The 57,671-nt window shown below is 63.3% G+C and carries 52 protein-coding genes and 1 riboswitch; of the genes, 16 read left to right on the plus strand and 36 right to left on the minus strand.

Annotated features, from left to right (window positions below):
- Together GXY33_18530 and GXY33_18535 are read right to left on the minus strand one after the other, a co-directional pair.
- Positions 1 to 314, minus strand: a 314-nt coding sequence (locus GXY33_18530) for a hypothetical protein (GenBank protein ID NLX07137.1), incomplete at its 3' end; no start/stop codon positions are given.
- 155 nt (positions 315 to 469) lie between these two features.
- The gene (locus GXY33_18535; GenBank protein NLX07138.1) at positions 470 to 1,036 is read right to left on the minus strand and encodes a hypothetical protein; all 567 of its coding nucleotides are present in this window, start codon (positions 1,034 to 1,036) and stop codon (positions 470 to 472) included.
- A 235-nt stretch (positions 1,037 to 1,271) separates the two neighbouring features.
- Positions 1,272 to 1,405: riboswitch (cobalamin riboswitch) on the minus strand.
- Positions 1,406 to 1,581: 176 nt separating this feature from the next.
- Between GXY33_18535 and GXY33_18540 the strand changes: the two genes are divergently transcribed.
- Complete coding sequence (locus tag GXY33_18540; GenBank protein NLX07139.1) at positions 1,582 to 2,454, plus strand: hypothetical protein; 873 nt, start codon at positions 1,582 to 1,584, stop codon at positions 2,452 to 2,454.
- Between the two features lie 41 nt (positions 2,455 to 2,495).
- Positions 2,496 to 3,131 carry a redoxin domain-containing protein gene (locus GXY33_18545; GenBank protein NLX07140.1) on the plus strand — a complete coding sequence of 212 codons (636 nt, stop codon included), beginning with the start codon at positions 2,496 to 2,498 and terminating at the stop codon, positions 3,129 to 3,131.
- A gap of 24 nt (positions 3,132 to 3,155) precedes the next feature.
- On the opposite strand, the gene GXY33_18550 is transcribed toward GXY33_18545, so the two are convergent.
- The 4 genes from GXY33_18550 to umuD form a co-directional block, all read right to left on the minus strand.
- Positions 3,156 to 3,542, minus strand: a complete 387-nt coding sequence (locus GXY33_18550) for a hypothetical protein (protein ID NLX07141.1) — start codon at positions 3,540 to 3,542, stop codon at positions 3,156 to 3,158.
- The gene (locus GXY33_18555) at positions 3,539 to 4,123 is read right to left on the minus strand and encodes a SocA family protein (GenBank protein ID NLX07142.1); all 585 of its coding nucleotides are present in this window, start codon (positions 4,121 to 4,123) and stop codon (positions 3,539 to 3,541) included. Before GXY33_18555 ends, GXY33_18550 begins: the two co-directional genes overlap by 4 nt.
- Before the next feature lie 72 nt (positions 4,124 to 4,195).
- Positions 4,196 to 5,467: a Y-family DNA polymerase gene (locus GXY33_18560; GenBank protein NLX07143.1), complete on the minus strand. Its 1,272-nt coding sequence runs from the start codon at positions 5,465 to 5,467 to the stop codon at positions 4,196 to 4,198.
- 12 nt (positions 5,468 to 5,479) lie between these two features.
- Positions 5,480 to 5,998, minus strand: a complete 519-nt coding sequence (umuD, locus tag GXY33_18565) for a translesion error-prone DNA polymerase V autoproteolytic subunit (protein NLX07144.1) — start codon at positions 5,996 to 5,998, stop codon at positions 5,480 to 5,482.
- Positions 5,999 to 6,130: 132 nt separating this feature from the next.
- Here umuD and GXY33_18570 point away from each other — a divergent pair, with 132 nt between their 5' ends.
- Both GXY33_18570 and GXY33_18575 read left to right on the plus strand, forming a co-directional pair.
- Entirely contained in the window at positions 6,131 to 6,820 is a 690-nt protein-coding gene (locus tag GXY33_18570) for a tetratricopeptide repeat protein (protein ID NLX07145.1), read from the plus strand.
- A 460-nt stretch (positions 6,821 to 7,280) separates the two neighbouring features.
- Entirely contained in the window at positions 7,281 to 8,369 is a 1,089-nt protein-coding gene (locus GXY33_18575; GenBank protein ID NLX07146.1) for a DUF362 domain-containing protein, read from the plus strand.
- A gap of 134 nt (positions 8,370 to 8,503) precedes the next feature.
- Here the strand turns inward: GXY33_18575 and GXY33_18580 are convergent, their stop codons facing one another.
- The 5 genes from GXY33_18580 to GXY33_18600 form a co-directional block, all read right to left on the minus strand.
- Positions 8,504 to 8,866 carry a hypothetical protein gene (locus GXY33_18580; GenBank protein NLX07147.1) on the minus strand — a complete coding sequence of 121 codons (363 nt, stop codon included), beginning with the start codon at positions 8,864 to 8,866 and terminating at the stop codon, positions 8,504 to 8,506.
- A gap of 216 nt (positions 8,867 to 9,082) precedes the next feature.
- Positions 9,083 to 9,367: a hypothetical protein gene (locus GXY33_18585; protein ID NLX07148.1), complete on the minus strand. Its 285-nt coding sequence runs from the start codon at positions 9,365 to 9,367 to the stop codon at positions 9,083 to 9,085.
- A gap of 247 nt (positions 9,368 to 9,614) precedes the next feature.
- Positions 9,615 to 11,021, minus strand: coding sequence for a transcription termination factor Rho (gene rho, locus GXY33_18590; protein NLX07149.1), 1,407 nt, complete (start codon positions 11,019 to 11,021; stop codon positions 9,615 to 9,617).
- A 106-nt stretch (positions 11,022 to 11,127) separates the two neighbouring features.
- Positions 11,128 to 11,736 carry a dephospho-CoA kinase gene (locus GXY33_18595; protein NLX07150.1) on the minus strand — a complete coding sequence of 203 codons (609 nt, stop codon included), beginning with the start codon at positions 11,734 to 11,736 and terminating at the stop codon, positions 11,128 to 11,130.
- A gap of 49 nt (positions 11,737 to 11,785) precedes the next feature.
- On the minus strand, positions 11,786 to 12,160 hold the full coding sequence (locus tag GXY33_18600; protein NLX07151.1) for a VOC family protein: 375 nt from the start codon (positions 12,158 to 12,160) through the stop codon (positions 11,786 to 11,788).
- Between the two features lie 189 nt (positions 12,161 to 12,349).
- Here GXY33_18600 and GXY33_18605 point away from each other — a divergent pair, with 189 nt between their 5' ends.
- Entirely contained in the window at positions 12,350 to 14,986 is a 2,637-nt protein-coding gene (locus tag GXY33_18605; protein NLX07152.1) for a DUF1559 domain-containing protein, read from the plus strand.
- An 87-nt stretch (positions 14,987 to 15,073) separates the two neighbouring features.
- Here the strand turns inward: GXY33_18605 and GXY33_18610 are convergent, their stop codons facing one another.
- From GXY33_18610 to GXY33_18630, 5 genes are all read right to left on the minus strand, one after another.
- Positions 15,074 to 15,718, minus strand: coding sequence for a ThuA domain-containing protein (locus GXY33_18610; GenBank protein ID NLX07153.1), 645 nt, complete (start codon positions 15,716 to 15,718; stop codon positions 15,074 to 15,076).
- A gap of 61 nt (positions 15,719 to 15,779) precedes the next feature.
- Positions 15,780 to 16,880 (minus strand): Gfo/Idh/MocA family oxidoreductase, encoded by a 1,101-nt coding sequence (locus tag GXY33_18615; GenBank protein NLX07154.1) that lies wholly within the window; start codon positions 16,878 to 16,880, stop codon positions 15,780 to 15,782.
- Positions 16,881 to 16,980: 100 nt separating this feature from the next.
- A complete protein-coding gene (locus GXY33_18620; GenBank protein ID NLX07155.1) occupies positions 16,981 to 18,126 on the minus strand; it encodes an ABC transporter permease in 1,146 nt (381 codons plus the stop codon).
- On the minus strand, positions 18,123 to 19,073 hold the full coding sequence (locus GXY33_18625; GenBank protein ID NLX07156.1) for an ABC transporter ATP-binding protein: 951 nt from the start codon (positions 19,071 to 19,073) through the stop codon (positions 18,123 to 18,125). The genes GXY33_18620 and GXY33_18625 overlap by 4 nt, the downstream gene beginning before the upstream one ends.
- Positions 19,066 to 20,202, minus strand: a complete 1,137-nt coding sequence (locus GXY33_18630; protein ID NLX07157.1) for an HlyD family efflux transporter periplasmic adaptor subunit — start codon at positions 20,200 to 20,202, stop codon at positions 19,066 to 19,068. Before GXY33_18630 ends, GXY33_18625 begins: the two co-directional genes overlap by 8 nt.
- Positions 20,203 to 20,408: 206 nt before the next feature.
- Between GXY33_18630 and hemB the strand changes: the two genes are divergently transcribed.
- The 4 genes from hemB to GXY33_18650 all read left to right on the plus strand — a co-directional run bounded on the left by hemB (position 20,409) and on the right by GXY33_18650 (position 24,767).
- A complete protein-coding gene (gene hemB / locus GXY33_18635) occupies positions 20,409 to 21,452 on the plus strand; it encodes a porphobilinogen synthase (protein ID NLX07158.1) in 1,044 nt (347 codons plus the stop codon).
- Positions 21,453 to 21,599: 147 nt separating this feature from the next.
- Entirely contained in the window at positions 21,600 to 22,793 is a 1,194-nt protein-coding gene (locus GXY33_18640; protein NLX07159.1) for an aspartate/tyrosine/aromatic aminotransferase, read from the plus strand.
- 57 nt (positions 22,794 to 22,850) lie between these two features.
- Entirely contained in the window at positions 22,851 to 23,954 is a 1,104-nt protein-coding gene (locus GXY33_18645) for a hypothetical protein (protein NLX07160.1), read from the plus strand.
- Between the two features lie 27 nt (positions 23,955 to 23,981).
- Positions 23,982 to 24,767 (plus strand): TSUP family transporter, encoded by a 786-nt coding sequence (locus GXY33_18650; GenBank protein ID NLX07161.1) that lies wholly within the window; start codon positions 23,982 to 23,984, stop codon positions 24,765 to 24,767.
- An 11-nt stretch (positions 24,768 to 24,778) separates the two neighbouring features.
- Here GXY33_18650 and GXY33_18655 read toward each other — a convergent pair whose 3' ends face one another.
- The 9 genes from GXY33_18655 to hslV all read right to left on the minus strand — a co-directional run bounded on the left by GXY33_18655 (position 24,779) and on the right by hslV (position 32,408).
- Positions 24,779 to 25,177 (minus strand): hypothetical protein, encoded by a 399-nt coding sequence (locus GXY33_18655; protein NLX07162.1) that lies wholly within the window; start codon positions 25,175 to 25,177, stop codon positions 24,779 to 24,781.
- A 7-nt stretch (positions 25,178 to 25,184) separates the two neighbouring features.
- Positions 25,185 to 25,496 carry a DUF2089 domain-containing protein gene (locus GXY33_18660; GenBank protein NLX07163.1) on the minus strand — a complete coding sequence of 104 codons (312 nt, stop codon included), beginning with the start codon at positions 25,494 to 25,496 and terminating at the stop codon, positions 25,185 to 25,187.
- Between the two features lie 14 nt (positions 25,497 to 25,510).
- Positions 25,511 to 26,005 carry a hypothetical protein gene (locus GXY33_18665; GenBank protein ID NLX07164.1) on the minus strand — a complete coding sequence of 165 codons (495 nt, stop codon included), beginning with the start codon at positions 26,003 to 26,005 and terminating at the stop codon, positions 25,511 to 25,513.
- A 126-nt stretch (positions 26,006 to 26,131) separates the two neighbouring features.
- Complete coding sequence (locus GXY33_18670) at positions 26,132 to 27,115, minus strand: ABC transporter ATP-binding protein (protein NLX07165.1); 984 nt, start codon at positions 27,113 to 27,115, stop codon at positions 26,132 to 26,134.
- Between the two features lie 120 nt (positions 27,116 to 27,235).
- Entirely contained in the window at positions 27,236 to 28,090 is an 855-nt protein-coding gene (locus GXY33_18675; GenBank protein ID NLX07166.1) for a hypothetical protein, read from the minus strand.
- Positions 28,091 to 28,219: 129 nt separating this feature from the next.
- Complete coding sequence (locus GXY33_18680) at positions 28,220 to 29,083, minus strand: HDOD domain-containing protein (protein ID NLX07167.1); 864 nt, start codon at positions 29,081 to 29,083, stop codon at positions 28,220 to 28,222.
- Positions 29,084 to 29,232: 149 nt separating this feature from the next.
- Positions 29,233 to 30,411, minus strand: a complete 1,179-nt coding sequence (neuC, locus tag GXY33_18685) for a UDP-N-acetylglucosamine 2-epimerase (hydrolyzing) (GenBank protein NLX07168.1) — start codon at positions 30,409 to 30,411, stop codon at positions 29,233 to 29,235.
- A gap of 5 nt (positions 30,412 to 30,416) precedes the next feature.
- Positions 30,417 to 31,790 (minus strand): ATP-dependent protease ATPase subunit HslU, encoded by a 1,374-nt coding sequence (gene hslU / locus GXY33_18690; GenBank protein NLX07169.1) that lies wholly within the window; start codon positions 31,788 to 31,790, stop codon positions 30,417 to 30,419.
- Positions 31,791 to 31,874: 84 nt separating this feature from the next.
- On the minus strand, positions 31,875 to 32,408 hold the full coding sequence (hslV, locus tag GXY33_18695) for an ATP-dependent protease subunit HslV (protein NLX07170.1): 534 nt from the start codon (positions 32,406 to 32,408) through the stop codon (positions 31,875 to 31,877).
- A 125-nt stretch (positions 32,409 to 32,533) separates the two neighbouring features.
- Between hslV and GXY33_18700 the strand changes: the two genes are divergently transcribed.
- A complete protein-coding gene (locus GXY33_18700) occupies positions 32,534 to 32,920 on the plus strand; it encodes a YjbQ family protein (protein NLX07171.1) in 387 nt (128 codons plus the stop codon).
- 15 nt (positions 32,921 to 32,935) lie between these two features.
- Here the strand turns inward: GXY33_18700 and GXY33_18705 are convergent, their stop codons facing one another.
- The 7 genes from GXY33_18705 to GXY33_18735 all read right to left on the minus strand — a co-directional run bounded on the left by GXY33_18705 (position 32,936) and on the right by GXY33_18735 (position 42,109).
- Positions 32,936 to 33,700, minus strand: a complete 765-nt coding sequence (locus GXY33_18705) for a formyl transferase (protein ID NLX07172.1) — start codon at positions 33,698 to 33,700, stop codon at positions 32,936 to 32,938.
- Positions 33,697 to 34,635: a methionyl-tRNA formyltransferase gene (locus GXY33_18710; protein ID NLX07173.1), complete on the minus strand. Its 939-nt coding sequence runs from the start codon at positions 34,633 to 34,635 to the stop codon at positions 33,697 to 33,699. Before GXY33_18710 ends, GXY33_18705 begins: the two co-directional genes overlap by 4 nt.
- 179 nt (positions 34,636 to 34,814) lie before the next feature.
- Positions 34,815 to 37,115, minus strand: coding sequence for a DUF4340 domain-containing protein (locus tag GXY33_18715; protein NLX07174.1), 2,301 nt, complete (start codon positions 37,113 to 37,115; stop codon positions 34,815 to 34,817).
- 55 nt (positions 37,116 to 37,170) lie between these two features.
- Positions 37,171 to 39,279 (minus strand): hypothetical protein, encoded by a 2,109-nt coding sequence (locus GXY33_18720; protein ID NLX07175.1) that lies wholly within the window; start codon positions 39,277 to 39,279, stop codon positions 37,171 to 37,173.
- Positions 39,270 to 39,989: an ABC transporter permease subunit gene (locus GXY33_18725; GenBank protein ID NLX07176.1), complete on the minus strand. Its 720-nt coding sequence runs from the start codon at positions 39,987 to 39,989 to the stop codon at positions 39,270 to 39,272. Before GXY33_18725 ends, GXY33_18720 begins: the two co-directional genes overlap by 10 nt.
- A gap of 52 nt (positions 39,990 to 40,041) precedes the next feature.
- Entirely contained in the window at positions 40,042 to 41,001 is a 960-nt protein-coding gene (locus GXY33_18730) for an ATP-binding cassette domain-containing protein (GenBank protein ID NLX07177.1), read from the minus strand.
- A gap of 349 nt (positions 41,002 to 41,350) precedes the next feature.
- The gene (locus GXY33_18735; GenBank protein ID NLX07178.1) at positions 41,351 to 42,109 is read right to left on the minus strand and encodes a sugar phosphate isomerase/epimerase; all 759 of its coding nucleotides are present in this window, start codon (positions 42,107 to 42,109) and stop codon (positions 41,351 to 41,353) included.
- Between the two features lie 290 nt (positions 42,110 to 42,399).
- Here GXY33_18735 and GXY33_18740 point away from each other — a divergent pair, with 290 nt between their 5' ends.
- Entirely contained in the window at positions 42,400 to 44,730 is a 2,331-nt protein-coding gene (locus GXY33_18740; protein ID NLX07179.1) for a glycosyltransferase, read from the plus strand.
- Positions 44,731 to 44,952: 222 nt separating this feature from the next.
- Positions 44,953 to 46,179, plus strand: a complete 1,227-nt coding sequence (locus tag GXY33_18745) for a glycosyltransferase (protein ID NLX07180.1) — start codon at positions 44,953 to 44,955, stop codon at positions 46,177 to 46,179.
- A 5-nt stretch (positions 46,180 to 46,184) separates the two neighbouring features.
- On the opposite strand, the gene GXY33_18750 is transcribed toward GXY33_18745, so the two are convergent.
- The 4 genes from GXY33_18750 to GXY33_18765 all read right to left on the minus strand — a co-directional run bounded on the left by GXY33_18750 (position 46,185) and on the right by GXY33_18765 (position 52,115).
- Positions 46,185 to 48,098, minus strand: coding sequence for a hypothetical protein (locus tag GXY33_18750; GenBank protein NLX07181.1), 1,914 nt, complete (start codon positions 48,096 to 48,098; stop codon positions 46,185 to 46,187).
- Positions 48,099 to 48,157: 59 nt separating this feature from the next.
- Entirely contained in the window at positions 48,158 to 48,844 is a 687-nt protein-coding gene (locus GXY33_18755; GenBank protein ID NLX07182.1) for a DUF1559 domain-containing protein, read from the minus strand.
- A gap of 39 nt (positions 48,845 to 48,883) precedes the next feature.
- The gene (locus GXY33_18760; GenBank protein NLX07183.1) at positions 48,884 to 49,939 is read right to left on the minus strand and encodes a LacI family transcriptional regulator; all 1,056 of its coding nucleotides are present in this window, start codon (positions 49,937 to 49,939) and stop codon (positions 48,884 to 48,886) included.
- A 130-nt stretch (positions 49,940 to 50,069) separates the two neighbouring features.
- Positions 50,070 to 52,115: a tetratricopeptide repeat protein gene (locus GXY33_18765; protein ID NLX07184.1), complete on the minus strand. Its 2,046-nt coding sequence runs from the start codon at positions 52,113 to 52,115 to the stop codon at positions 50,070 to 50,072.
- Positions 52,116 to 52,266: 151 nt separating this feature from the next.
- Between GXY33_18765 and GXY33_18770 the strand changes: the two genes are divergently transcribed.
- From GXY33_18770 to GXY33_18785, 4 genes are all read left to right on the plus strand, one after another.
- Positions 52,267 to 54,639 (plus strand): hypothetical protein, encoded by a 2,373-nt coding sequence (locus GXY33_18770; GenBank protein NLX07185.1) that lies wholly within the window; start codon positions 52,267 to 52,269, stop codon positions 54,637 to 54,639.
- On the plus strand, positions 54,636 to 55,427 hold the full coding sequence (surE, locus tag GXY33_18775; protein ID NLX07186.1) for a 5'/3'-nucleotidase SurE: 792 nt from the start codon (positions 54,636 to 54,638) through the stop codon (positions 55,425 to 55,427). The genes GXY33_18770 and surE overlap by 4 nt, the downstream gene beginning before the upstream one ends.
- 505 nt (positions 55,428 to 55,932) lie before the next feature.
- Positions 55,933 to 56,589: a hypothetical protein gene (locus GXY33_18780; protein NLX07187.1), complete on the plus strand. Its 657-nt coding sequence runs from the start codon at positions 55,933 to 55,935 to the stop codon at positions 56,587 to 56,589.
- Positions 56,586 to 57,650, plus strand: coding sequence for a hypothetical protein (locus GXY33_18785; protein ID NLX07188.1), 1,065 nt, complete (start codon positions 56,586 to 56,588; stop codon positions 57,648 to 57,650). Before GXY33_18780 ends, GXY33_18785 begins: the two co-directional genes overlap by 4 nt.
- Positions 57,651 to 57,671 lie beyond the last annotated feature (21 nt).

The following is a 57,671-nucleotide window of genomic DNA, read 5'->3' on the forward strand; positions in this document are numbered from 1 at the left end:
ACCAGCGGGAGCGGACCGTCCTGGCGCAGCGGTCGAAGAAAATAGAACGGGATCCGGTATCCCGGTTCGGTCTCGATCGTCCACTCCTCTCGGATGTGGTCATCGAGCATCTCCTCGCCCAGTTTGCGGGGGGCCAGATCGCAGCGTCCAGCCTGCTCGATCCGGTCCAGCCCCAGGGCCGCCCGAAGGCGGGGACGAAACGCCCGCTGCCAGGACTCCACGTCCTGCGGCGTCCGGCCGCGAAAGGCAAACTCGCGGGCGACGCGCTCGGCCAATACGTGAACGTAGTTGTCGGAGTTGAATTCGCTGCTCATGAAGGTCTCCTCTCGGTTTCGAGTGCCGCGTGAGTCTCACTCTAGCGGGCCCGGCGTCCGAATCAACCCTGTAAAAATGGAACACGTCCGCTCCGGAGGAGGCAGCGGACGTGTGCCAAACCGAGTAGAATCGAATGGTCAGCCTGCTATCCGGTTCAAGCGAACCGTCGCCGGACCAGGGCGAGAGCGGCCAGCAGGATCAGGCCGCTGGCCGGTTCCGGAACAGGGTTGGGCGGATAGGAGTCCCAGCCGAAAGCCGGGCTCCAGCCGTCCCAGTCACCGTCGTGAACGATCCGGTCGGCGCATCCGATCACGGGCGCCGTCCAGCCGGTGGCGTCCGTGCGGGTCCAGTAGCTCCACCAGTCCTCGTTGACTTCATCCCAAATGTAGGTGCCGTCGTGGCCGTCATAGCCGATCTGCCTGACAAAACCGCCGGACTCGGTCAGGACCACCGAGGTGTCCGCCATGAGTGCGTACAGCAGGTCCAGGCCCGTCACCGGGCTCTCTTCATCATCGATGAAATAGACGCCAAAGGCGTATTCGTTGCCCATGCTGTTCGTGTCGTAATCGACAATCACGGCCGCCAGGGAATCCGACGCGGTAGCCGTTCCGATGTACGCGTATCCCGAGATGTCCAGGTCCTCCATGGTGTAGCCCGAGGCGCCAACGCCGAGAGCCGCCACCGCCAGTATGCACACAAGGCTTTGCACTTTGTCTACCATCTTCATTTCCTCCACGAGAGTTGGGTGTGTGTTCAATCCGCGATTTACTCTCTCTCATCCTTCCTGATTCCTGTTGCCGAATGCCTGATGTTTCAGATCGCCGGTTCACCTCCTGGTTCTGACCACAAAAAAAGCCCGACCTCGCGGAAGGTCGGGCTCTGTGCGCGTTGCGCAAAAGAAATCCCGCAAACTCAGACCGCGAAGTTTGCCACGGATATCGCATCGACTGCCCGGGAGGTCTTCTGGCTTGCGTTTCATCCTACCGGCCGCACCTTCCCATCCCGAGGTTTCGGGACAGTGGTATCTTTGCGGCTTTCGTCCACGCTCACAGCGGCGGGTCCGCGAGGGATTTGCACCCTGCTTCCCTGTCCGAGCTTCGCATTCGTCAAATTGTCAATGGTCATCAAGATAGCGGTTTGGCTGGGGGAGTCAAGGGGAATCTTCAAAAACCACGCAGCGGCAAATTCCGGTGATTTGCCCTCCGCTTGATCGCGCGGCATCATCGAGCTAGAATTGGCCGACAGACGCATCCTGGAGGATTGGCCATGGACACCGTTTTCCGGGCGTCGTTTTCGCTTCTGATCGTTTTGCTCGTGCCGATAGTCGGCTACGGCCAGAGCACGCAACCGGACCTCGTCAGCGCTCAACTGCTGGGCGATGTGGATGCCGTGGCGGCCGGTGCGGAGTTTCGTCTGGCGGTCTTGCTGAAGATCAAGCCCGGCTGGCACATCTACTGGAAGGACTCCGGCGACGCAGGTGTCCCCACCAGCGTGCGCGTGACGTTGCCGGAGGGTTTCCGCGCCGAGACTCCGCGCTGGCCGGTGCCCAAGACGTTCACCGAGGCCGGCGGCATCGTTTCATACGGCTACGAAAATGAGGCGCCGTTGGTCCTGACGGTTCACGCGCCACAGCGGCTGGTGGATGGCGCGACGCGACGTTTCTCGGCCGAGGTGACATGGCTGGCCTGCGCGGACCGCTGCGTGCCCGGGTCGGCGAAGGTGCACTTGGATCTGCCCGTTTCCGGCGAACCTCAGCCGGCGAACGCCGAACGCGTTGCGGCGTGGGAAAAGCATCTGCCGGTCCTTGCCGACGCCCCCAACTCACCGGCCAGGGCAATGGTGACCAGCACCCACAGGCAACCGGCGAATCAGAACGTGCAGATGTCGCTGAACTGGAACCGGCCGCTGCGGAAGGTGGAGTTCTACCCGCCGGTGCACCCAGCCCTCAAGATCGATCGCGACAGTGTCACCATCGAGACGAACAAGCGGGCAACGCGAATCCGGTTCGAAGCCGGTCTGATCGGCGACGCCAAGACCCTTAAGGAGACACTGGACGCACTGGTGGTCTGGACCGACCGGAAAGGCCTGCGGCACGGTCTGGAGATACCGGTGGACTTCGATCTGAAACGTTCACCGTAGGAGACAAAACCATGCTCAGACGCACACTGGCGATGGGAGTGATGCTCGCCGCCGTTCTGGCGATCGGCTGCGAACAGGAGAGGCAGCCGCCCGCCCCGGCGGACGAGCCGCCGCGGGAGGCAGCCGCTCCCGCCGTCGAGCATGCGACTGCGACGGCGGCCATCGGTGAACCGGCCCCGGACTTTGTGCTCGAGGACTGGAGCGGTCGGCGGATCGGCCTGACGGGCCATGCCGGCGACATCGTCGTCCTCGAATGGATCAACCCGGACTGCCCGTTCGTCCAGCGGCACTACAAGGAAGGGACGATGGCCCGACTGGCCGCCAAGTACGCGGATCGCGGCGTGGCGTGGCTGGCGATCAACAGCACCCACTACATGGGCCGCGGTGGCAACCAGCGTTGGGCCGAGCAGTACGAACTGCCCTACCCGATTCTGGAGGACCGCCGCGGAATGGTCGGCCGCCTCTACCAGGCGAAGACCACGCCGCATGTGTTCATCATCGATCGCGAGGGCGTCCTGGTCTACGCCGGAGCGATCGACAACGATCCGGCCGGAGTCAAGCCGCCCGACGAGCGGGTCAACTTCGTCGATCGCGCGTTGACCGAAATGGCCGCAGGCCAGCCGGTGACGATCCCCGAGAGCAAGCCCTACGGCTGTTCGGTCAAGTACACCGAATGAACCGGCTGTCTGCCTTCCGCATCGTCATGGATCGATCAGGCCCTGCTGGTCCAGAACATCGTATGCCCCAGTGGGCATGGCGGTCGACGCCGAGGAAGCGCGTCTGATCCTTTCCAGCAGTTCTGTCGACAGTGGCGCGTCTCGCACAATATGACCGCACCGCTCCATCTCTTCAAGCCAAGCAAGGGGCCTGACGCGGGCATGAGCGAAACTGACATACGAATCATGCCTCAGCCACGGGTGCTCGTGCCCGCGAACGGGGCACGACGCGTCGCCGCTGATGGCGTTGGTGGTGAAGTTGACCAACACTACGTTTTCCGGGTCAACGGCCGGGTCAGAAATGATCATGTGAAGGTGCGTGTCGATGTGATGGCTAGGATCACAGAAGGTATCCCCGGCCGAGAAACTCACGAAGTCTTCTCCGCCTCGGATTTCACCGGGAGTTCGAACAATCGCGCGATAGACCGCTCCTCCTCCGCTGCTTCCAGGATCTCCTTGAGCCGATCATTCTGTCCAATGGCTTCCAGGATGTCCGGCAGAGGAATGCGTCTTGAGGAATCACCCGGGTCGTTCTTTCGCCACTCCGGCAACTCGTGGGTCTTCTCGACGAGTTCCCACTCATCCATCGAGGCGAAATCCCTGCTCACACCGTGCAAGATGTCGATTTCCGCCCGCGACAGCGCAGCGTTGCCTGGATCGTGCACCAACTGGATTTCGTAGTTGACTTTCTGAATGTGCCTAAACAAATCCGCTGATCTGGCGTGTTTGTCGTTGATCATGTCAAGTGTTCGGCTCAGCACAGGGCCCCGCTTCATGGCCACCACGCGGTCGCCGGTGATCGGACGGCCCATCTGCGCCAACGACTTCCGGTCAGCGAGGTAAAGGAGCTTCAGAAGACGCATGTAGTTGTCGGTGCGGTTCTCCGACTGCCGCAACAGCACCGCAATTGCCTGCAGCGTTTTTTCAAAGTTGAACCGAAATGGATCGCTCATGGCGGCCTCCCAGCTTTTCTTTAATGTTACTCATCATTCGTCATGATGTCAAGTGCGTAGGCGGTCCCCTTCTCAGACCGCCTTGACGCTGGGAAGAGAGTCCCAGTTGGTGGTGAAGCGAGCGGACCGTCGGCCCGAGCGCAGCCGCCAGCGCTGACAGAGGCCGGCGGCGCCGTAGCGGACCGCGCCGGCTCCGAAACGTTCGTTGAGCCCGTCGAGGGTGCGCATCAGGTCGTTTGATCGCTGGTCGCCGCCACCCACGAACAGGTGCCGCTGGACCTGATCGGCCGGTGCCAGTTCGGTGAGCATGACTCCGGCCTTCTTGTACGACAGACCGTCACGGAACAAATCGACTACGCCGCGCAGAGTGTGGCGGAGCAGTTCACGCGTGTCGTCGGTGGCCACCTCAAGCCGCATCGTCGTCGAGCGGACGTAGTGCTTGTCGCGGAAGCGATCGGTCATGAGGAAGACGGTCAGGACGGAGGCGGCAAGCTTCTCGCGGCGGAGTTTCTCAGCCGCTCGCGAGGTGAACGCGGCGATCGCCTCCTGCATCTCATGCAGCGTCTGGACCGCCTGCCCGAACGAGCGAGAGACGGTAATCCCCTTCTTGGCGGGCGGCGCCAGTTCGAGCGGCAGGCACGGGATGGCCCGCAGTTCCCAGACCGTCCGCAAACCCACGATGCCCATCCGGCGGCGGATCCAACCGTCGTCGGCGTCGCGAAGCTGACGGGCGTTCCGGATGCCGGCCTCGTTGAGCATCCGGGCGTAGGCGGACCCGACGCCCCAGACGTCCTCGACCGCGACCCGCGAAAGGGCCTGGTCGCGATACGGCGAGGCGGCCAGGTTCAGCACGCCGTCGGCTTTGTCCGAGCGTTTCGCGATGCGGTTGGCGATCTTGGCCAGCGTCTTGGTCTCGGCGATGCCGACCGAGACGGGAATGCCGGTCCAGCGATGGACGGTCTGACGGATCCGCCGGCCATAGTCGTCAAGCTCAGTATGCCGCTCAATACCGGAGAGATCCAGGAACGCCTCGTCGATCGAATAGACTTCGATGTTCGGCGTGAAGCTCGCCAGCGTCTCCATCACCCGGGCCGACATATCACCGTAGAGGGCGTAGTTGGACGAGTGGACGGCCACGCCGTGGGCGGCAAGGAACTCACGCACCTTGAACATCGGCGCCCCCATCTCGACGCCCAGCGCCTTGGCCTCGTTGGAGCGGGCGATGATGCAGCCGTCGTTATTGGAAAGCACCACCACCGGACAACCGTCAAGCTTCGGATCGAAGACCCGTTCGCACGAAACGTAGAAGTTGTTGCAGTCAACCAGCGCGACGAGTGATGCCATGACTCGCTCCCCTCAGACCTTGTGAATAACCGCGGTAACCACTCCCCAAATCTCGAAATCCGCCTCCTCGGCCACCTCGATGGCCGGGTAGACCGGATTGGCCGGCTGAAGGACCACCCGCCCCGCCGTCAGACGCAGGCGCTTGACGGTAAACTCGCCGTCCAGCACGGCCACCACCACGTGGCCCGAGCGGCTTCGAACCGCCCGATCGACCACCAGGATGTCCCCGTCGTGGATGCCCGCTTCGATCATGGAGTCCCCTGCCACCCGGACGAAGAACGTGGCCGACGGATGCCGGACCAGGTACGCGTTCAGGTCGAGCTTGCCCTCGATGTAGTCGTCGGCGGGCGATGGGAAACCCGCCTGCGTACACCCGCCGAATAGGGTGATCTGGTAACTCGTCTTTCCGCAGGTCCGATAAATGCATCGAACGGACCTCCGGTTCTCGCCTCCAACCTCGTCTTGCAGCCCATTCACGTGTTCGATCCCCTGTTCTGTCAACGACTTAGGCCGACCGCCGACAACCGGCAACCATACCTAACGTGCGTTAGTATACTGATGACCAATCGAGGTGTCAAGCATTACAGTAACATTCATAAATTACATTGCGTTGCCCATATGGACGTGGTAACATCCGATGGACGCTTTGGAAGGATCGACGCTATGAAGGATTTCCGGATTCGCCAGGGAGTGGTGGCCTGCATCCTGTTGGGGCTGCTGGCGGGCTGTGAAGGGACGACTGACCCGATCAGTATCTACAACACCGGCCTGGAGCAGTATGAGGTCGGCGAGTACGACCGGGCCATCGGAATGTTCAAATGGTCCCTCGAAGAGGGCGGACGCGAGTTCAAGCCGGCGCTGCTGGCCTTGGCCAAGACGCACCTGGCCCTGGCTCGGCGGTCGTTCCAGCAGCGGGAGTTTCTCGCGGCCTACAAAGACCTCGAGACGGCTCTGAACTGGGCGAATCAGGCCATCAACGCCGATCCGGGCAATCCGGAGACGTTCCGGGTGAAGGTGGCGATCCTCAAGATGCGCGGCGAGGTGGAAGGCGTCCTCGTGACCGCCCGGCGCGCCGCCGAACTGGTCGGCCCTTCGCCGAGCACGGTGATCATGCTCGCCCGGACCTACCGCGAACAGGGCGACTACGACAACGCGGTCATCACCCTCAAGCAGGGCCTGAGCGTCAGCCCGGACAATGTGGAACTGAACGTCGAACTGGCGCGGCTTTACGATACGATCGGCCGCGGCAGTCTGGCCCTGGAGCACTATGAGCGGGCCTACCGGCTGGCCCCGGACTATCCGGGCTTGGAGCAGCGGATCAACCGGCTGCGCACCGGCACAGACGGACGCTGATCCCGTAGGTGAAGATTCGGAATCATTCTCTGCTTTTTTCCAGCCGGGGCCGAATTTTGCACTGGACGGAATTGGCGGCGTTTGTTATATTCCAAACTGGAGAGAGAAAGAATGGAGTGAGTGGAGGGAGAGAATCTCACTGATGGTTCACCAATCCACGCACAGTTCTTGGTGCTCTTCTTTTCGGGTTGTCTGATTTGGTTATTCAGGCAGTTTAGAAAAACCGGGCAACTCCCGGTCAGGTGGAAAGTTTGGGCCGGTTTCCTTGACGGGAAGGTAGAGAGACACAAATTCTTAGAATTCGTGCCCCTCACCCGAACAGGCACGTGGTTAGGACTTTGGGACACAAAGAAACCGGCCCTTCTTTTGCATTGTACGGATTGCGTCCATCTAACGCAATACCCCCCGCTCCGTCCGCAAGCCGTCCGCAGTTCCCCCCATCTTCCGAAAGGATGTTCCCATGAGAGCGAAAGTTACGTTTGCATCGGCCCGGCCGCGGGAGCTTCGCGGCGAGGCGACTCTGCCCGCCCTGTTGGACCGGATGCTGGGCCGGTGGGATTTCGATAAACGCTTCAAGGGCAAGCGGGTCGCGATCAAGATGCACCTGGGCGGCGGGTACGGCTATTCGACGATCCACCCGCTGCTGGTCGGCCGGGTGGTCCGGGCGGTGCGCGAGGCCGGCGGTTCGCCGTTTGTCACCGACGTGGCCGGGGCGGTCGCCGGGGCCAAATGCCGCGGGTATACCGAGGAGGTGCTCGGAGCGCCGATCGAATCGGTGGCCGGAACGGCGGACAAGTACATCCGGCCGGCAAAGGTTGACTACCGCAGCCTCGATACGGTGAACCTGGCGGGCAACGTGGTGGACGCCGACGCGCTGATCGTTCTGTCGCACGGCAAGGGGCACGGGCAGAGCGGGTTCGGCGGCGCGATCAAGAACATCGCGATGGGCTGTGTGGATAGCCCGACGCGAAGCAGGATCCATCGCCTGATGAGCGCAGCGTTCGAATGGGACGAATCCAAATGCAAGGGCTGTCTGCTCTGCAAGGACAACTGCCCCAACGACGCGATCAGCTACGAGGACGGCAAGCTGTCGATCTCCGATCACGCCTGCAAGTACTGCATGCACTGCCAGTTGGCGTGTCCGACCGGCGCGATCGCCATCGACCAGCAGGGCTATCGGTGGTTTCAGCACGGAATGGCCCTGACCGTCCGCGAGACGCTCAGGCACTTCGAGCCGGCAGCGGTGTTCTACATCACCGCCCTGCTGTCGATCACGCCGTTTTGCGACTGCTGGGGATTCACCACGCCGTCGATCGTGCCGGACGTCGGGATCGTGGCGGGCGACGATATCGTGGCCGTTGAGACCGCATCATGCGACCTGATCCGGGCGGAGGACTTCATCGAAGGCTCGCTGCCGTCGCCGCTACGGCGCAGCGGCTCGGGCCATCTGCTCCAGCAGATCCACGGCAAAGACCCCTACATCCAGATCGAAGAGTGCGAAAAGCTCGATCTGGGCAATCGGGAGTATCAGTTGGCGGAAGTCGAGTAGCCAGCTCCACCAACTCACTACCGCCCTGTGAACATCCACCCGATCATGGTCTTCTTTCGTTCGACAAACGCTGACATCGGCTGATCTGCAGTCGCCCTGCAGATTGGCCGAAAGCACAGAAAGGCCGTCACCTGTCACACTTCCCGCTGGCGTCCGTCTCGTCTGTCGTATACCTCGCCCTTGAGTTCCTCCATGACCTGGAAAACGACCGGGCAGGTGGAGGTGCGTTCGATCATCGCGATCATTCGGAAGCTGAAATCTGGTTCGTAAAGGTAGGGATATCCGCGGCAGTCGGCTGGGCGGTCGGAATAGACGCTGCAGCGGGCGCATTGGGTACAGTCGATCTTCTTCCAGACCCGATCAGTGATTTCAACAACAAGTTGATCGAGTTCCTCCTCGGACATGACGTCCTGCTCTTTGAGATAGGCCCGGAAACGCCAGTTACTCTTCTCGTGGGCCATCGCTCGTGCCTCCAGATCGTCGTCAGATGGTCTCATACTTCTCTCCGTGTCGAAGGTCAAGCCAGCTTCACCCCATAGGACGGCAAATTGCCCTTTCAAGCCTGAAAGCAGTACTGTGGCGTATTCCCAATTGCTTGTTCCGTCATTGCATAGCCGCCGTCCTTTCCGCAATCGCCGCATGAAACCCCGTTGCAGCGGTAGCATACCGCGGGCGACGCGAGCCGTCATCCACGTACTTTCGCCAAACGCCGATCAGATCGGGACGGCTGGGACTCGAACCCGCCGCCAGAACAGGACGATCAGCAGGCCGATGATCGTACAGGACAGGAAATCGCCCAGGAACCAGAGCGGAGGCAGCTTCGTGGCCAGACCCACCAGCAGGCAGGACACACCCACGAAGATCGCAGCGAAGCCGGAAAATGGCACCAGCACGCCATAGGCCATCGCGTTCAATGCGGTCATGGGCAGAAACAGGCCGATCACCGCGAGCAGGCAGCCAATTCCGGCGATCCACAGACATACCTTGAGCGCGCGCATCGGAGACTCCTTCGTGAACGGGTCCTTCCGATTTCCCCACGCGATCCATTGGACCACGGAACGGCTTGAAACGCAAGCCGCAAGACACGCCCGCCCGGCGGCCGCTGCGCAGACCAAAGGCGGGCCGCCAAGGACCCGCCTTTGATCGTGACTATATCGATCGGGCCTCGGGCCGCACGATCGGATCGTGCGGATTTCCCCGGCCCGCGGTGAAGCGGTCGGACCCGCCGCTGACGGCTCAGCCCGCCTAGTCGAGCTTCATGGACATGAGGAACTCGGCGTTGGACTTCATCTTGCCCAACCGGCTGACCAGCAGTTCCATCGCCTCGACCGGGTTCATGTCGGACAGGACGCGGCGCAGGCGGTAGACCAGTTCCAGTTCCTTGGGGTCCAGCAGGAGTTCTTCCTTGCGGGTGCCGCTGGCCGGAATGTTGATGGCCGGCCAGGTTCGCCGCTCGACCAGCCGCCGGTCCAGGTGCAGCTCCATGTTGCCGGTGCCCTTGAACTCTTCAAAAATCACTTCGTCCATCTTGGACCCGGTGTCGATCAGGGCCGTCGCGACGATGGTCAGCGACCCGCCCTCCTCGATGTTCCGGGCGGCCCCGAAGAACTTCTTGGGCTTCTGCAGGGCGTTGGCGTCGACGCCGCCGGTCAGAATCTTGCCGGAGTGCGGGATTTCGGTGTTGTAGGCCCGGGCCAAACGGGTGATCGAGTCGAGCAGGATGACCACGTCCTTGCCGTATTCGACAAGCCGCCTGGCCTTCTCGATGACCATCTCGGCCACCTGGACGTGCCGGCTGGCCGGCTCGTCGAAGGTCGAACTGATGACCTCGGCCTTGGTCGCCCGCTCCATCTCCGTGACCTCTTCCGGCCGCTCGTCGATCAGCAGGATGATCAGGTAGACGTCCGGGTGGTTGGTGCTGATCGCGTTGGCGATCTTCTGGAGCAGCACCGTCTTGCCGGTCCGCGGCGGCGCGACGATCAGGCCGCGCTGCCCGGTGCCCAGCGGAGTGACCAGGTCCATCACCCGCATGCTGACCTCTTCGCCCTTGGTCTCGAGAATGTAGCGGCGATCCGGGTGCAGCGGTGTAAGATCCTCGAAGTTGACCTTCTCGGTCAGAACTTCGGGATCCTCGTAGTTGACCGCTTCGACCCGCAGCAGGGCGAAATAGCGCTCCGATTCCTTGGGCGGACGGATCTGCCCGGCCACGGTGCAGCCGGTGCGAAGGCCGAAACGGCGGATCTGGCTGGGCGAGACGTAGATGTCGTCGGGACCGGCCAGGTAGTTGTAGTCCGGGCTGCGGAGAAAACCGAAGCCGTCCGGCAGGATCTCCAGGACGCCCTCGCCGTACATCAGGCCGTTCTTCTGGATGCGCTCCTTGAGGATCTTGAAGATCAGCTCCTGCTTCTTGAGCCCCGTGTAATCCTCCAACCCCTCATCGCGGGCCAGCTTGTGCAGCTCGGCCACGGTCATCTTCTGGAGGTCCGAGAGGTGCAGTTCGTCCTTCTTGGCCTGCTCGTAGCGCTCTTCCGTTTCCTCGTCCATCACCACGATATCTTCTTGGTTTTCGGCGACCGCCACGGGAGCGTCCTGCTCCTGGGCCCCATCGGCCTTGCCGTTCTTTCTTCTTCGATTGTTCGCATTCTTTGCCATAACTCAGAGAACCTCCAGTACTCGCTTATCGCTCCTAGAAATGTGAGTGAAATGTCTGGTGAACGGTCTCCTCGCCCCCTTCTATTCGGGTTGAGCCTCACGAATATCAGGCGAGCCGGCAATCTTCAGAGGAGACTATACGGGAAAAGGCTTTTCCCACCTGTTGCCGACATACGTCGGCTGAGGAATTATTATATACTATATCATCGGCAAGGGCCCGTTTCAAGTGTACAGGAAAAAAGAATTTTTCCCGCCGTCTCAGTTCTTCCGGGTCCCATCGCCGGGCTGCCCCTACCCGTTTCAAGCGCACATCCAGATCAGCCTCCACAAGTATAACGTAATCGCAGAGACTTTTCAAGCCCTTCTCGAGCAGAAGCGGCGTTTCCAGGATAATGGCCCGCACGGCCGGATCGGCTTGGTATTGGGCCGTCAGAGCCTCCCGGCGGCGGTGCAGGATAGGGTAAATGTAGCCTTCCAGACGGTCCTTCTGCCGCGGATCGTTGAACACCAGGTCGGCCACCGCCCGGCGGTCGACCGTGCCGTCCGGCCGGATGTACTGAGGGCCGAACGCCTCGCGGACAAACCGAACCCCCTCCCCCTCCGAAAGCACCGCCCGCGCCAGATCGTCGGCGTTGATGACCGCGCAGCCGAGCTCACGGAACATCGCAGCGACCGTCGTCTTCCCGGCGCCGATCTGGCCGGTCAAGCCAATCACGGGTTTTGAGCCTTCAGGACGGGTCATATCGGGGTTTTCGGAAAAACCGTCAGAACATGGGCCAGAGCCGCAGCAACTCGAGGCGATAGCCGGTCGGGTCCGAGACGAATATCCGCTGGGTCGCCAGTGAGCAGCCGGAATGCCACCGCGGCCGATAGCCGCCTTCGTCGAGGGTCCGGAAGAGCCGCTGAAGGTCGTCCACCTCAAAGGCGGCCCGCCACCGGTTGCGGTTGACCGCAACACAAGGAGCAAATTCTAGCCGCAGTTCACGGCGGTGCAAGCGAAAAAGTAGTAAATCGGCCCGGCACTCGTCATAGACCAGAGGCAGGCCCAACAGGTCACGGTAGAACCGGACGTTCCGCCGCCGAAGCGACGGATGGGTCGTCAGCCGGATGGCATCGAGGGCATGGATATGCAGGACCATGGCTTTGCGTACCTTCCGGAATCTGCCCGAGCGACTGGACTTATGAATAATCGTAGCCGGCCGCGACGGTATCTTCAAGGTCAAAAGGGCCGGTTGACGCCCTGCCGGGCCGCGGGTAAAATCGCGGCCGGTGCGGGAGAAGGACCGGGCCTCGGAGCAGCATAGTTTCACCTTTATAGGGAGCATGGCATGGCAGGTTTCACCCCAAGTCCGCGGATTGCGTTGGTTGTGCTTATTCTGAGTGCAACTGTCACGGCCCAGACGGCCCAACCACCGTCCGATACGGGCCTGGCCGAACTGGCAAGCCGGCTGCCCGAGGGGGTTCTGGGGTTCGTAGCCACCAGCGGCGGCGACCGGCTCAAGCCGGCCTTCGAGCAGAGCCACGTCGGCCAGCTTTGGAGCGAGCCGTCGGTCCAGACGTTCTACCGGCAGATCAAGGATGCGGTATGGGCGAAGATCCAGACAGACCCGCAAGTCCCGCAGGAGGATAGGCAGAAGATCGAGGAGTTTCTGGAGTTGGCGAAGACGGTGCTGATGCGGCCGGCCGTTATCGGGGTCGCCGTACATCCCGGACCGATTGTGGACCCGAAGAAGGCAATCTACCCGTTCCTTGTCATCGATGCCGGGCCACGTCGGGCGGACCTGGAGGTCCCGATCGGCAAGTTGACCGACAAAATGGCCCGCGATCAACTGACGAGACAACGCCAGATCGGACAGATCACGCTCAACGAGGTCGGAACGACGGACCAAGCCGTCGTCAACTGGGGCTGGGTGGGCGACCGGTTCGTCCTGACCATCAACGATCCGCAAGGCGCGGTGGTCCAGAAGCTGGCGGAGGAAGTGTCTGCCGACTCGCCGTTCGCCGACGCGATTCGCCAGGAACCGGGCGACGAGAAGGTGTTCGCGATCTTCGCGGACTTTCAGCGGATCGGAGCCACGGTCGCTCAGGCCGTCGCAGCCGAGGACCCCAACGCCGCTGTCGAGTTTGTCCCAAAGGCCCGGCAAATGCTCGGAACTCTCGGGCTGGTTCGGACGGGTACCATGAACATCCTCAGCGGATTCGACGGCCAGCGGCTGGTCACGAGCCTGTTGCTCGAGACGCCGGAGCCGCGGACCGGTCTGCTCGCGGCCTTCAGGCAGATCGATCCGGCCAGGCTCGACGTGGTTCCGCCGGACGCCACCAGCGCGTCGATCGATGACCTGGACCTGGGCAAGCTCTACGATACGATCATGAAAACCGTCATGGCGGCTGATGAGCAGGCCCTCCATCAGCTCATGGCCCAGATCGCAGGGGCGCAGGAGCAGTTGGGATTCCGCATCCGCCAAGGACTCGTCGAGTCGATTTCGGGCCCCTTCGTCTACTTCGACGTTCCGCCCATGCAGATGGTTGAGGCGCCGGCCGGCGGCGCCGTGGTCATCGCGGGCCTCAAGGATACCGAGGTCTTCCAGCAGGCCATCCAAAAGCTGACCGGCCTGATCATGCAGCAGGCCCAGGGCTACGCCCAGGCCACGACCCAGCCGGCGGGTGAGCGGGTCATGAACGTGATCGTCATCCCGCAACTCGCCCTGCTGCAGCTCTCGCCCACCTGGACGATCGTGGACAACCAGCTTGTGGTGGCGACCAATCCGTCGCTGTGCACGCTGGCCATTCGCAGGCTGACGGCGGAGAACCCCGAGTCGGTCCGGACCACCGAGGCGTACAAGCAGGTGATGGTCGACCTGCCCGAAGGGTTGATTGCGCTGCGGTTCATCAACACGCAGAGGCAGTGGAGCCAGGCGCTGACCATGCTCCAGCAGTTCTGGCCGATGATGGCCATGGGAGCCCAGCAGCAGGCCCAGATCACGCTGCCAATGATGCTGCCGCCGGCCCAGGACATCCTCAAGCACATGGCGCCCAGCCTGGACTACTCGTGGCTCGACGCCCAAGGGCTGCGTTCGCGGACGATCGGGGCATTCGGCGGCGGATCGAGCCCGCTGAGCCTGGTTGCCGTCGCCGGCGTAGGCACCGCGGTGGCACTGCCCGCCCTTTCGCGAGCCCGGGAAACGGCCAGACGGTCGGTCTCGATGAGCAATCTCAGGCAGATAGGTATCGCCATGATGATGTACGCCAACGACTTCGAAGATCAGCTTCCGCCTGATCTGGAGGCACTGGTCGCTAATCGCTACGTCACAAAGGAGGTATTCAGCTCGCCTTTGAAGCCCGAGGCCTTCGATGGTCCCAGCTACGTCTACACCGGGCCGAGGAAGCTGTCGGAGGTGCCCGACGTGACCCACGAAATCCTGGCCCACGAGAATCCGGCGTACCTGTCCGAAGGCACCAACGTGCTGTTTGCGGATAGTCACGTGGAATGGATGAAGCCCGACGAGTTTCGTCAACGGCTGCAAGCCACGTACGAACGGCTCGGCAAGCCTATGCCGGAGATCCAGTTCGGCCAGACCGGCCGCAAGAGCGGGTTTGACCTCGGCGAATTCCTTGAAGACCTCAACCTGCCGTTTGGTTCAAAGTCCCGCAGCCGGTCGAGTGCCGTGGATAGAATGATCCCTTTCAAGTGCACGGCCTGCGGAGCGGTCGTGATGAAGAACCTGGACGAGTTGCAGCAGATGCACGAGACCGAAAAGATGGCTCCGATGATGAGCTCGATGAAGCTCGTCTGTCCCAAATGCGATAACAAGGAACTGACGCAGGCTGTCCTGTGCCTCAAGTGCGACGAGGTGTTCATCTTTGAGATGGACCCGATGGCCGGGGCGGATTTCGACGACCGCTGTCCCAAGTGCGGCGTGAGCTACGCCGAAGCCTGGCAGGAGAAGTACGGCAAGGGGAAATGAGGTTCGCATACAGACACGCTGCGTGTCATCCCGCCTCTTCGGATGACACGCAGCGGCTCAAAACGCGGTCATGTCTTCGCCGTCGGACTATCGGGCGGCCCAGAGGCTGCCGCGCTTCTGGATCTCGGTGACCTCGGGAATCTCGAAATCCTTGAGCACGTGGCCGACCGAGAAGTAGAACACCCGGCCCTTCCCCCACATCCGCTTCCAGATCACCGGCATGACGCAGCCGTTCACCCACGGGGCCGCAGTGGTCTGGAAGGTCGTGGTGGCCAGGACCTCGTTGGACGGGTCCACGTGCATGTAGTACTGCTCCGAGGTGACCTTGAAATCCTTGATGCCCTTGGTGATCGGGTCGTCGTGGTCGGTGATGTTGACGGTGTATTCCTTGATGCCGTCCGGATGATCGACGAACTGGCCGCCGACCATAAACTCATACCCGCAGTTGCCGCGGAACGCATCGCCCATGCCGCCGTGCCAGCCGGCGATGCCGACGCCCGCCTTGACCGCATCGAGCAGACCGCTGGTCTGTTCCGGCGTCATCTGGCCGCAGGTCCAGACCGGGCTGACCAGGCTCAACGAGTTCATCTTCTTCACGTCGGCGAACGAGTCGAGGGTGTCCGAAACTTCGACTTCAAAGCCCTCCTTGCGCAGGACGCCGGCCATGTGCTCAGCCGTCTGCTGCGGCTCGTGCCCGTCCCATCCGCCGTAAACAATCAACGCCTTCTTCATGATTTCACCTCATGCTCTTGAGTTTCTGTTTCGCGATAGAAAGACAGTAGAGCCCGCCGGCCTACTTGTCAAGCTTGCCGGGCTCCAGTCCGGCCGGCAGGGCTGCGGGCTTTTCGCATCTGGCCGTCACCTCCACGTACTGCGAGCGGCGCGACGACTCGTCGAACGCGTGCATCACGTCGAGCACGTGGTGGCCCAGTTCGCCGCAGGCCCGGTGCTTGCGGCCGTAAAGGATCGCATAGGCCATGTCGGCCACGCCGGTCCCCCGGCCGATCTGGTCCGAGTGCGTGAGCGGAACTTCCTCCCACTTGCCGTCCGGGCCGTTCCGCAGGACCGGTCCGCCGAAGCAGTTCGGATCGGGCACCCGCAGCGTGCCCTCCGAGCCGTAGACCTCGATGTTCGGCAGGTTGTGGGCGCAGACGTCGAAGCTCATCACGACGGTGCCGATCGGGCCTTCGACGAAGTCAGCCACACCGGTGATGTGGGTGGGCGTTTCAACCTTGATCTTCGTCCCGGCCAGCGGCTTGCTGGTGATCAGACGTTCGGCGAATGAAATCCGCGTGGCCCCGGCGACGCGGCGGATTGGGCCCAGCAGGTTGACCAGGGCGGTCAGGTAGTACGGCCCCATGTCGAACATCGGGCCGCCGCCGGCCTTGTAGTAGAACTCGGGACTCGGATGCCACGACTCGTGGCCGCGACACATCATAAAGGCGGTCGCCGCCACCGGCTGGCCGATCGCCCCTTCGTCGATCAGCTTACGGCAGGTCTGGATGCCGCCGCCCAGAAACGTGTCCGGGGCGCAGCCGACCAGCAGCCCCTTGGCCTTGGCCGCGTCGAGCACCTCGCGCCCCTGTTCCCGCGTCACCGCGAAGGGCTTTTCGCAGTAGGTGTGCTTGCCGGCCTTGATCGCCGCCAGATTCACCGGGGCGTGGGCGGCTGGGACGGTCAGGTTCAGCACGATGTCCACGTTCGGGTCGGCCAGCAGTTCTTCGACGCTGCACGCCCTCGGAATCTCGAACTCCTTCGCCCGCGCCTTGGCCCGCTCGACGTCCAGATCGGCACAGGCGACCAGTTCGATCACGTCGTACTGCCGGCAGTGGCGGACGTAGTTGGGACAGATGTTCCCGCACCCGACCATGCCGACGCCCAGTTTGGATTTCATTGCCGCACCTCGCGATTTGGTTTCATTTCGACCGATTGGGCCAATCTTCTACCCGAACCGGCTGGCGGTGTCAACGGGTTCCGCGCAAAAGCGATCGGGCCTAATCCAGCCGCTTGCTGAAGCGGGTCAGGCTGATGCCCAGGATCACCGCGCAGCAGACGGTCAGGCCGATGATGTGCGGCACCAGGTCGATCAGGTCCGCCTCGCGAAGGACGATCCCTCGCAGGATTTCAATGTAGTACGTCACGGGCAGAATAAAGCTGATCAGGTAGATCGGCAGTGGCATCTCGGCCCGCGGGAACACGAACCCCGAAAGCAGCACCGACGGCAGCATGACGACAAACGCCATCTGCATCGACTGGAGCTGCGTCTTGGCGATGGTCGAGACCAGCAGTCCAAGCCCCAGCGACGTCACGATGAACAAAATCGAAAGACCCAGCAGCAGCGTCAGACTGCCGTGAATCGGCACGCCGAACAGCGCGACCATCAGAAACAGCACGATCATCAACTCCCCCACCGCCAGAAACGCGTACGGGATCAGCTTGCCGAACAGCAGTCCGGCCCGGCCCACCGGCGTGACGAACAGTTGCTCCAGCGTCCCGTGCTCGCGTTCGCGAACGATCGAAAAACTCGTCAGGAACAGCAGCACCACCTGCAGGATGATCGCGATCAACCCGGGCACAAAAAAGTGCGAGCTTTCCAGGTTTGGATTAAACAGCAGCCGCGGCCGGACGTCGATGGGCAAGGCCACCTGCCCGGTTTCGGTCCGGGCCGGACCCAGTTCCACCGACTCGGCCAACCCCTTGGCCCGCGCGATCGATAGCTGCGTGCCCAGCAGGCCCACCGCGTTCAAAGCCGTCGTGGCCACCTGCGAGTCGCTGCCGTCGATCAGCACCTGGACCTGGGCCTGCTCGCGGCGGAGCAGCTTGTCCGAGTAGTCCGGCGGGATCAGCACCCCCACCCTGGCCCAACCGGCGCTCAGGGCCCGGCGAAACGAGTCCATGTCCTCCACCCGCTCGATCACCTCGAAGGTGCCGGTGGCCACAAGGGCGTCGAGAAACTCGCGGCTGTCCTGGCGCTGGTCCAGATTCAGCACCACCACCGGAATGTTCTCGATCGTCACGTCGATCGCGTAGCCGAAGATCGTGAGCTGAAACGCGGGCACCAGGAACGCGAAGACCAGCGTCCCGCGGTCCCGACGAATGTGCGAGAACTCCTTGATCAGAATCGCCCAAAAGCCCTTCACGCGGTCTTCTCCAACTGCTGAAAGCGGCTGAGCAGGACGAACACGTCTTCCAGATTCGCAGCGATCGGGCGGATCGACGCCTGCGGCTCGTTTGGCGCCACCCGCCCCATGAACGCCTCAGGGTCCACGGACTCGTCCAGCAGGACGTGAACGGCATGGCCGAAGAACGTCGCGTCGCGAACGCCATCCTCGCCGCGGGCGCGAGCCAGCACGGCGGTCGGCTGGTCGGTCTCGATCTCGTAGCGCCGGGTGCCGGGCGGATTGACCTGCGGGAGCGACTTGAGGTCGTCCGGCCGGCCGAACGCGATCAGACGCGACAGGTAGAGATACCCGACGTGCGTGCAGCGCTCGGCTTCGTCCATGTAGTGCGTGCTGACCAGCATGGTCACGCCGCGGTTCGACAGGTCGAACAGCAGGTCCCACAGGTCGCGCCGGGCCACCGGATCGATGCCGGCGGTCGGTTCGTCGAGAAAGAGGGCCTTCGGTTCGTGAATCAGGGCGCAGGCCAGGGCCAGCCGCTGCTTCCACCCGCCCGACAGCGTGCCGGCCAGGCGGTCAACGTACTCGCCGATCCCCACCAGTTCGATCACCGCTTCCCGCCGCTCGCGGAGGCGCGCGGGGCCAAGGCCGTAGATCCGGCCGTAGAAGTCGAGATTCTCCATCACGCTCAGGTCCGCGTACAGGCTGAATCGCTGCGACATGTAACCGATCCGCTGTTTGATCTGCTCGGGATTCCGACGAATATCAAAGCCGAGGACCGAACCGGTCCCCTCGGTCGGCCGCAACACGCCGCAGAGCATCCGGATCAGCGTCGATTTGCCCGACCCGTTCGGACCCAGCAGGCCGAAAATGCTCCCCTGCGGAATCGCAAAGCTGACCTCCCGCACCGCCACCACCGGACCGAACCGGCGGCTCAGATTCTCGGCACAGATGACGCACTCACTCATCGGGCGGGCCCTCGAACCACACGTCCGCCGCCATGCCCACCCGCAGCCGGTCATAACCGTCGTCGAGCGTCACCTTCACCCGGAACACCTGCTTGCTTCGCTCCTCGGGCGTCTGAATGTTGCGCGGCGTGAACTCGCCCTCGCGCGCCACAAACGTCACCCGTCCAGCAAACGTCTCTTCCGGAAAGCTGTCCACCCTCACGCCGACCGCCTGCCCGAGGCCGACCTGCCCCAGCCGAACCTCCGGCACGTACGTCCGAACCCACATCCGCGAAGTGTCCAGCAGCGAGACCGACGGGGCGTTGGGCGAGACCAGGTCGCCCGGACGAAGGTCGATCGCTTCGATCACGCAGTCACACGGGGCGACCACCGTCAATTCCCCAAGCCGCTCGCGAATGGCGGCAACCTCGGCCTGCGCCGCTTCGGCCTGGGCGGCGCCCTGGGCGATCTCCTCCCGCCGATAGCCTTCGGTCAGCAGCTTGAGGGCCTGTTCGGCTTCGGCGAGTTGGGCTCGGGCCTCCGCGATCTCCTCCTCGCGAAACCCCTCCTCCAGGAGAGCCAATTCCTGCTCGGCCGCCGCCACCTGGGCCCGCGCGGCGTCCCGCTGACGCACCGCCTGGTCGAATTCGCTCTTGGCCACCGCGTCCTGTTCCCGCAAACCCGCCAACCGCTGGTACTCGCTCTCGGCGTACTCCAGGTCCGCTCTGGCCGCGTTGAGCCGCTCGCGGGCGATCTGGATCTCCCGGGGCCGGGGCCCGGCCTCCAGCTTCTTGAGCACCGCCGCCGCCCGGTCCCGACGAGCCCGGGCCTGCTCGATCTCCTCCGGTCGGAACCCGTCGCTGAGTTTCTGATGCTCCGCCCGACGCGCCGCCAGGTTCGCCTCCGCCGCCTTGAGCTGTTCGAGCAGATCAAACGGATCAAGCCGGAACAGCGGCGACCTCGCCGCCATGCGGTCACCCTCCTCCACAAGCACCTCGGCCACCCGTCCACCGACCCGCGACCCGACGCGAATCTGGTCGGCCTCGACAAAACCTGAGACCACGAACGGCGACGGCAGGCTCGCCTGCCAGTACAGCCACACGCCTATCGCCAGAAAGATGAGCACCACCACAATCAGAATCCGACGCATCGCCATACCCCTACTCGATACCCAGCCTTCACCGCATCATTCTACGGCGGCGCGCGGCACGGCCAAAGGCTTTTCGCTCAAACGGATGTCGGACAGACGTTTTGTGTGAGGCAATTCCATCCCACCGTTGGCGCGGACGGGCATTGGTGGCTATAATGGCGTCGAGCAACCGGATGAGTTGACGACCGCACAAGGGAGGTCAAACGATGGGATTTCCAACGCATCGCCTTCGCCGGCTCCGACGCACCGAGGCCCTCCGCTGGATGGTCCAGGAAACCTGCGTCCGCCTGGAGAACCTGGTGATGCCGCTGTTCGTCCGGCCGGGCGAGAACCTCTCACGCCCCATCGCGCCCATGCCGGGCCAGATGCAGTTCTCGATCGACCTGCTCGTCGAGCAGTGCCAGGAACTCGAGGCGCTGGGCATTCCGGGCATCCTGCTCTTCGGAATTCCCGAGGAAAAGGACTCGACCGGCGCCTCAGCCTCGGACAAAAACGGCATCGTCCAGCGGGCGGTGCGGGCGATCAAGGACAAGTGCCAGCGGCTGCTGGTCATCACCGACGTGTGCCTCTGCGAGTACACCGATCACGGCCATTGCGGACTGCTCCGCGAGGTCCGCGGCCAGATGGAAGTGGACAACGACCGGACCCTCAAGCGGCTGGCCGAAATCGCGGTCTCGCACGCCGACGCCGGCGCCGACCTGGTCGCTCCGTCCGACATGATGGACGGACGGGTCGCCGCGATCCGTAACGCCCTGGACAAACACGACTTCGAATACGTGCCGATCATGAGCTACGCCGCCAAGTTCGCCTCGTCGTTCTACGGGCCCTTTCGCGAGGCAGCGGAGTCGCCGCCCGCCTTCGGTGACCGCAAGAGCTACCAGCAGAGCTGCCGCAACGCCGACGAGGCCATGCGCGAAATCGCCCTCGACGTCGAGGAAGGGGCCGACATCGTCATGATCAAACCGGCCCTCGCCTACCTCGACATCGTCTACCGGGCCAGCCAGCGATTCGACCTGCCCATCGCCTGCTATAGCGTCTCGGGCGAATACGCCATGCTCAAAGCCGCCGCCCAGAACGGCTGGCTCAACGAGCCGGGCACGGTCATGGAGGCCCTCATCGGCATGAAACGGGCGGGCGCGCGGATCATCATCACCTACTTCGCCAAGGACGTGGCCGAGTGGATCCGGGCCGAGCGAATCGGCGTCGCCCCGGACGGCCTGCCGCCCGGCAAAGCCCCGGAAACGGAGTAAACCCGTCCACCCGACCCGCCTGCGGGAAGGGCTTGTATTCGCCCCGGATTTCGGTATCCTGTCATGGGCCATCCGCCGCCCTCAGGCCGGATGGTGCGTCCGAAGCACGGTCTTGTGCAAAAGCGACAAACAGAAAGGGCCTCGCGTATGTTCGAAAAGCTCGAAATGGCGCCGCCGGATCCGATCCTCGGTCTGACCGAAGCCTTCAACAAGGATCCGAACCCCGACAAGATCAACCTGGGAGTCGGCGTCTATCAGGACGCGACGGGCAAAACGCCGGTATTCTCAGCCGTGGCCAGAGCCGAGAAGGTCATGGCGGACAAGGGCGAATCGAAAAAATACCTGCCGATCACCGGACATCCGGGCTATAACGCCGCCGTCGCCGAAATGGTCTTCGGGGCCGGCAGTGAGATCCTCCGGGCCAAACGGGTCGCGGTCTGCCAGAGCCTCGGCGGGACCGGCGGCCTGCGAATCGGCGCCGACTTCGCCAAAAAGGTCGCGCCCGACGCCAAGGTCTGGGTCTCGGACCCCACCTGGACCAACCACCTGGGCATCTTCGGGGCGGCCGGTTTCGAAATCGGCGCCTACCCTTACTACGACCCCAAGACCAAGGCCGTCGACTTCGAGAAGATGATCGAAGCCCTCAAGGCGATCCCGCGAGGCCATATCGTCCTGCTGCACGCCTGCTGCCATAACCCCAGCGGTGCCGACCCAACCCCCCAGCAGTGGAAAACAATCGCGAAGGTGACCGCCGAACGCGGCCTGCTGCCCTTCCTGGACTTCGCCTATCAGGGCTTCGGTGACGGCTTGGAGAAGGACGCGGTCGGCGTCCGCGCCATGGCCGAAACCGGACAGGAAATGCTGATCGTCGCCTCATTCTCCAAGAACTTCGGCCTCTACAACGAGCGGGTTGGCGCGCTGCTGGTAGTCTGCAAGTCGGCGGCCGACGCCGAGAAAGCGATTAGCCACGTCAAGATCGTCGTTCGTCAGAACTGGTCGAACCCGCCCAGCCACGGGGCCTCAATCGTGGCCGCCATCCTCTCCGACGCCGGCCTCCGGGCCGAGTGGGAGCAGGAGCTCAAGGCCACCTGCGGCCGTATCCACGAGATGCGCCGGCTCTTCGTCGAAACGCTCAAGAGCAAGGGCGTGCAACGCGACTTCTCGTTCATCATCGACCAGAAGGGCATGTTCTCGTTCTCGGGCCTCAGCAAGGAGCAGGTCCAGACCCTGCGCGACAAGTACGCGATCTACATCGTCGGCTCGGGCCGGATCAACGTGGCCGGCATCACGCCGGGCAACGTCGATCGCCTCTGCGACGCCGTCGCCGACGTGCTGAAATGACGGCGTGAGGCAAAACGCCGCGGCAAGAGTCGGGAAGCCCATCGCAGGAGACGCCAGATGACCGGCCGCCAACGCCTGCTGGCCGCGATCGAGAACCGCAAGCCCGATCGCCTGCCCGTCCAGGTCCATAGCTGGATGCCCTATTATCTGAACCGCTACCTCGGCGGCGTCGATCAGTTCGCCGCCTACCAGCGATTCGGCATGGACATGGTGATCTACATGGGCCCAGCCTACACCTTCGCCGAGAAGGACCTGGCCAATTGGCGCGAGGAGGTCCACGACCTCGGACCCGACGCCGACGGCAACCGCCAGTGGGCCCACACCATCACCACGCCCCAGGGCGTCCTGGCCTGGCGCCGGGCCGGCAACGACATCACCACCTGGACCACCGAACACCCCTTCAAGTCCAAAGCCGACGCGGAGCTGTTCATCCGCTACCAGCCCGTGCCCATCGCCGCCGACTGGTCCGGCGTCATCGAATGCCGCCGGCGGATCGGCGACCGCGGAATCATCCGCTGCGGACCCTTCTGCTTCGGCCAGCCCAGCCCGTGGCAGAGCCTCTGCACGTGGATGAACACCGAAGAGGCAATCCTCGAAGCCGTCGACGATCCACAATGGGTGCACCGCGTCCTGCGGGCGATGCTCGAAAAACAGCTCGCGACCTTCCTACTGCCCGGCTGGGAAAACGTCGACCTGGTGGAGACCGGCGGCGGCGCCGGATCCAACACCGTCATCAGCCCAAAACTGCACCGCGAGTTCTGCCTGCCCTACGACCAGGCCCTGCACGAGGCAATCCACCAGGCCGGCACCAGGGTCGTCTATCACCTCTGCGGCGGCCTGATGAAAATGCTCGATCTGGTCGTCGAGAACGGAGCCGACGGCCTCGAAACGATGACCCCGCCCTCGATGGGCGGCGACTGCGACCTGGCCGAGGCCTCGCGCCGCGTCGGCGACCGGTTGTTCTTCGTCGGCGGCTTCGATCAGAACGCAGGCTTTGAACGCGGCACGCCGGAGGCCGCCCGCCGACTGGTCCGCGAGTGCTTCCAAGCCACCTGCGATAAACCGGGCGGCTACATCTGCAGCCCGTCGGACCATTTCTTCTTCGGCGACCCGGAAAACGTCCAAGCCTTCGCCGACGAAGCGGCCCGCTGCCGTTACTGAGCCAAACTGACAGCATTAGGGTTACCGATGGACTACCTGGTTGTCTGCACGGTCGCGCTGGTTGTCTCGGGCCTGACCCTGTTCTCGGGCTTTGGACTGGGAACCCTGCTGATGCCGGCGTTCGCCTTGTTCTTTCCCGTGCCGGTGGCGGTGGCCGCCACAGCCGTGGTGCACCTGGCCAACAATGTCTTTAAGGTCGTCCTCGTGGGTCGCCATGCGGACTGGGACGCCGTCCTGCGATTCGCCCTGCCTGCCGCGGCGGCGGCGTTCGCCGGGGCCTGGCTCTTGAACCTCTTTGCCGACATTCCCGCCCTCGCGACCTACGAACTGGCCGGCCGTGAGCACCGGATCACCGTCCTCAAGATCATCGTGGCCGCCCTGATCATCATCTTCGCCATGTTCGACCTGCTGCCCGCGCTGCGCAAACTCACCTTCGGCCGCAGATACCTCATTCCCGGCGGGCTGCTCTCAGGGTTCTTCGGCGGCCTCTCGGGCCACCAGGGAGCCCTGCGGTCGGCCTTCCTGATCAACGCGGGCCTCGGCAAGGAGGCCTACATCGGCACCACCGTGATCGCCTCGGTCATCGTCGACGTCGCCCGCCTCTTCGTCTACGGGCTGGCGTTCTTCTCGCTCGGGTCGCAGCACCTTACCGCTGCGACCGGCTATCTCGTGGCGGCGGCATGCGCGGCGGCCTTCGTCGGAGCCTTCGCCGGATCGCGTCTGATCGGCAAGCTCACGCTCTCCTTCGTCCAGTACCTGGTCGCAGCGATGCTGATCGCCTCCGGGATCGCGATGGCGACCGGTCTGATCTGACCGTTTCGGCCTCAGCGGTTCATCGCATCCATGGATTTGATCTTCTGCATCTCTGCCATCTGGTAGCCTCGCTTGGCCATCGGATAGGTAAACCCGATCACAGCCGTGCAGATCACTCCGATCAGCAGCAGTGGGTAATAGACCGCGTAGGGCTGCGACGCGAAGATGGCCGCCACACCAAGCGCCAGACTCACGATTCCCGCCATCAGCATCAGCTTCATCACGGTCAACACAAACGTCTTGGCCTTGTGGAAACCGGACAGGACGCCGATCAGCCCGCCAAGCAGTCCAATCAGCCCGCCCAGCCCCGCGCCGATCCATCCCCCCGTCCGTTCACTCCACCAGACGTCCGCACCAGCCTCCGCCGCGGCCGCCGTTCCCGCACAGATCATCACTATCGCCGCTGACATTGCGATTCTACTTCTCATCGCCGTCCTCCGCTTGCTCTCGATATGCCTGCAGTAATGTCCTGAACGTATCCTGATCGAGCCGCCCTTCGGCGAAAACGCTTCGCAACAACCGCTCAAAGCCGCTCGCCTGCTCGTAGGCGTCGATCACCTTGATCTTCTCGATCAACCGGTCGAGACGAAGCCGGATCGTCGGGTATGTAATCCCGTAGACGCCCGCCATCTCCTTCAGCGATCCCGAAGCCAGCACAAACCGCTTGATGAACGCCAGATCCTCATCGCTCACGAGGTCGATCCACCGTTTCCGCTGCGTGTCCGCCATCGACTCTTCCTCCATCAATATCGGCTGAATATCTCGCCCAGCCGGATCAACCAGTGCTGAAAAAACTCAGCCGCCTCTACCGATCGCTCAGCCGGACTGATCACGTGGCTGCCCATCGCCACTCCGCCCATCGCATAGTGTCCCACCGCCATCCCCCCTACCGCCGCCCCACCCGCGGCAATGCCGCCCAAGGCCACGCCGCCGAAAGCCACTCCCCCCGCCGCGACCAGACCCGCCGCCAGACCGCCCACGGCGAAGCCTCCCACCGCCAAACCCGCCATCGCGAAGACCCCGACACTGACGGGACCAATGGCGATCAGCCCCGTCGCAAAGAACCTCCCGACCGCCACCACCCCCGTAGCCCGGTCGCCGATCGCCACCACCGCCCTGGCGTGGCCGTGAGACTGCCCGTTCTCCGGATCTGGACCCGAGGCAATCTCCCATACCGGGAGACCCAGGATCGTCTTGCTCGAACGTCTTCGGATGGTTCGTATTGTCGCCATTGCCATCTCCTATCATTAGCTAAACACAGCATAAGGTTCATTCCAAATAAAGTCAAGCTCTATTTTCATTTTGTTAAGACCAAACTCATAGCATTTACGATTAATAATCTACACACATTTACACGGGCCATCCTACCGCCAGTTGACCCAGCAGGCCACCAGGTGCTCCGGATTGTCCGAGAGCGGAACCAGCGGCGGGTTTTCCTGGCGGCACTTGTCCACCGTCAGCGGACAGCGGGGATGGAACGGACAACCGGGCGGCGGTTTGACCGGACTGGGCGGCTCCCCCTTGACCGGGACCTGCTCCTTGCGGGCGTTGGGGTCCGGTTCGGGAATGGCCGCGATCAGAATCTGCGTATAGGGGTGCAGCGGCCGGCGGTAGAGCTCCTCGGACCAAGCCTGCTCGACGATCCGGCCAAGGTACATCACGGCCACGCGGTCGCAGAAATTCTCGACCACCGCCAGGTTGTGGGCCACAAACAGGTAGCTCAGGCCATATTGGCTCTGCAGGTCCGCCAGCAGATTAAGGATCTGCGACTGGATCGAAACGTCCAGGGCGCTGACCGGCTCGTCAGCCACCACGAACGACGGCCCGACCGACAGGGCCCGGGCGATGCTGATCCGCTGGCGCTGACCGCCGGAGAATTCGTGCGGATAGCGGCCCATGTAAGAGCGTGAAAGGCCCACCTGCTCCAGAAGCGTTCCGACCCTCTCGCGGAGCTCGCTGCGGTCGCGGACCATCTTGTGCAGGATCAAGCCCTCGCCGACGATCCGCTCGACGGTCAACCGGCTGTTCATCGAACTGGCCGGGTCCTGGAAGATGATCTGCATCCGCTTGCGGTACCCGCGAAGCTCAGCCGGCGACAGCGAGGCCAGGTTCACCCCCTCGAATTCGACCACGCCGGCGGTCGGCTCGATCAGCCGCAGGAGAGTCCGCCCCACCGTCGTCTTGCCGCTGCCGCTCTCCCCGACCAGCCCGAACGTCTCACGCGGCGCGATCGAGAAGCTGACGTCCTCCACCGCGTGGACGTAGCCGCGCGTGCGGCCCAGGACGCCGCCCTTGAGCGGAAAGTACTTCTTGAGGTTCTGAACCTTCAGGAGCGTTTCTGCCGGCACGTCGCATCCAATCTGCAGGAACTTGCGCCGTCCAAAGCGGCGGACCTCGCCCGCCCACCAGCGGCGTACCTAAAGTATACGCACGACTCATCGGGCGGCAAGAGCGCAGGGCAATTTCGCCTATGCTCCATTCAAACGACGCTGCAATTCGGACGCGGCCTCACCGACGCCACGGTAGAGCGGCGTCTCCCGGCCCTCATTGTCGAGCAGGCCTTCGAGCTGTTCCGGATGGTTCGGCAGCGACTGGTAGAGGAAGAAGAACAAGCCCTCCGCTCCAGCGGTCAGCGACCGGTCGGCCATGGCCAGCAGTTCCTCGAACGTCGGGTAGCGCCAGAAGTCCTTCTTGGCGAAGGATTGAAGCACAACCCACATCGGATTGCATCGAGCGGCGTCTCTGAACGCGGCGAGGGTGGAGTCGAACTCGGTCAGGTCGTTCTCCAAAGTATCCGGTCTCAGGGGATAGATATCGAAAACGGCTTGGGGAAGATCCGTTCGGGCGGTCACCAAGCCCAGCGACTCCGCGCGGCAGAAGCATGAGAACGGCGGCCGGACCGGATCGAGCTCAGCGAAGATATCGCGGACCGCCAGCCAGTTGCGAACCATGCGATTCTCCGGCTCATCATATATCTGGTAAGCCAGGAGCGAATCATGGACACCCAGTGTCTGGACCGTCTTTCGTGCTTCGGCTCGAACCGCCGCCTCGTCGATCGGCCCGTCGCCTCGGATGGCGGGGTGGAACTCCGGCAGGTCGAGAACGATCCTCAGGCCCTGCCGATCGGCGGCGGCCAGAATGGTCGTCCGCAGCGGCACGGGCGTATTGGTGACCACCGCGGCGTTGACCCCGTGCGCGGCAAGGTCGGCGAAGCACCGGTCGTAGTAAACCGCAGCGGCGGCGGGCTCGGCGGGACTGCCCGCCCAGTCCGGCCGTCCCTCAAACCAGACGCCGATCGGATGGAAGACTCTCGAATCGCTCATCAAATGCTCCTGTCATGATGGACGGTGTGCATTTGTAGCGTGCGGACGCGCTAACGGCAAGTCCGTCGTGGAAAGACGATCGGAGAGGAGGCCGAATGCCCGGACTCCAGAACCCAAACTCAGCGACGGTCAGTTCATCACGGATTCGACCGCGGCATACTTCTCATCGAACGCGCCGAGCAACTCCTCGAGCCGCTCATCGGGCAGCTCAACCAACTCAAGGGCCTCTTCCTGGACATCGGTTCCTTCGAGGCAGAAGCCGATTTCCTTGTGGCACGCCATCACCTCGGCGACATGAACCATCGCGGCGACGATCTGGCCCGGAGCGGACGCTTTCATCGGTTCGTGGTGATAGCCCGTGGCAAGCTGGAACATGGACGGGAACTTCCACTTGACCGACAACCCCGCTCCGAACGCTTGGTGGTCGGCTTGGAGGGCGGCGATCTCGGCTTCACACAGGGCGGTGCCCTTCTCGCTCGCCGAGTCGATCAGTTCGCAAAGCTGATTCGAAAAAACCTGCATTTCGACAACGATCCCGATATCGTGCATAAGCCCAGCCACGAAAATCTCATCGGGATTCTCAAAGCCGCGGGCCTCAGCGATCAATTTGCAGAACACGCCCGTGGCCAGGCTGTGCGCCCAGAGGTCCTTGGGACTGTACTTGGTCGCTAACCGCTGGCCGCGGAACAACTTGGTGATCGAGGTCGCGATGGCAATGTTTTTAACGGTGCTGAGCCCCAGCAGCACGATGGCCCGGTCCACCGAGCCGACTTGGCGGGGCAGACCGTAGAAGGCGGAGTTGACGACCTTGAGAATCTTGGCTGAGAGGGCAACGTCGTGCTTGATGATCTCGTGGAGATCCTTGACCGACGATTTGGGATCCTCAACCACCTGGATGATCTTGGCGGTGATCTCCGGAAGGGTCGCGATCTGGGTCACCTTCTGAATGGCCTGCGCAACGCACGCCTGACTATCCGTTGCCAGGGTTGTCATATCTGTTTCCTTGTTTCCCGTGTCCTGAGTACCTCGGAATGCGTCACTACCGCCATAACAGTTGTCGGCAGACCATCCGCCCACTTTAGGTAGAAGTGGGACTTATCAGTGACATTGAGTAAGTGGAAGTGTTTGTCCGGCAATGGAAATCAGCGGAACTGCTTGACCCGCATCCGGCGGTCGAAGGAAACCTTGGCGAGCGTCTCGGCGATCCGGCGGCCGGTATCGCCCGTGCCAAACGCCCGGCTGGGGCGGACGCGGCGGGCCCGCGAGGTGGCGATGGCCTCCCCTACGGCCTTCGCGATCCGTCCGGCGTCGTAATCGACGTCGATGATGGTGTTGCCGTTTCGCTCGCGACCCTCCTGGCGGGGACCGATGTTGACCACCGCGGTACCGAGGGCGTTGGCCTCCAGGATGCCGCTGGAGGAGTTGCCGACCAGGGCGTCAGCGGCCCAGATCGCCTGTAAATACCTTGTCCTTTCGAGGCTTGCGAAAAACTTCCAGTCGCGGCGGCCGGAGGGGCCCTTGAGGAACTCCCGAATGGCCCGCGTGATGCCGCTATGGCCGGGATCGGTGTTGGGTCCGATAATAATGCCCTGCTCACCCTTGAGGGCTGAGAGCACGGTCTGCATGTTTCGATACTCGCCATCGGTGCCGAACCCGCAGGGATGGCCAACGATGGCAAGCATGGGCCGGTCGGGATCGAGACCGAAAAAGGCCTTGACCTCGGCGGGATTGGTTTGACGGAACTCCTTTTTCAAGCGGTAGATATGATCGAGGCCGATCGCTCCGACGCGAAACACGGCGTCGCGACTCTCACCCAGGCGAAGCAGACGCCTCTGGGCGGCGGCGGTGGCCACAAAGTGCAGGTTGGCCATGCTCGAGACGGCAAAGCGAATGCGGTCGTCCAACTCGCCCGGAGCCAGTTCGCCGCCGTGGAGGTGGGCTACCGGAACCCCAGCGGCCAGGGCGGCGCACGCCCCGCCCAAGACCTCAAGCCGGTCGCCGAGAACCACCAGAACGTCCGTCTCGCGCCGAACCAGCCAGCGGCTGAGGGTCTCGATCAACCGTGCCAGTGCCGGGCCGAGATCCTCGCGGGCGTCCTTGCCGCTGTAGATCGGGATCGACAACGCGATTTCCCAGCCGTCGGCGGCAATGTCGTCGCGGGTATGTCCGAACTCCTCGAGCAGGTGCATTCCCGTCACCGCCAGATCGAGCGCCAGCCACGGATGGTCGTCGACGGCCTTCAGCAGCGAGGTGAGCAGGCCGTACTCGGCCCGGGTGCCGGTCAGAACGCAGATCCGCCTTTTGCGACGCTTTTCCGCCATGGTTTCTACAGGATGAACTTGGAAAGATCCTCATCGCGGGCGATATCGGCCAGGCGCTCGCGGACATAGGCCTCGTCGATCTCGACCTTCTCGCCGGCGCGCTCAGGAGCGCTGAAGCTCAAGTCCTCCATGACCTTCTCGACGATGGTGTAGAGCCGCCGGGCGCCGATGTTCTGGACGGTCTGGTTGACCTTGAAGGCGATCTCAGCCATCGCGGTGATGGCGTCCGGCCGGAACGTGACCTCGACGTTCTCCGCCGCCAACAGGGCCGCCTGCTGGCGGATCAGGGCGTTCTGCGGTTCGGTGAGGATGCGGACGAAATCGTCGCGGCTCAGATCGCCCAGCTCGACGCGGATGGGAAAGCGCCCCTGAAGCTCGGGCATCAGGTCCGAAGGCTTGGAACGGGTGAACGCCCCGGCCCCGATGAACAGGATGTGGTCGGTCCGCACCATGCCGTGCCGCGTGGTGACGGTGGTGCCTTCGACGATCGGCAGCAGATCCCGCTGCACGCCCTGGCGCGAAACGTCCGGGCCGTGCTTGGACTCGGGGCCGCAGACCTTGTCGATCTCATCGATAAAGACGATGCCGGTGTTTTCCGTCCGCTGGATGGCCAGCGTGGTGATCTTCTCGCGGTCGAGCATGGCCTCAAGCTGCTGGGCGCGGATGATCTTGCGGGCGTCGCGGACAGGCAGCTTCTGGGCCCGCGTGCGGGTCGGCAGGAGTTTGTCGAACATGCCCTGAAACTCGGCGTCGAGTTGATCGAGGCCCATCGGGGTGAACATGCCCAGCGGAACGGCCTTCTCCTCGACGGACACGTCGATGAGGCTGTCCTCCAGGGCCCCGGCACGGAGCTGATCGCGGAGCTTGCCGCGGGTCCGCTCGGCCCGCTCGCGCGACGCCTCCTCCGACTCGCCGGTTCGGGGACGCGGCAGCAGGCAGTCGAGCAGCCGCTCCTCGGTCTGGCGGTCGACCGGCTCGGCGATCTGGTCGGCGAACTCGTCCCGGACCATGCGAATCGCCATCTCGAGCAGGTCGCGGATCATCACATCCACGTCGCGGCCGTGGTATCCGACCTCGGTGTACTTGGTGGCTTCGACCTTGATAAACGGGGCTTTGACCAGTCCGGCCAGCCGCCGGGCGATCTCAGTCTTGCCGACCCCGGTCGGCCCGATCATCAGGATGTTCTTGGGCCCCACGTCCCGGGCGACCTCGTCGGGCAGCTTCAGACGCCGCCAGCGGTTGCGCAGGGCGACGGCGACCGCCCGCTTGGCCTCGGCCTGGCCGATGATGTGCCTGTCGAGTTCGGCCACCGTCCGGCTTGGCGTCAGGCTCTGGTCGGCTACGTAGCTGCTGAGGATCTGGTCTATCTTCTCGGCCATCGGTTGCCCTTCCGCATGCAGTGGTGTCCCTGCGAATTATACTCGCGAGCGTGACGGCTTGTCAGCCGCCTTCGCCGTCGCCGGCTACGCCAGCGTCTCGATCGTGATGGTGCGGTTGGAGTAGATGCACAGGTCGCCGGCGATCTCGAGGGCCGACTGGACGATGCTCCGGGCGTCGAGCTCGGTGTGCCGCAGCAGAGCGCGGGCCGCGGCGGACGCGTACGCGCCGCCGGAACCGATGCCGATGATCCCGTCGGTCGGCTCGATCACGTCGCCTCCACCCGAAACGATCAGCGAGACCTCGGCGTCGGCGACCGCCAGCATGGCCTCAAGACGCCGCAGCACGCGGTCCGTCCGCCACTCCTTGGCCAGTTCGATCGCGGCCCGGCGAACGTTGAGCTTCGACTCCTTGAGCCGGTCCTCGAAGCGTTCCAGTAAAGCCATCGAATCGGCGGCTGAGCCCGCAAACCCGCACAGCACCCGGCCCTCGCCGACGCGGCGGACCTTGACCGAATCATGCTTGACCGCCATCTCGCCAAGAGTGACCTGGCCGTCGCCGCCCATGGCGACCTGGCCGGCGCGGCGGACGGTGAGGATCGTGGTGGAACGGGTCTTCATTGCAGCCTCCAATCGCACTCGCTTCGATCGTATTCTAGCCGTCGACGCCTTGACGGCAAGGACAAACGCGGATAGATACAGGAGACCGGAAGCGCAGGGCGACCGATACGATTCAGGAGGACGCGATGGAAACGCTGCAGATCAAAACGACCAAACGCTGCGAATTGCAGGACGTGACCGACCGGGTGGCCCAGGTGGCGCGCAAGGCCAAGGACGCCAAAGGCGTGCTGGTGTTCGTGCCGCACACCACAGCCGGCGTGACGATCAACGAAAACGCCGATCCCTCGGTGCCCGCGGACATCCTGAACCACCTGGAGAAACTGGTGCCGCAATCTGCCAACTTCCGCCACGGCGAGGGCAACAGCGACGCCCATATCAAATCGAGCATGATGGGCCAGTCGCTGCTCGTGCCAGTCGAAGGCGGCGAGCTGGTGTTGGGCACCTGGCAGGGAATCTTCTTCGCCGAGTTCGACGGCCCGCGCTCGCGGAAACTGCACGTGAAGGCGATCTGAGCCGCGCAAGACCGCTCAGAGTTCGTCTTCGTCGAGCAGTTGAAGGCGAAGGTACACCTTGCGGCCGCCCTCCTCGATGTACGCTCCGGAATGGGGCGGGAAGGTCCGGGCGCGAAGGATGTCGATCAACTCCCGGGCGGTGTAGGTCCTGTCCAGGTCGATCGGGTCGATCTTCTCGACGTCGCGTTTCTTCCATGTGGGCGTCGGCGTCAGGTGCTTTTGCTCGATGGGAGCGAACTCGCCGGCACGGAACTTCGGCCAGGCGCGGCGGAACAGGGCCTCAGCGGCGATTTCGATCCTGCGATACAGCGTCTCGCCGGTGTCCTTGAGATCGACGGGCTCTTGGATCCGGTCGATGATCGGACCGGTATCGATGCCCTCGTCCATCAAGTGCAGCGTCGCTCCGGCAGGCGTGCGGGTGATGATCGACCAGACATTGGCGAAATTGCCGCGGTTGTACGGCAGGTACGAATTGTGCAGGTTCACCACCCCGCGCGGCGCCAGAGCCAGCGTATCGGCTTTCAGGATATAGTCGAACAGGACCGAGAGCAGGACGTCCGGCTGCCACTGGCGAATCCGATCGTGCGTCGCCGGGTCGTTGATCGTAGGGGCCGAGATGACGCGCTCAGCGGGAAGGTCGAACGTGCTGACGATCTCGTCGCGGAACATGGCCCGATCCGGCGGATGGGCGACCAAGCCGACAACCTCGTCGCCCTGCTCCTTGAGGACCTGTCCGATCCGCCAGCCGAGGTAGTTGTTGGCCAGGTAGAGAACCTTCATGCGACCGCTCCGGTGAAGGTCGATCCAATCCGCCACCGGCCGTCGGCCAGCAGCTCGCGACTCGACCGGCGTTCCTCGCCTTCGGCCTGGGCAACCAGCACCTCAATGGCTCCATCGCTTGTGGCGACGACGGCATTCCCGGAGTCGGCCTCGCCGACGATCGCGCCGGGTTTGCCGGACTCCGATCGCGCCGCCGCCTGCCAGATAAAAAACTTGCGGCCGTCAACGAAGCTGAACGCGCCGGGATACGGATCGGTCAGGGCGCGAACCCAGCGGAGTTGATCGGCGGTCGATTTGCTCCAGTCGATCACGCCGTCCTGCGGCCGGCGCTTGGGCCAGTAAGTCGCCCGGCTGTGGTCCTGCGGCGTTCGCGGAAGCGGTCCGCGGCGCAGCAGCGTACAGAACGTACGAACGGCCTGGACGTGCAGTGCTTCGAGCCGGCCGTAGAGGCTGGCGGCGTCTTCGTCCTCGCCGATGGAAAACGGCTCCTGGTGAACCAGATCGCCGTCGTCCACGCCGGGCGTCAGGAAGAAGATGCTGATGGCGCTTTCCCGCAGGCCGTGGATGATCGACCAGGGTATAGGCGCGCGGCCGCGGCCCAGGGGAAGGCGGGTCGGATGCATGCCCAGGCACCCCTGGCTCGGCAGCGAAAGGATCGGCTCCTTGACCAGTTGCGACCAGTTCCAGACGCACAGCAGGTCGATCCGCCACGTGCGGATTTCGTCAGCCACCAGGTCGGTGTTGATGTCGCGGATGCGGTGAAGCGCGATGCCGTACCGTTCGCAGAGATCGCCCAGATCGCGGTAGCCGCTGCGGTGGCTCAGCGACGGATCGTAGCCGAAGGCGACCTCGGGTACGATGCCCTCTTCGCAGAGCGCCTTGAGGCAGTACCAGCTCAATCGCAGTCCGCCGGCGAAGGCGAGTTTCGGGATCACGGGGCTCTCCTGGGTTCGGATACCGCTTACCCGTCTTATCGGCGGTTGACGGCGTCGGCGATTAGCCGCATCGCCGATCCGACGAGCCGCCAGACAGGCCTACCGTCCGCTAAAAAGAGATCGGGGCACGGTTGGTCGGCCGCGCCCCGATCGCGTTCGCAAGTCGCTTGAAGTCGTTGTTATTTGACGAAGTCCTTGAGCTCTTCGTCGAGCTTGTCCACGTCGGCGGTCTCGATGGTGAAGACCCAGCGATTCTCGCCGGTGGCGGCCTGGGCGTAGCGGCCGGTCTTGGCCTGACGGGCGACGTCCAGCCCGTGTGTTTCGCCGTCGGCCTCTTCAACCGTCAGCGTGATGTGCGGCGTCTCCAGACCATACTTGTCGGCGTCCTGCGGATCGAACGAGACGTAGCGCTTGGCCTTCAGTTCGGCCATGGCGGCGATGACCTTTTCCACCTTGGTTCCGTCGATCTGGACCACCGGATCGGCTGGGTATCGCCACTGATCGCCGTCCTTGACGAATTCGAGGGTGCTCTCAGCCCGCTGGATGGTGAGCTTGCCGGCATCGGACTTTGAGAGCCCGGTAAAGATCGACCGCCGCACCAGCTCAGCCGACAAATCATCGTAGAGCTGCTGGCCGACCTGGGCGACCAGGGCCGGCGTCTGATCGGCGACGGTGGCGTAAACCTTCCCGTCGCGACGCGAGACCAGCAGCGTGTACTGCCGCCCGGCCGGCTGGGTCTGCGTGGTCGGTGCGGTGGCCGGCGCCGTGGTGGGCGCCTGGTCCTCAAGCTCGGTGGTGACGACAACGGTGATATCCGGCTCGTCGAGGCCGTATCGGTTCAGATGATCGGTATCGACGTAGCTGTCGGCTTGGAGAGTGGCCAGGGCCATGATCAGGTCCTTGACCGCCTTCTGCTCGGCCTCGGCGTCCACCGGCTGAGCCACCCGCCAGCCGCCCGCCTCCCGCCACTCCAAACGGTACGTGCGATCCTCGCGGCGGACTTCGAAGGCGACGGCGCTGTCCACGTCAAAGTTGAGCACCTTGCGATCGCGATAGGCGATCGCCGGCTTGAAAACGGCTTGGAGCGTCTCTTCCGGGACGGCAAAGAGGTAGTCGAGACCGACCCGCTGGGCGTAGCGGTAGAGGCCGCTGGGCGTGGTTTCGCCCACCGCGATCTCGACCGGTTCGAGTTTGCCCTCAGCCACGATCCTGATCCGGCGCTGCGGGTTGTCCAGAGCCTGTTCGCCCGTCGGCTGATCGACGAAACTGGCGGCCTTGAGTTCGGTCAGCTTGTTCAGCAGGCCGTCCACCGCCGAACTATCGACCGCAAGCGTCTGATCGCCCTGAACCAGCGTCCAGGTTCCCTGCTTCTTGTCGAGCACCACATCGCCTTCCGGCTGGGCGATCTCGACGTGGTTGATCTCGGCGACGGCGGCGTCGATGAGCTTCTTGTCGCGCCAGGCTTGCAGGTCGGGAATGATCTTTCCGAGGTCCTCCTGCTTGACCGTCACGACCCACGGGCGATCGGCGAGCTTGGCGTAGGTCTGCTTGGAGTCCAGACCCGCGGGATTGCCAACGAGCACGACGTAATCGGTGCGCTTGGTCGTCGGCTGCGTGTCGGCCGGCTGGGTTTCGCCTTCCTTCGGTTCGGGCTTGACCTCCTCGACCGTGGTCACGACGACCCGCCACTTCGGCTCGGCCAGGCCGTACATCTGAAGCTGCTCCGGCTGGTCCTCGGCAAACTCCTCAGCCTTGAGCCAGGTCACCGTGTCGATGGCCTTGGTGATCGTGTCCTTTTCGACCGGGGCCCGCATGGGCGAGGTCATCACCCACTTGCCATCCGTCTTGACGAACTTGTACTCCGTACCGGCCTGATCGGTGTAGACCAGTTCGGCGACCTTGTCCTTGTTGGGCTCCCAGAGCCGCTTGTCGCGGTATTCCTTCAGGTCCTTCTTGATCTTCTCGCGCAAATCGACGTCGACCACGGCAATCGGCTCCGAGTCGCCCGTCCTGACGTAGGTGTTCTCGGACGCCACGACGTTCTTGCCGATCTGGAGGGTCAGCGTCCGGTCGCCTTCGAGGGTCACCACCATCGACGGCTCGGCCAGCCCGGTCTGTTCGAGGCTCAACTCCCCTTCAGCCCCCGGAGTAAAACTCCGCAGCTTCTTGGCGTCCTGGAACGCCGTCACCAGGTCGCTGACGTCCCACGACACCGCGGCGACCTCGACCGGCTCGACGATCGTCCACTTCTGGTCCTGCTTCTGGAACACGACCTTGCCGCGGCCCTTGACCTCCAGGGTCATCCGGCTCACGTCCTCGAGCTTAGGCGCGATCAGCATCTGCTCGCGGGCGTCGACCGTCGGGGCCTCGGAGACCGGTGTCTTGTCATCCTGCGGCGGGGCGAACACGCCCAGATACCAGCTCGCTCCGACCAGAACGATCAGGACCACCAGCAACGTCAGTGTAGTCTTGAAACTCATAGTGCCGTGCACTCCTCCCAAACAACCGCCGCCGGCCGCCCGCCGGCCGGCGAACCTACTTGCGCCGGACCAGCCACACCGCCCCGCCCGCCACCAGAGCGGCCAACGGCCACGCAACCCAGAAGAAGACCTTCCAGGCGATCATGCCGGACTCCGAGATCGGTCCGATCCGCTGCACGTCAGACCGCCGCGGCCCGACCGCGATCAGGTTCTCATTGTCGTTGAGCCAGAACGCGCTGTTGGCCACCAACTCCAGGTTGGCCGGATTGGTCAGAACCTGGACGAAACGGTTGCCCATCCACACGATCTGCGTCTGGTTGGCCACGTCGTTGATGGCGAACTCGGCGCTGCCGAAGACGACCACCTTGGCCCCGGTCTCGCTGTTCTCAGCCTCGACGGCCAGGTCGAACGGCGGCTTGGTGTCCTGCTCGTCCTTCTCGGTGAAGCCCTGCTGCATGAGCATGAAAATATTCTCTTCAGCCCAGACGTTGTCCGTGCCGGCGTCCACCCGGATAAGCGGATCGACGGTCACGTGCTCCGGCAGCTTCTCAGCCACCGTGATCGGGACGGCCATCTGGAACTGGCTCGGCAGCGACTCGACCGGCTCGGTGATCTGGTGCGACTCGTAACGGTTCAGTTCGATCTCCTGACGCGGAATCACCTGGTCGCGGATGTTCCAGACCCGGATGACCAGCTTGTCGGGGTCCACCTTGACCCCGAACTTGTCCTGCAGCATCGAGGCGAAGGGGTACGGCTGGCCGGTCATCATGGCCGGCGAGAACCGGACCAGGAAGATCGCCCGACCGCCCTCATCGAGAATCTGTGAGAGCCGCTCGACGTGCTGCGGTTCGTAGCCGCCCTGCGGCGGCATGCCCGGCGCCTGGCGCTGCTGGGGCTGCGGCGGCAGGACGACGTAGACCCGCCGGGTCGCGTCGGGTATCTCCGGCGGCGCCTCCGAGGCCAGCATGTCCCACTCCTCGACCACAAAGTTGGCCTCTTCAAGCTTGTCCTTGACCGCGCCGAACGGCGGCTCGATCATCCGCATGCCGCCGAACCCGGGCTTGATCGGGCTGGGTGGTCCGGCGTGGACGAAGACGACGGCCGAGCGCTCCTTGGCGGTCAGGGCGAGGATGGCCGAACTGACCGCGGCCTCGCCGTTAAAGTCATAGTTGACCGGAGCGGTCGGGTCCTGGCCCTGAGGGGCGCGGGAGATCTGCCAGACGTCGTTGAACGGCAGCACCCTGGCCTTGCTCGGCCCTTCGACCACGATGGTCTTGGCGTTGCGGGCGCTGACCTGGTCGTAGAGTTCCTCGAGTTCCAGCTTCGGCAGGTCGGTGAATTCATCGAGTTGCTCGGTCAGAGACCCAACCAGCGGCTGGTAGCGTTCGGACGCGCCGCGGAAGAACTCAGCCGTCTTCTCATCGAGCCCCTCGATCGCGGCTCCGTCCTCGGCGAGGTACTTGCCCGCGGCGTCCAGCGTGCCCTTGGACCCGTCGTAAAGGTCCTGGATGAGCTTCGTGGCGTCCGAGTAACGCGGAATGTCCCCGCCCGAGATCAGTTCATGGATCTGCTCGACGAGCGTCCGCGAATCGTTGAGCAGGCGGGTGAACCGCACGTAGATCCCCACGATGTTGGGGTTGTTGTTGATCTTCGGGTTGGCCTGGGCCGCCTCGTTGATCGTCTTGACCTCCTGGTCCAGCAGGGTGACGATCTGCGGACCGACCTCCTTGAACCGCTCCACGATCCCCTTGTGCCCGCCGGCCTCGTCGCCGTACTTCTCGATCAGACGCTGCAGCAGCCGCGTCTTGGCCGCGGTGTCCTTCAGCGGATCGATCACCTCGTAGCTGACCCGCCCCGAGACGCCCGCGTAGCGGCGAAGCAGGTCGACCACCTGACGCTTCTGCTCCTCGCCCTGCTCGTCCATCTCCTCGACGCGGTACAAAGCGGTCAGGACCACCGGCTCCTCCAGGTTCTCGATGAGCTTGGTCGTCCGCGAAGACAGGCTGAACTTGCCGCTCTTGGTCACGTCCACCGCCGGCGGGGCCGCGCGGTCGGCCACGAAGTTGACCAGCACCACCAGGACCCAGACGATCAACACCGCCAGGACCACGTTGCCGCCGAAAACCAGGCGCCGTTTGGTTTGCGTTTGGCTGTTTACCGCCATCGTCGGGACTCCAGAATCTTGACCGCTACGAACAGCACGCCCGCGGACGCGCTGAGGAAGAACACCACATGCTTCAGGTCGATCAGCCCGCGCGAAAACTCGCCGAACCGCTCATAAATGTTGATCGACATCAGCACCCGCTGCCAGGTCCCGGTCACCTTGTAGGTGATGCCCAGCAGCAGGAACGTGAACGCGCTGAGGATCAGAAACGCCAGCACCGCAGCGACCACCTGGTTGCGGGTCATCGCGCTGGTCAGCACGCCCACCGCGACAAACAACCCGCCCAACAGAACCAGACCCAGATACCCGCTGAGAATCGGGTAGACGTCCGCCGGACCGTAGAACAGAACGATCAGCACGTAGATCAGCGTGGGCGCGAGCATGGCCAGAAAGAACAGCCACGTCCCGAAAAACTTGCCCAGGATGACCTCCCAGTCCCGGACCGGAGCCGTCATCAGCGCCTCGATCGACCCGGACTTGAACTCCTCCGCGAGCAGACGCATCGTCAACATCGGCATGATGAACACCAGAATGAACGCCTGCCGGTCAAACAGGTCCCGGAGTTGCGCCTCCTTGCCGGGACCGAAAATCTCCCCCGCGAAAAATACGCCCGAAACGGCGAGGAACACCCCGAGCACCACGTACGCAATGGCCGAAAAGAAGAACGCCGAAAGCTCCCTTTTCGCCAACACCCAGACTTTGCTGTTCATAGCCGGAAACCTCACGAATCAACCGTCATCAAAAGGAAACGCCCGCGCGGGTTCAAGCCTCAGCGACCGCCGCGGCACGGGCCCCCTGCTGGGCCACCGCACGCACGAAGAAGTCCTCGAGCGTGGCCACCTCAAGCCGCATCTCCCGAAGCGACCACTTGTTGCGAGACGCCAGCTCGTAAATCCGTTCCCGCGGGTCGCTGCGCTCCGCGACCTCGATGGCCAGACGCAGATAGCCGTCGGTCGGCGTGACGTCGATCGACTTGACGCTCTCGATCCCGCGGATCGACGACTCGATGGAGTCCTTGGGACCCTTGAGCTCCACGATCAGCCGCGAGTGCTCGCGAATCTGCCGGCGAAGGTCTTCAATGCTCCCCTTGGCGACGATCCGCCCGCCGGAGATGATGATCGTCTGCTTGCAGACCGCCTCGACCTCGGGCAGAATGTGGCTCGAAAGCAGGATCGTGTGCCGCTCGCCGAGGTCCTTGATCAACTGCCGCGTGGCCCGGATCTGAGTCGGGTCCAGGCCCACCGTCGGCTCGTCGAGGATCAGCACGTCCGGATCGTGGAGGAGGGCGTCGGCCAGGCCCAGACGCTGGCGAAAGCCCTTGGACAACTGACCGATCGGGCGGTTGAACACGTCGCTGAGCCAGCACCGCTCGCTCACGTAACCGATCCGCTGCTTGAGCTTGCCCTTCTCCATGTCGCGAAGCTGGCCGCGAAACTGCAGATACTCGCGGACCCGCATCTCAGGATAGAACGGCACCGATTCGGGCAGATAGCCGATCCGCTGGCGGACCTCCAGGGACTCGCTGAACACGTCGTGCCCCGCGATGGTCGCCGAACCGCTGGTCGCGGGCATGAAACAGGTCAGCACGCGGATGGTCGTGGTTTTGCCCGCCCCGTTGGGACCGAGGAAGCCGACGATCTGGCCCTGCTCGATCGAAAAACTGATGTTGTCGATCGCCAGCGTCGGACCGTAGTACTTCGTCAAATTCTTGACTTCAATCATTCTGCAGCTCTCCACTGAAGACGGCTGGAACTCCGCCAAACCTGAAATCCCGGCGCCGCCAATCCGGCCCCGTGCAATGGTACGCCGCTCCCTGCCGTCTGCGTCAACCGGCAATCGCTATTCGCTCTTCGTCGTATACGCGTTATACGCCTGCGACGCGGAGAGGTTCCGCGCCGTTACAATTTGATATACGTTCGGTCCGGGATTGTCAAGCCTTGGCCGCGCCATTCGCACCACGACCGGCGCGCGCCGCAACAGCCGAAACACGCATGGCGTGGCGTCGCCATGGGCGATTCGGGCGGTCGGACTCGCGACCGCGGACCGGCCCGCGGCCAGGTCGCCGACCTCGCTACTTCCTCGCCCTCCCGATGCCCGACTCGCCCAGGAACCGGACGCTCTTGGCCACCGCTTCCATCATGTCGGTCGCGCAATTGTCCAACTCGACGATCAGCCACTCCAGCACCTTCGGATCGGCCGCCTCGACCGTCGCACGCACCGGAACCTTCCCCTCCCCGACCGCCTTGTGCACCGGCGGATTGGTCAGGTCCCCGTCCTTGATGTGCAGCAGCGGAATGCGCGACGCCCACTGCCGGGTCACGCCGATACTGTCCGCCCCGCCGTGGCAGCACCAGTAAATGTCGAGTTCGCTGAAAAGGTTGGGCGCCTCGGACAGGATGATCTCGTACGGCGTCTGGCCGCCAAACTGCCGATCAAACTCCCACCAGTGGTTGTGCATGCCAAACTTCAGGCCGACCGACTTGGCCAGATCGGCACCCTCAGCCAGCTTGGCCGCACAGGCCCGAACCGAGTCCTCCGTCTTCATGTCGTCCGGTCCGAAACCACCGATCAGGTGGGTGTATCCCAACGCACCCGCGTCCGCAGCCATCTGATCGATGGTCTGTCTCGTCGGCAGACCCACGTGGGCGCTGGAACTCTTGAGACCCAGATCGCCCACGATCTTGGCCACTTCCTTGGCCGACAGACCGTGCAGGCCCGCGTATTCGACGCCTACGTAGCCCATCGCGGCCACTCTCTTAAGAACACCGGGGAAATCCTTGGCGGCTTCCTCCCGAACACTGTAAAGCTGAAGCGAAATCGGCTTGGCCATTGTCTGCTCCTGTCTGGTTCTGCATGATCCCGACCACACACCGCGGAATCGGGTGATGGACGCTACTTTAAGGCCCGATCGCGCGAATTCAACAGAAAACCGCAGCGTCCGGGTCTCGACGCCCTTCACCGCCGGCTCTCAGCGGCTCAAACAATACTTATTAAGAACTAGCAAAAGTGTCACTGGCCAAACGTTGCACCCTCTGGTATAATTCCTCACACAGCACCTCCGGGGTGAACGAGGAGGTGGCACGCACTACGTAACTTCAGTGGAGGCTGTGAACTACAACGATGCCGGATTCTTCTGCCGCCAGTCATGCCAGACCGATCAATATCGCCCTGTTGGGCACGTACGTGCCGCGCCGATGCGGAATCGGCACCTTCACCGCCGATCTGTGCAATTCCATCAAAACGCAACTCAACGGCCGCGGGAGCGTCTTTGCCGTCGCCATGGATGACGTGCCCGAAGGCTACGACTATCCGCCCGAGGTCCGCCTCGAAATCCGCGCCGACATGGCCCGCGACTACCGCATGGCCGCGGAATACCTCAACATCTCGCCCGTGGATGTCGTGGTCATCCAGCACGAGTTCGGAATCTTCGGCGGAGGCGAGGGCGGAACCTACATCAACACCTTTCTGGAACGCCTGCGCAAACCCGTGATGGCCACGCTGCACACCGTCCTGGAAAAACCCGCTCCCGAATACGAGCGGGCGATGCAGCGGCTCATCCGCTTCTGCGAGCGGCTCATCGTGATGAGCCTCAAGGGCAAACAGATGCTCATGGACATCTACGGCGTGCCGGAACAGAAAATCGTCTTCATCCCGCACGGCATTCCGGACGTCCCGTTCGTGGACCCCAATTTCTACAAGGATGAACTCGACCTGGCCGGGCGGCGGGCCATCCTGACCTTCGGCCTCCTGAGCCCCAACAAGGGCATCGAAAACATGATCCGCGCCATGCCGGCGATCGTCGAAAAATACCCGCGCCTCGCCTACGTCGTGCTCGGAGCGACACATCCGCACGTCAAGCGGCGATACGGCGAGCAGTACCGCAACTCGCTCAAGTCCCTGGCCGCCGAACTCGGCGTCGAGAACAACGTGGTCTTCGTCAACAAGTTCGTCGAACTCGACGAACTGTGCCGCTACATCGGCGCCGCCGACGTCTACGTGACCCCCTACATGGCCAGAGAGCAGATCACCTCGGGCACCCTGGCCTACGCCATCGGAGCGGGCAAGGCGGTCGTCTCGACCCCCTACTGGTACGCCGAGGAACTCCTGGCCGACGGCCGGGGTAAACTCGTCGAATTCGGCAGCACCGAGGACCTCAGCCGCGAAATCCTCTGGCTGTTCGACAATGAGGTCGAACGCCACGCCATGAGAAAACGCGCCTACATGTACGCCCGCCGGATGATCTGGTCACAGGTGGGTGCCGACTACATCAACCTCGCCAACGAGGTCTGCTCCCAGCGGCCGGAACGCCCGCGACCGGTGGTCACGCCGCGAGAGTACGACCGGCGGCTCTCCGAACTGCCGGAAATCAACCTCCAGCACCTCCACACCCTCACCGACCACGTCGGCATCATCCAGCACGCCAAGTACGCCACGCCCGAACGCCAGCACGGCTATTGCACCGACGACGTCGCCCGCGCGATGGTCTTCACCGCCATGCACTGGTCGCTCTATGAGGACAGCGCCATCATCCCCCTGATGCACGTCTACCTGGGATTCCTCCACCACGCCTTCTGCCCCGAAACCGGCCGCTTCCACAACTTCCTGACCTACGACTTGAAGTGGGTCGAGCAGGGAGCCGGGTCCGAGGACAGCCATAGCCGAGCCCTCTGGGGACTGGGCAACCTGGTGGCCGACGCTCCCGACCATTCGCTGCTGGCCCTGGCCAATATGCTGTTCCACGACGCGCTGCCCCAGGTGACCAGCTTCACCCACCCCCGGTCCCTCGGATTCGCCCTGCTGGGCATCCACAGCTACCTCCGCCGATTCAACGTGGACACCGAAATCCGCTCCGTGCGCGAAAAACTCGCCCGTTCCTTGATGGGCTGGTACAAGCGACACGCCTCCGACGAGTGGTTCTGGTGCCAGGACGAGGTAACCTACTGCAACGCCGTACTGCCTCACGCCCTGCTCCTGGCCGGCCCCTGGCTGCCCGACAACGAAATGCTGACGACCGGCCTGCGGTCCCTCCGGTGGCTCCTCGACGTGCAGACCAATGACGAAGGCCAGCTTTCGATCATCGGCAACAACGGCTGGTTCCAGCGCAGCGGCCACCGCGCCCGCTTCGATCAGCAGCCGGTCGACGCCATGTGCCTGGCCCGGGCCTGCATCGAGGCCTACAACGTCACAGCCGACCTCCAGTGGCTCCGGGAGGCCCGAAAGTGCTTCGAGTGGTTCATGGGCCGTAACGACCTGAACCTGCCCGTCTACGATTTCCGAACCGGAGGCTGCCGAGACGGTTTGGTGCCCACCGGAGTGAACCAGAACCAGGGGGCCGAGTCCACGTTGGCATGGCTGATCTCACTCGCCTCAATGCACATGGTCTCAAAGCAGATCAGTGACACCCATGAAGAGAAAGCCGCAATGAACGCGATTTCTCAGAATCCGTCCTGATGGCCAGTGATTCGCGATTTGACGACAATTCCCCTTTTTTTCGAAGATTAGCCATATAATTAGCTTAGAAGAAGTTGCGAAGGCCGCAGAGGCGCTGCCACAAAGCGAAACCTCGGTGGGCGATGACCGACGCAGGCGCCGGGAGCGATTATGTTGCAACCGTGTCCGCCGATCGGCCGAAAATAAACAAGAGAGACAGGATACGGAATCGGAGGGCGAGCAATGGCCGTTGCCCCGATCGTGATGATCTCAAGCTATCCGCCGCGACAATGCGGCATCGGGACGTTCTGCGAAGAGGCCCGCGAATTCATCCAGAGGCAGGTCCCGGACCGACCGGTGATCGTCATCAGCCATACCGACGGGCAGGGCGAGGGCGTCATCCCGCTGATCGACATGAGCCAGCGAACCTGGTGGAAACCGGTCGCCGAGAAGGTCCGCGAACTCCAGCCCTACGTGGTTCACATCGAACACGAGTACGGCCTCTACGAATATCACGATGATCGCGGAATCAGCGACAACAACGAAGGCTTCCTCGATCTCCTGGATTCGATCAACGACGTGCCCACCGTGGTCGAGCCACACACCGTCCACGGCCGCCTCACCGACCGCGAAGCCGAGTTCCTCTACGACATGTGCGAGCGGGCCGACGTCGTCCTGTTCAAGTGCTCCTACCAGAAATGGCGCCTCGACTGGAACTTCATGTCGCGAGGATGGCGGGCGCCCAAAAACATCATGATCGTCCCGCACGGCGCGCGGGCCGACCGCTACTGGCCCGAAGAGGAAATCCCGCGCCTCAAGCGTGAACTGGGCCTCGACAAGACCCACCTCTCCGACCATCTGGTCGGCCTCGTCGGCTGGATCCAGTCGAACAAACGCTGGGACATCCTGACCAGCATGTGGGAGCAGATCGTCAAGGAGATCAAGGCCCGGACCGGCGAAAAGTGGGACCTCCTCGCCGCCGGCACCTGGCGCGACCCCAACCACCTGCCCGATTACCAGAAGTACAAGGAGCACATCCAGCTTCTGGAAAAACGCGGCATGGCCCACTACTTCGAATTCGTCCCACGCGGCGAGATCTACTACAAGGTCATGGCGGTCTGCGACATCATCGTGCTGCCCTCGACGGATGAGACGCAGTCGGGCACGCTGGCCCGGATCATCGCCCTGAACAAGCCCTTCATCACCACCGCTCCGATGGAAGGGCTGACCTCCCAGACCATCGAGAGCCAGGGCGGGCTGCTGTTTACCAACAAGCCGACCCTCCGCCAGAACCTGATCCGCCTCGCCTCGGACAAGCAGCTTCGCACCACCCTCTCGCAGAACCTGCGGGTCTACCTCGAAAACGTGGTCAGTTGGCCGGTCGTGGCCAGGCACTACGCCCAGTCGTACGAACTGGCCCGTCAGGGCAAGACGACGCACCAGAAGATCGAACTGCCGGTCGAGTTCTGATCGAACTACCGGCCGACCGTCTTGATCACGAGGAACTGCGGCCGGGCCGTCACCGTCAATTTGGCGTTGCGATCCACGCTTCGCGATCGGCCCATCAGATCGACCGCTGTGATTTCACCCACCGGGAGTCCAAGTGTGCCCAAATCCGCCTCGACGCCGCCGGGCCGATCGCTCCAGAGGACGAACACCTCACGATTCTCTCCGCGGAATCGGAACGCCTGGAGCGGTGCGGTCCCGCCGGACGGACGGCTGACGAAGTCCGTGCCGTCGAGCATCCGGGCCGCTGTGGCGTAGGCGACCAGCCCGGCTTTCGGCCGACGCGCGTCGCCGGCGACCAAGCCGAAGTCCCACACCGGATGGTCCAACGCGATGAACCAGAAGTACTTGTCGATCCCAAGCGAAAGGCACGTGACGGCGGACCGGACCAGGTATTCCGCGCCGGCCCGCTGCTGCGGCAGGTTCGTCAGGTTCATCGCGATCCCGTTCTCTGTCACCCAGACCGGTTTGCTCACGCCGTGCCGGCGATACACCGCCATAAACTGCCCGATGATCTCCTCCGGCTGCCACTGCCACGGGTAAAAGTGCAGATTGTACACGTCGGTGTACCGGTCGCAGCCCAGCTCAAGAAGCCGGTCCTGGAACTCGGCGCCCATGTACTTCATTCCCCATTCGCCAAGGAACGAGGTCGAGGCGATGCCCGTCTGAACGACCTGGGCCTCCGGGTTCGCCGCCTTGACCGTTTGGTGAAAGGCTTTATGAAAGGCAAAATACTCCTCGACGGTGTTGCCGTTCGCCTCGTTCCAGACCTCAAGGTACCTGACCCGGCCGCGATAGTGCGACGCGTACCAGGCAACCAGTTCCAGGGTCAGCGGACTGCTCCAGCGGGGCTTGGCCGCTTCCGGAAAATTGTAGTCTTCAAAGAACGTCAGGCTCTGCAGGCCGCGGGCTCGCATACCGTCAATGAACGCCTCCCGCTGCGGCCAGCTCTCGCGCTCCGTATCAAAGTTCGTGTTGGTCCGCACCCAGACCGCCCCGATCTTCTCGAAGATGTCCAGCAGGCTCTTGACGAACGAGGGATCGCGGTCGATGTAGCCGTAGTGAACCCCGAAACGACTCTGCTCCGAGTCCGCCGGCTTGGGCACGGGAACGACGGAGGCGAACACGTCGATGTACGCCCCTTCCGTATCCGTCAGCCAGTAGATGCCCGGATCGACGTTCTCCATGACCACCGCAGCGGGCCGGCCCGGCTCCACCGCGATCTCCCGCACAATCCGGTCGTCGTAGTCGCGGACGCAGACCGTCGTCGACCGGGTGCTGGTCAGACTGAACCTGACCGGATTGCCGGCGGTCAGAACGTGGTCGTAGTTGTGGAACGCCACCGACACCCGGCCGAAGTCCTCGGTGTCGAGAACCACATCGTCCAGGCCCCCTGCTCCGTTGACATGGTCGAGCTTGAATGAGACCCGGACGTGATGTGTTCCCTCGGGCAGCGCAATCTCCGCCCGAACCTTCCGCCAGACGTCCGGCGTCTCCTTGGTCTTCTCGATCACGCTCTCGCCCAGCGGCCTGTCGTCGGCGTCGAAGAACAGCAGCGAAAGCACCAGGCCGCCTTCACCGCCAACCCGCTTGGCGTTGGTCACAAAACCGGAAGCGTAGAGCGTCCTGACGCCCTCTGGAACCGCCACGGCGTCGGAAACGTACGCCAGAACGCCGCCCGAATCGTCCTGCGAAATCATCAGCCCCCGCTCGCTCTGCCGACCGGCCCCCAGCGCATCAACGGAAACCGAGGACCAGCCGACGATACGGCCATCGACCGGCGCAGCCTCAAAACCGCCGTTTGGCATCAGGTCCGCGCCAAAGGCCGTCGTAACGCTGATCAGTAGCGCCGTCAGGATCACCCGGAGACCTTCACGCTTCATGTCAGAGATTCCTCATAGGAAAGTGCCGGCCCTGCACAAGAACAGCCTGCGCCGTGCCTTCAATACAGGTCCATCCGATACCACTCGGGCCACAGCCATTGCTCGTACGGGTTGGGATGGGACGTGTGATACTCCGCGACCCGCCCCGACGGGGCCAGATGGATCGATGTCCGCCCCGGATGGCGGATCGTGCCTTCGTTCATGCAGCGAATGTATGTGCACTCCTGGCCCGCGGTGTCCGCCCCCGACGCCAGGTCCGGAACAGGGCTTCCGCTGTACTCGAGCATGAACATTGGAGCCAGGTACGGCCTGTCCGACCACTTCAGCCAGTGATTCAAGTTGTTCCAGTACGAACACGGAACCACCGGAGACCACCGCTGCTCAAGGTAGTTGTACTTCGGGTTGCTGAAGGTCGGACCCTCATACATCTCCTTTCCACCCCACGGATCAGCCGGACAAATCACGATCCGCCGATCCACGATGTACCGATCCGCCCACCTCTCCGAATCGACGTGATCGAACGTTGCATCCAACGACCCGAAGTGGTACGGAACGTACTTGAAATCCCCCTGGTACACCACCATGGCCAACCCCAACTGCCGCAGGTTGTTCTTGCACTGCGTGACCCGTACCGCCTCACGCGCCTGCGCCAGCGCCGGAAGCAGGATCGCCACCAGCACCGCGATGATCGCCACCACCACCAGCAACTCGATCAACGTAAATGATCTTGATGTCCGGAAACGCATCGTCCGGTGCTCCACAAATCAGCAATCAACAATCGACAATCAGCAATTCCTCGCCCTTCCCGTGCTCTCGCGAACCACCAGTTCGCATCGAAGCTCGGTCTCGGCGCTCGGCGGCACCAGAATCTCAAGTCCGCGAACCAGCCGGTGAACCTGCCGCGCCGCTTCGTAGCCGAACTGAAGGTACGGAACCCGCACCGTGGTCAGAGGCGGACACAGATACGCGGTCTCCGGGAAATCGTCGAACCCGACCACGCTGACCTCCTCCGGCACCGCGACCCGATGCCGATAGAGGCCCGCCAGGACGCCGCGCGCGCTGAATTCGCACGTGGTAAAGACGGCTGTGAACTCCACGCCCTCAGCCAGCAGAGCCTCGACCGCTTCAAACCCGAACTGCAACCCGCCGTGATGGTGCTTCAAGTCAGCCGCGATCACAAGCCGCTCGTCCTGCTCCAGCCCGTGTTCGCCAAACGCCCGACCATAACCCGCCAGCCTCCGGTGAATCGCCGCACGATCCGTCGCCCCGAGCAGGATGGCGATCCGCCGATGACCCAACTCAATCAGATGGTTGATCGCCTCATACGCCAGCTTCTCGTCGTCGATGCTCAACAGCCGGTCGGACATTCGGCCATCGTTGGCGAACAAACAAAAATACGGAAACCGCTGCTCATCGAGCTGATTCAGATACCCGCTGCGATCCGAGGCCCGAAGCACGACCGCCCCATCCGCGCTGCGGCGCCGAAGCTCACGCACCACGTCGGCTTCATTCAGGTCGCGCAGATGGGCCGAGTACACACTCATCTCCAAATCCTCATGCCGGCAATACTCAGCGATCCCTTCCAACGTCTGAGCCAGAAACGCCCCAAAGTCCAATGAGTGCCCATCGTACTGCTGTACCAGCACACAAAGATTAGCCACCCTACTACTAACTATCCTGGGCTTATAATTGTGCCGCTCCGCCACCTCCTGCACCTGAGCCCGCACCTCAGGGCTGACCGCCGGGTGGTTGTTCAGCACCCGCGAAACCGTAGCCGGCGAGACCCCCAGCTCCCGGCTGATCGTGTAGATCGAAACCTTCCTGACCTTTGCCTTCGCCATCAGAGCCCTTATCGTTTCAGGAACTGTTCCATTTTGTTTCATTCTACTTTGAGCCGACAGTGCTGTCAATAGGCTTTCGATGCTTTTTCAAACGCCACTGGCAGGCCGAAAAATAGCCCGCTTTTGCCGCTCAACCCGGTCTGTCGGTCGGCTGCGTGCTGGCCGGTTGCGTAGCCGTGTCGGTGAGGGCGGCAACCTTCTTGCGGAGTTCCTCAATCTCACTCTCCTTGAGAGGGCCGCACTGCCTGAAATGCTCGACCTTGGCCAGGGCATCCCGCAAATCATTGAGCCGCTGGGGCTGATGCTTCACCAGAAAATTCAGGTAACGGCGCCAACAACGTCCGCAGTCATGTCCCTCAAGGGCCTTGTGGTACTGCCGATCCGCAGCGGCGTATCGCCCGTTGCGCGCGAGTAGGTCGGCGTAACGGAGGCGGTGATCTCTGTCAGGACCGAGACATGCCGCCCTTTCGGACGCCGCCAGGGCCTCCTCAAGGCGATCCAGCTTTTCCAGGGCGCCGGCCAATTCGTACAGGAGTGCGGGATGGTCGGGGAATCGCTCGAGTCGGTCGCGGGCGAGTTGTTCAGCCTCAGCCGCGCGGTCCTCAACGAGAAGGTCCATCTGATGGATCGCGGCCGGAAGGTGGGTCGGATCAAGACGGCAGGCCGTGCAGAAGTGCTCGAGCGCCTCCTGCTTGCGTTCCGTCCGCAGATAGGATTGGCCCAGGGAGTAGTGCACCTCCGGGTCGCCCGGCGAAAGCTCGAGGGCCTCCCTGAGAGCACTCTCAACCAGCTGCGTCGTCAGTTCATCCATCTCGTCGGTGGAAATCGCGTTGGTCACGAAGAGGCGAACGGGAACAGACTCGGGACGACACTTCATCAATTCGCGACCTTGGGCGAGTTCCGATTCGTCACGGTTTGAAAGCGACGCGAAGACTTTCAGAATGTACGAGAAACACTCCGCCGCATCCGTCGGAGGCGCGGGGACAGTCGCCGGCCGCGCATCCGAACTGCTTGCCAATCTCTTGAGAAGATCATGGACCGTACCAACCGGAGCGCCTTTGAGCTGGTGGAGCAGTACGACGCCGTCACGCTCATAGTAGTGATGTTTCCCAAAGACCCCGACTACGATGTCGCTTTGAGGCAACAGGATAGGCGAGCCGCTCCATCCGGGTCCCGCGTAGCGTCCTCCCTGCAGGGTGATCGCCGACGCCTTGCCGGTTACATTCACCCGCCAAACGGGTATCTGTTCGAGATAGACCTCACGCGCAATTTGTAGAGAGCCGTCCACCACCTGAGACGGCGGGTAACCAGCAATCACCATCTGCGAAGCGGCCTGCATCTGCTCCTGCGAACCGAGGGCCAGCGAGGGGTGGCCCGACCAGGCTGGCTCCAGCACGGCCACGTCGTTTTCGCGGTCCACCGCAACAACCTTCGCCTCGAAGAGATCGCCGTGGAATGGGCTGACAACCCGCAGCCGGACCCGCAGAACCTGAGCATCCTTCGGCTCGCGATCTTCGACGCAGTGGGCGGCGGTCACGATGTAGCGGCCCCCGGCGACGACAAACCCGATCCGCAGACCGCTGAATCTGACGAATCGCGGCATCTCAGTCCAGTAGCCGAAGTAGACGATGGCTCGCGGATCGAAACTGGCACTACTCCGGGCGGGCACCGGCGGGCGCCGACGGCGGCCCGCCATGGTGTCTGCCGCCTGTTCGGGGGTCTGACCGTATCGGTCCTTCAGCGAGGCATTCGCGCCTCGGGCCAGCAGTGTCCGGACCACTTCGGTTTCTCCCGCCGCCGAGGCCACGTGCAGCGGTGTCATATCGGCGGTGTATTCCCGCCTATTGATCAAAGCTCCACGGTCAAGCAGTTCCTCCACCATCGTGTCATAGCCGTGCAGGGCGGCCAGGTGGAGCGAAGTCATGCCGTGGCGTCCGCGGACGTCCACTTCTGTTCCCCCATTGAGCAGTTCAGTCACTGCCACGGGCTCTTTCCTGCGAACCGCTTCGTGCAGGAGCGTGTCGGGTGCGTTGTCCCAGGACTGGCGGGCGGACTCGGACATTCTGGGCTTGGACGAGCCACGCTTGCCGATCTGGATCGGACACCCGCCGACACCAACCAGAGCGACCGCTACCAGGATTGCCACTATTCGGATTCCGCTGACGTGTCGCACCATGTCACCTCTCCACAGACGTACCGGCCTCGTCCCATGCTACCACTCAAGACGTTGCCGACGAAGGTTTTATTCAAGGTTAATCACGCTGCTTAACCGTTGCCATCGCACGACATCCGACGCATAATGAGGCCCAGAAAGGAACCGCAAATCGATGAGCAAATGGCTTGCACAGCTATTGGCGGCGACGGTGGGGCTTTCCGTCCAAATGCTTGGTCTGCCGGCACTCGCGGCGGAGCCCGAGGCGGGGGCGGCACTGTACCTCTCGGCGATACAGACGACCCAGCCGGCCAGCCCGAACCCGGGCGAGCTTCAGCGGCAGATCGTCCTGTTGACCGCCGCCACCAGACTGGCTCCCAACCTGACGCCCGCATGGAAAGAGCGGATAGATCTGGCCCAGGCGGTCGGCCGACCCGACCTGGCCCAGCGGGCGGTTCAGGCCTTTCTGGCCACCAATCAGCCGAATGCCCTGATGCAAATGCAGTGGATCGAACTTCAGCTTGTCGACCTCCAGACCGTCGAGGCCGGACGCGATTTCCTCGAACAGCTCGTGGGCAACGAAAACGCCCTCCTCCCCGAGGTGGTCAGCGACGTCTACCGGCGGCTGGCGGAACTGGCGTGGCAGGGCTACGAGCCGGACCGGGCCCGCAAGTTCCTCGACCTGGCGATACGGACGGCCCCCCTGAACCTCAAGGCCCAGCGGATGCAGGCCGAGATGGACTGGCCGGGCCAACCGAGAGACCTTGGTGGGCGATCGGCCCGACGGCTGGAATTGCTCCTGGCCGAGGCGCGGGCCAACCCCTTGAACGCGGACATCCAGCAGCAGATCGCCGTCCTGGCGGGCAACGCGGGAATAGAGAAACAACTCCACCTCTGGCTTGACCGCCGAAGAGAGCTCCTTGACCACTTCGGTCTAAAGCCGGATCTGACGCCTGAGCAACGCCTTGAGATCGCCGAAGCGGCTTTGGCTGCGGAAGCCTACCAGACCGGCCTGGACGTGCTCTGGACGTGGTTGAACCGTCGTCAAGCGACGACGAACCCGACCACCAGCCCAACCGCTCAGACCGCGCCCGCAACCCAGCCGGACGATCCGCGACGCGACGTGCTCGAGGCCAGGATGCGTCTGACCCTGGCCGTCCTGGCCCACAAGGTGGATCAGATCGAGATACTCCACGAGCAGGAGGAATGGATCGAGTTGCAGTATCGGCGCCTGCTGGCCGGAGAGTCGCTGGAGCCCGAGGCGGCGGCGATGATCGCCATCTACTGCGCGGTCTACGCCGACAAGCTCGACAACCCCACGCTCGGCGCCCTGAAGTTCGCCAACTATGCGTACCTGGCCACGCAAAGGCCAAGCCGGCCCGCGATCCTGGCCTCAGCCCTGGCCTACGCCCACGCCGAGGAACTGCCCGGAGCCATCCGCCTCCTCGATGAGCTGGATCGGCTGGATCAGCCGCTCGAGGTCCTCGCCAAGGTCTGGGTTCTGGAAACTCAGAAGAAGACCGAGGAGTTGCTCAGCCTCCTGGAGGAAAAACTCCCAAACATGGGCCCCGGCCCGATCCGGCGGATGCTCGAAGAGGCTTGGTCACAGCGGACGGGCCGTCCAATCCCCCAGCCGGATTTCCAGACGGTACGCCAGATGCTGGACCAATTCGACCCGGCCGCCCTGCAGATCGCCTACAATCCGCGGGAGCATCTGCATCTGACGCTGGCGACCCACGGAGACCTCGCACAGGGCGATTTCGTCCGGGTCGAGGCGGTACTGGAGAATACCGGCAAGATCCCGCTGAGCCTGGCCCCCGGATCCTTCGTCGATCCGACCGTGGTGGTCGCGATCACGCCCGAGGACTCGAACGTTCCCCCCTGCTACCTGCGAATCGACCTCGACGCCCGCCAGGTGCTCGAACCGGGGCGCTCGGTCTCAGCCGCCGCTCTGCTGGACGCCGCGCAGACGGCCGACGGGCTCTTCTGGCCCGAGTACGTGATCCGCTACGGCCAGATGCTCAGCCGACCGGTGATTCGGGGGGAAGTCTCGGGAACGGTGGTGGTGGCGGAGGTGCAGCCGGTGGTGCTGATCGAGAGCGAAGCCTCCGGTCCTGAAATCCCGCCGATGACCGACCAACGTCTGGCGGAACTCAGCGAGACCTTGGCGCATCCCGATGCGACAGGCTGGACCTGGGGCAATCTTGCCGCCCTTTACCTTCGCGATCCGCGATTCCAGGAGGCAACTCAAGGTCTGGTTGGCGCGATGACGGAGCGACTGACCGACGCCGATGCGGAAACCACCGCCGTCCTGGCCTTCGGGCTGCGCCACGCCGAGGGAACGCCGGCGGTCTTTAACGCCCTGGCGGCGGTATTGTCCCGGCCGGGCTGGCTGGATCGGCTCACCGCCCTGGACAGCGTCGGCCAACTCCAGGGACCAGCCGCCAAACCGCTGTACGACTACTACGCCCGCAACGACGCCGACCCCCTGGTCCGCCAGTTGGCCACCGCCTATCTCCTGATGGAGCAGAACGGAGAGCAGCCATGACGACGCAGAACCAACCACGCAAGCCGCTGGACATACTGATTACCAATGATGACGGGATTCTCGCTCCGGGTCTGGCCGCCCTCATCCGGGCGGCCGAGCACCTGGGAAACCTTCACGTGGTCGCCCCGGAAACCGCCCAGAGCGCAGCCGCCCATTCGATCACACTGACCGAACCGCTGATCTCTCAACACGTCGAACTGCCCGGCGGGATCGGCGGGTTCAGCATCTCCGGCCGTCCGGCCGACTGCGTCAAACTGGCCATGACCGAACTGCTGCCGACCAGACCGGACCTGGTAATCAGCGGGATCAACGCCGGAGCCAACGTCGGCGTCAACGTCCTCTATTCCGGCACCGTGGCGGCCGCCCTCGAAGCCGCCTTCTTCAACGTCCCCGGCATCGCCATCTCGCTGGACATCCGCGGCAAGATCGACTTCAAGTACGCCGAACAGGTCGCCCGCGAAGCGCTGGACCAACTGGTCCACCAGAGCGTCCTGACCCCGGGACGCGTGCTGAACGTCAACATCCCCATCCCGGAGATCGGCCCGCCCAAGGGCATGAGGGTGGTCCGTCAGTCCACCCGGGCATGGGCGGACCGTTTCCAACGCCGCACCGACCCCCGAGGGCGCGTCTACTTCTGGCTCGACGCCGACGTCAACGAGGACGAGGCCCTCCAGGAAGAGACCGACGAGCATGCCATCAACGAAGGCTACATCACCGTCACGCCGCTCAACAGGGATCTGACCGATCTGAGCGATCTGCGGAATGTCCGAGAACTCCTCGGCGGTTAAAGTCACTGCTAATCAACAAGTTAGAACAGCGATCGGCAGCGATTTCCAGCACCCTGCGGTGAAGATGTAGTCATAATTGTTGACACCTACCGGCTTGAATAGTTTCCAAGGGGGTTGATAATACAGTAAGTTAATGAAAGGCATGCTAGACACTGAGAAACGAAGAAGAGGAGATTTGAGCGGGTAGGTTTGCCTTTTCCCCTCCCCCGACCCAGGCGGCGTTCGCTAGTCCCCAGCAACGCCGCCGATTTTTTGCGCAGCGACCCGTCCTATAACTCCCGTCCATAATCTACTTGTTGTAAACCAGCACCATAGCCCAAGTTGCGGCAGCGGAACTACTCCCAAACCCGGTTGCAAACTTATGCCGGGGGTTGGTCAAGCCGATCTGGTGAAATGTATACTTATGGAGGTCGCCCAGGTTAGCTAAAGCACCCAAACTTCCTTTTTCACACCGGGGACCCCTCGCGGACGCGAAATTCGCGGGCCCAGAGGTCGGAGGGTACTGATGGACGCCACGACAGCGGAAAAGCTGCGAGTGGCCTTGGACGCAGATGACGACTCGATTGAGCGGGCCTTGGCGGAACTCGACCGCAAGGCCTCGGCATGGTTCGATTCGGTCCGGGCCGCACACCAAGCCCTGTGCGCGTTGGCGGGGCCGCGTGTTTCCAGCGAAGAGGCCAAAATCCAATCGACGCCGTCGACCCTCTTGGAGGAAGACGCGGCTGCGCTGCCGGCAGAGACGCCGACCCCGGATGCGGTCCGTGAAGAACTGCAAACCGCCCTCGCGGCACCGGAACTCGACGCCGTCCCAGCCGAGGCGTCAGCCGACGACGCCGCGGCCGGCCGTGAAGATGAGGATCTCCTGGCCAAACACAACATCGTGCGGATCAGCGCCAAAAACAAGGATCGAACACACGCCTCGCCCAAGGCCCACACGACGGCCGAACCGCAGGGCGACGACGGAATCGATGCGCTGCTGGCGACACTGGAGCCCGAAGTGGCTCAGAAGGTTCGCATCATGCACCGGATGTTCCCGGACAAGGATATCGAAGAGTTGATCGAGAGATTTCGGACAGAAGCGGCCGGAGAACGCAACAGACCGGCCGAGAAGGAAGCGGACAAGGGGAAGGGTTGGTCCTGGTGGAGGAGAGACAAACGATGACGCAGGTGAAAGCGGGAAACGCAGCCGAACTGGCGCAACAGGCCCTGGACCTGGGGCATATTCAGGAGTTGGGCAACGATGTCGTGGAGGCGGTTCAACTGCTGCGCGAATTGCTCGAGGCGAGGGCCGAGGCGCTCGAGGCCTGCCGGTCCACCCTCGAAGAGCAGTACCATCAATTCGAGGAAGAACGCAGCCAGTTGGCCCAGCAGGAGTCGGAGCTCTGCGAACAGTTGGAACGCCGCGAAAAGGACCTCGTTGAACGCGAGCAGACCTGCGAGGAAACGCACGAGCAGGCGCAAAAGGTCATGCAGGAGCATGAGCAGCGGTCGCGCGAGCTGGCCCAGAAACAGGAGCAGGTCGAGGCCAGGCTCAAGGAGGTGGAAAAGGCACGACAGGAACTCACCGTCCTCGAGCAGGCCCTCGCCGAAAACGAGAAGAAACTCTCGCAGAAGTCCCACGAGATTGACCAGTGGTCCGCCGCCCTGGAGGAAGAGGGCAAGAAAATCGAGGCTCAGAAGCAGCAACTGGCCAAGGCCGCTTCGCAACTCAAGCAGGAACGCTCCGACTGGGAGAACCAGCGTGGCGATATCTCCGAGGCCGAAGGCAAGCTGGAAAGCCAGCGGGAAGAACTCCGCCGAATGCAGGAGCAGATCCAGTCCGCCCGATCCGAATTCGAACAGGAGCGGACCGCCTTCCAAGCCCGGCAGAAGGAACTCGCCGCCCTGGCCGAGAGCCTCGAGCAGCAGAAGGAGGAACTCGCCGTGCGGCAGACCCAGGTCGAGGCCCTCCAGACCGAGTGGGACGCCAAAATGCAGGAGCTGATGGCCGCCAACGAGAGCCTCTCGGCCCTCCGTGCCCAGCTCGATCGCGAGTTGCAGAACGTGGTCGAACGCAAGGATGACCTGCTTCCCAAGTTCGGCGTGACCGAAGAGGAAGTCAAGCAAGGCGCCCCCGCAAAGGCCGGGCTGCCTGCGGCGAAAAATCCCCAGGCCCGCGAGGCCATCGAACGGTTCCAGAAGCTCTGCCGGGATGCCCGACGGCGGGCGATCGGCGAAGGCTGATGGCGGCGACGGTTGACGACT

The sequence above is a fragment of the Phycisphaerae bacterium genome (assembly GCA_012729815.1).
In the GTDB taxonomy this organism is placed as follows: Bacteria; Planctomycetota; Phycisphaerae; order JAAYCJ01; family JAAYCJ01; genus JAAYCJ01.

Excerpts from the sequence above, each read along its gene's own strand:
- GXY33_18535 (NLX07138.1), bottom strand. The coding sequence starts at position 1,036 with ATGGTAGACAAAGTGCAAAGCCTTGTGTGCATACTGGCGGTGGCGGCT.
- GXY33_18540 (NLX07139.1), top strand. The coding sequence starts at position 1,582 with ATGGACACCGTTTTCCGGGCGTCGTTTTCGCTTCTGATCGTTTTGCTC.
- GXY33_18545 (NLX07140.1), top strand. The coding sequence starts at position 2,496 with ATGCTCGCCGCCGTTCTGGCGATCGGCTGCGAACAGGAGAGGCAGCCG.
- GXY33_18555 (NLX07142.1), bottom strand. The coding sequence starts at position 4,123 with ATGAGCGATCCATTTCGGTTCAACTTTGAAAAAACGCTGCAGGCAATT.
- GXY33_18560 (NLX07143.1), bottom strand. The coding sequence starts at position 5,467 with ATGGCATCACTCGTCGCGCTGGTTGACTGCAACAACTTCTACGTTTCG.
- GXY33_18570 (NLX07145.1), top strand. The coding sequence starts at position 6,131 with ATGAAGGATTTCCGGATTCGCCAGGGAGTGGTGGCCTGCATCCTGTTG.
- GXY33_18575 (NLX07146.1), top strand. The coding sequence starts at position 7,281 with ATGAGAGCGAAAGTTACGTTTGCATCGGCCCGGCCGCGGGAGCTTCGC.
- GXY33_18580 (NLX07147.1), bottom strand. The coding sequence starts at position 8,866 with ATGAGACCATCTGACGACGATCTGGAGGCACGAGCGATGGCCCACGAG.
- GXY33_18585 (NLX07148.1), bottom strand. The coding sequence starts at position 9,367 with ATGCGCGCGCTCAAGGTATGTCTGTGGATCGCCGGAATTGGCTGCCTG.
- rho (NLX07149.1), bottom strand. The coding sequence starts at position 11,021 with ATGGCAAAGAATGCGAACAATCGAAGAAGAAAGAACGGCAAGGCCGAT.
- GXY33_18600 (NLX07151.1), bottom strand. The coding sequence starts at position 12,160 with ATGGTCCTGCATATCCATGCCCTCGATGCCATCCGGCTGACGACCCAT.
- GXY33_18605 (NLX07152.1), top strand. The coding sequence starts at position 12,350 with ATGGCAGGTTTCACCCCAAGTCCGCGGATTGCGTTGGTTGTGCTTATT.
- GXY33_18610 (NLX07153.1), bottom strand. The coding sequence starts at position 15,718 with ATGAAGAAGGCGTTGATTGTTTACGGCGGATGGGACGGGCACGAGCCG.
- GXY33_18615 (NLX07154.1), bottom strand. The coding sequence starts at position 16,880 with ATGAAATCCAAACTGGGCGTCGGCATGGTCGGGTGCGGGAACATCTGT.
- GXY33_18625 (NLX07156.1), bottom strand. The coding sequence starts at position 19,073 with ATGAGTGAGTGCGTCATCTGTGCCGAGAATCTGAGCCGCCGGTTCGGT.
- GXY33_18630 (NLX07157.1), bottom strand. The coding sequence starts at position 20,202 with ATGCGTCGGATTCTGATTGTGGTGGTGCTCATCTTTCTGGCGATAGGC.
- hemB (NLX07158.1), top strand. The coding sequence starts at position 20,409 with ATGGGATTTCCAACGCATCGCCTTCGCCGGCTCCGACGCACCGAGGCC.
- GXY33_18640 (NLX07159.1), top strand. The coding sequence starts at position 21,600 with ATGTTCGAAAAGCTCGAAATGGCGCCGCCGGATCCGATCCTCGGTCTG.
- GXY33_18645 (NLX07160.1), top strand. The coding sequence starts at position 22,851 with ATGACCGGCCGCCAACGCCTGCTGGCCGCGATCGAGAACCGCAAGCCC.
- GXY33_18650 (NLX07161.1), top strand. The coding sequence starts at position 23,982 with ATGGACTACCTGGTTGTCTGCACGGTCGCGCTGGTTGTCTCGGGCCTG.
- GXY33_18655 (NLX07162.1), bottom strand. The coding sequence starts at position 25,177 with ATGTCAGCGGCGATAGTGATGATCTGTGCGGGAACGGCGGCCGCGGCG.
- GXY33_18660 (NLX07163.1), bottom strand. The coding sequence starts at position 25,496 with ATGGCGGACACGCAGCGGAAACGGTGGATCGACCTCGTGAGCGATGAG.
- GXY33_18665 (NLX07164.1), bottom strand. The coding sequence starts at position 26,005 with ATGGCAATGGCGACAATACGAACCATCCGAAGACGTTCGAGCAAGACG.
- GXY33_18675 (NLX07166.1), bottom strand. The coding sequence starts at position 28,090 with ATGAGCGATTCGAGAGTCTTCCATCCGATCGGCGTCTGGTTTGAGGGA.
- GXY33_18680 (NLX07167.1), bottom strand. The coding sequence starts at position 29,083 with ATGACAACCCTGGCAACGGATAGTCAGGCGTGCGTTGCGCAGGCCATT.
- neuC (NLX07168.1), bottom strand. The coding sequence starts at position 30,411 with ATGGCGGAAAAGCGTCGCAAAAGGCGGATCTGCGTTCTGACCGGCACC.
- hslU (NLX07169.1), bottom strand. The coding sequence starts at position 31,790 with ATGGCCGAGAAGATAGACCAGATCCTCAGCAGCTACGTAGCCGACCAG.
- hslV (NLX07170.1), bottom strand. The coding sequence starts at position 32,408 with ATGAAGACCCGTTCCACCACGATCCTCACCGTCCGCCGCGCCGGCCAG.
- GXY33_18700 (NLX07171.1), top strand. The coding sequence starts at position 32,534 with ATGGAAACGCTGCAGATCAAAACGACCAAACGCTGCGAATTGCAGGAC.
- GXY33_18705 (NLX07172.1), bottom strand. The coding sequence starts at position 33,700 with ATGAAGGTTCTCTACCTGGCCAACAACTACCTCGGCTGGCGGATCGGA.
- GXY33_18715 (NLX07174.1), bottom strand. The coding sequence starts at position 37,115 with ATGAGTTTCAAGACTACACTGACGTTGCTGGTGGTCCTGATCGTTCTG.
- GXY33_18720 (NLX07175.1), bottom strand. The coding sequence starts at position 39,279 with ATGGCGGTAAACAGCCAAACGCAAACCAAACGGCGCCTGGTTTTCGGC.
- GXY33_18725 (NLX07176.1), bottom strand. The coding sequence starts at position 39,989 with ATGAACAGCAAAGTCTGGGTGTTGGCGAAAAGGGAGCTTTCGGCGTTC.
- GXY33_18730 (NLX07177.1), bottom strand. The coding sequence starts at position 41,001 with ATGATTGAAGTCAAGAATTTGACGAAGTACTACGGTCCGACGCTGGCG.
- GXY33_18735 (NLX07178.1), bottom strand. The coding sequence starts at position 42,109 with ATGGCCAAGCCGATTTCGCTTCAGCTTTACAGTGTTCGGGAGGAAGCC.
- GXY33_18740 (NLX07179.1), top strand. The coding sequence starts at position 42,400 with ATGCCGGATTCTTCTGCCGCCAGTCATGCCAGACCGATCAATATCGCC.
- GXY33_18745 (NLX07180.1), top strand. The coding sequence starts at position 44,953 with ATGGCCGTTGCCCCGATCGTGATGATCTCAAGCTATCCGCCGCGACAA.
- GXY33_18750 (NLX07181.1), bottom strand. The coding sequence starts at position 48,098 with ATGAAGCGTGAAGGTCTCCGGGTGATCCTGACGGCGCTACTGATCAGC.
- GXY33_18755 (NLX07182.1), bottom strand. The coding sequence starts at position 48,844 with ATGCGTTTCCGGACATCAAGATCATTTACGTTGATCGAGTTGCTGGTG.
- GXY33_18760 (NLX07183.1), bottom strand. The coding sequence starts at position 49,939 with ATGGCGAAGGCAAAGGTCAGGAAGGTTTCGATCTACACGATCAGCCGG.
- GXY33_18765 (NLX07184.1), bottom strand. The coding sequence starts at position 52,115 with ATGGTGCGACACGTCAGCGGAATCCGAATAGTGGCAATCCTGGTAGCG.
- GXY33_18770 (NLX07185.1), top strand. The coding sequence starts at position 52,267 with ATGAGCAAATGGCTTGCACAGCTATTGGCGGCGACGGTGGGGCTTTCC.
- surE (NLX07186.1), top strand. The coding sequence starts at position 54,636 with ATGACGACGCAGAACCAACCACGCAAGCCGCTGGACATACTGATTACC.
- GXY33_18780 (NLX07187.1), top strand. The coding sequence starts at position 55,933 with ATGGACGCCACGACAGCGGAAAAGCTGCGAGTGGCCTTGGACGCAGAT.
- GXY33_18785 (NLX07188.1), top strand. The coding sequence starts at position 56,586 with ATGACGCAGGTGAAAGCGGGAAACGCAGCCGAACTGGCGCAACAGGCC.